Source organism: Pseudomonas sp. KBW05 (assembly GCF_003852405.1).
Lineage (GTDB): Bacteria > Pseudomonadota > Gammaproteobacteria > Pseudomonadales > Pseudomonadaceae > Aquipseudomonas.
In genome coordinates this window covers 1-47,543 of record NZ_QAJM01000022.1, presented here as the reverse complement: position 1 = coordinate 47,543, position 47,543 = coordinate 1, and the positions used below count along the sequence as shown (strand labels likewise).

General features: G+C 60.0%; 40 protein-coding genes. 22 read left to right on the top strand and 18 right to left on the bottom strand.

Translation table 11 applies throughout. The features are described 5' to 3' along the window. The first annotated feature begins 136 nt into the window (after positions 1-136). The 8 genes from rimP (at position 137) to DBR46_RS21095 (ending at position 9,743) form a co-directional block, all read left to right on the top strand. On the top strand, positions 137-595 hold the full coding sequence (rimP, locus tag DBR46_RS21130) for a ribosome maturation factor RimP (protein WP_032864760.1): 459 nt from the start codon (positions 137-139) through the stop codon (positions 593-595). Positions 596-642: 47 nt separating this feature from the next. Continuing rightward, entirely contained in the window at positions 643-2,124 is a 1,482-nt protein-coding gene (nusA, locus tag DBR46_RS21125; RefSeq protein WP_017735551.1) for a transcription termination factor NusA, read from the top strand. 27 nt (positions 2,125-2,151) lie between these two features. Continuing rightward, positions 2,152-4,668 (top strand): translation initiation factor IF-2, encoded by a 2,517-nt coding sequence (infB, locus tag DBR46_RS21120; RefSeq protein ID WP_124527755.1) that lies wholly within the window; start codon positions 2,152-2,154, stop codon positions 4,666-4,668. A gap of 159 nt (positions 4,669-4,827) precedes the next feature. Next, positions 4,828-5,223 carry a 30S ribosome-binding factor RbfA gene (rbfA, locus tag DBR46_RS21115; RefSeq protein WP_003176137.1) on the top strand — a complete coding sequence of 132 codons (396 nt, stop codon included), beginning with the start codon at positions 4,828-4,830 and terminating at the stop codon, positions 5,221-5,223. A gap of 3 nt (positions 5,224-5,226) precedes the next feature. Beyond that, entirely contained in the window at positions 5,227-6,144 is a 918-nt protein-coding gene (gene truB / locus DBR46_RS21110; RefSeq protein ID WP_026136642.1) for a tRNA pseudouridine(55) synthase TruB, read from the top strand. A 118-nt stretch (positions 6,145-6,262) separates the two neighbouring features. Next, positions 6,263-6,532 carry a 30S ribosomal protein S15 gene (rpsO, locus tag DBR46_RS21105; RefSeq protein ID WP_003177875.1) on the top strand — a complete coding sequence of 90 codons (270 nt, stop codon included), beginning with the start codon at positions 6,263-6,265 and terminating at the stop codon, positions 6,530-6,532. Positions 6,533-6,726: 194 nt separating this feature from the next. Further along, entirely contained in the window at positions 6,727-8,832 is a 2,106-nt protein-coding gene (gene pnp, locus DBR46_RS21100) for a polyribonucleotide nucleotidyltransferase (protein WP_124527754.1), read from the top strand. A 287-nt stretch (positions 8,833-9,119) separates the two neighbouring features. Then, entirely contained in the window at positions 9,120-9,743 is a 624-nt protein-coding gene (locus tag DBR46_RS21095) for a BON domain-containing protein (protein ID WP_124527850.1), read from the top strand. Between the two features lie 310 nt (positions 9,744-10,053). On the opposite strand, the gene DBR46_RS21090 is transcribed toward DBR46_RS21095, so the two are convergent. The 14 genes from DBR46_RS21090 to dksA form a co-directional block, all read right to left on the bottom strand. Continuing rightward, positions 10,054-12,972 carry a DUF748 domain-containing protein gene (locus tag DBR46_RS21090; protein ID WP_124527753.1) on the bottom strand — a complete coding sequence of 973 codons (2,919 nt, stop codon included), beginning with the start codon at positions 12,970-12,972 and terminating at the stop codon, positions 10,054-10,056. Positions 12,973-13,059: 87 nt separating this feature from the next. Next, positions 13,060-14,076, bottom strand: a complete 1,017-nt coding sequence (locus DBR46_RS21085; protein ID WP_124527752.1) for a class I SAM-dependent rRNA methyltransferase — start codon at positions 14,074-14,076, stop codon at positions 13,060-13,062. A gap of 67 nt (positions 14,077-14,143) precedes the next feature. Further along, positions 14,144-15,013 carry an oxygenase MpaB family protein gene (locus DBR46_RS21080; RefSeq protein WP_124527751.1) on the bottom strand — a complete coding sequence of 290 codons (870 nt, stop codon included), beginning with the start codon at positions 15,011-15,013 and terminating at the stop codon, positions 14,144-14,146. A gap of 16 nt (positions 15,014-15,029) precedes the next feature. After that, positions 15,030-16,967 (bottom strand): acetate--CoA ligase, encoded by a 1,938-nt coding sequence (gene acs, locus DBR46_RS21075; protein WP_124527750.1) that lies wholly within the window; start codon positions 16,965-16,967, stop codon positions 15,030-15,032. A 105-nt stretch (positions 16,968-17,072) separates the two neighbouring features. Next, positions 17,073-18,737 (bottom strand): glucose-6-phosphate isomerase, encoded by a 1,665-nt coding sequence (pgi, locus tag DBR46_RS21070; RefSeq protein WP_124527749.1) that lies wholly within the window; start codon positions 18,735-18,737, stop codon positions 17,073-17,075. Between the two features lie 213 nt (positions 18,738-18,950). Further along, positions 18,951-19,802 (bottom strand): pantoate--beta-alanine ligase, encoded by an 852-nt coding sequence (panC, locus tag DBR46_RS21065; protein WP_124527748.1) that lies wholly within the window; start codon positions 19,800-19,802, stop codon positions 18,951-18,953. Beyond that, positions 19,799-20,599: a 3-methyl-2-oxobutanoate hydroxymethyltransferase gene (panB, locus tag DBR46_RS21060; RefSeq protein ID WP_124527747.1), complete on the bottom strand. Its 801-nt coding sequence runs from the start codon at positions 20,597-20,599 to the stop codon at positions 19,799-19,801. Before panB ends, panC begins: the two co-directional genes overlap by 4 nt. A 306-nt stretch (positions 20,600-20,905) precedes the next feature. Next, positions 20,906-21,391, bottom strand: a complete 486-nt coding sequence (folK, locus tag DBR46_RS21055; protein WP_124527746.1) for a 2-amino-4-hydroxy-6-hydroxymethyldihydropteridine diphosphokinase — start codon at positions 21,389-21,391, stop codon at positions 20,906-20,908. A gap of 2 nt (positions 21,392-21,393) precedes the next feature. Beyond that, positions 21,394-22,782, bottom strand: coding sequence for a polynucleotide adenylyltransferase PcnB (locus tag DBR46_RS21050; RefSeq protein WP_017734147.1), 1,389 nt, complete (start codon positions 22,780-22,782; stop codon positions 21,394-21,396). A gap of 697 nt (positions 22,783-23,479) precedes the next feature. Beyond that, complete coding sequence (locus DBR46_RS21045) at positions 23,480-24,910, bottom strand: sigma-54 dependent transcriptional regulator (protein ID WP_124527745.1); 1,431 nt, start codon at positions 24,908-24,910, stop codon at positions 23,480-23,482. A gap of 22 nt (positions 24,911-24,932) precedes the next feature. Further along, complete coding sequence (locus DBR46_RS21040; protein ID WP_177414104.1) at positions 24,933-27,887, bottom strand: sensor histidine kinase; 2,955 nt, start codon at positions 27,885-27,887, stop codon at positions 24,933-24,935. Continuing rightward, positions 27,871-28,047, bottom strand: coding sequence for a hypothetical protein (locus DBR46_RS21035; RefSeq protein WP_003176118.1), 177 nt, complete (start codon positions 28,045-28,047; stop codon positions 27,871-27,873). The genes DBR46_RS21040 and DBR46_RS21035 overlap by 17 nt, the downstream gene beginning before the upstream one ends. Positions 28,048-28,109: 62 nt before the next feature. Beyond that, positions 28,110-28,997 (bottom strand): tRNA glutamyl-Q(34) synthetase GluQRS, encoded by an 888-nt coding sequence (gene gluQRS / locus DBR46_RS21030; RefSeq protein WP_124527743.1) that lies wholly within the window; start codon positions 28,995-28,997, stop codon positions 28,110-28,112. Between the two features lie 83 nt (positions 28,998-29,080). Next, positions 29,081-29,524 carry an RNA polymerase-binding protein DksA gene (gene dksA, locus DBR46_RS21025; protein ID WP_124527742.1) on the bottom strand — a complete coding sequence of 148 codons (444 nt, stop codon included), beginning with the start codon at positions 29,522-29,524 and terminating at the stop codon, positions 29,081-29,083. A 318-nt stretch (positions 29,525-29,842) separates the two neighbouring features. Here dksA and DBR46_RS21020 point away from each other — a divergent pair, with 318 nt between their 5' ends. Together DBR46_RS21020 and sfsA are read left to right on the top strand one after the other, a co-directional pair. Next, on the top strand, positions 29,843-31,015 hold the full coding sequence (locus tag DBR46_RS21020) for a pyridoxal phosphate-dependent aminotransferase (RefSeq protein ID WP_124527741.1): 1,173 nt from the start codon (positions 29,843-29,845) through the stop codon (positions 31,013-31,015). Next, positions 31,015-31,725 (top strand): DNA/RNA nuclease SfsA, encoded by a 711-nt coding sequence (sfsA, locus tag DBR46_RS21015; protein ID WP_124527740.1) that lies wholly within the window; start codon positions 31,015-31,017, stop codon positions 31,723-31,725. The genes DBR46_RS21020 and sfsA overlap by 1 nt, the downstream gene beginning before the upstream one ends. On the opposite strand, the gene DBR46_RS21010 is transcribed toward sfsA, so the two are convergent. Further along, a complete protein-coding gene (locus DBR46_RS21010; RefSeq protein WP_017734140.1) occupies positions 31,722-32,039 on the bottom strand; it encodes a Rieske (2Fe-2S) protein in 318 nt (105 codons plus the stop codon). The genes sfsA and DBR46_RS21010 overlap by 4 nt on opposite strands. A 156-nt stretch (positions 32,040-32,195) precedes the next feature. On the opposite strand from DBR46_RS21010, the gene DBR46_RS21005 reads away from it, so the two are divergent. From DBR46_RS21005 to DBR46_RS20995, 3 genes are read left to right on the top strand one after another with little or no spacing between them, the layout of a single operon-like run. Next, the gene (locus DBR46_RS21005) at positions 32,196-33,074 is read left to right on the top strand and encodes a hemin ABC transporter substrate-binding protein (RefSeq protein WP_124527739.1); all 879 of its coding nucleotides are present in this window, start codon (positions 32,196-32,198) and stop codon (positions 33,072-33,074) included. Positions 33,075-33,124: 50 nt separating this feature from the next. Continuing rightward, positions 33,125-34,108: an iron ABC transporter permease gene (locus DBR46_RS21000; protein ID WP_177414106.1), complete on the top strand. Its 984-nt coding sequence runs from the start codon at positions 33,125-33,127 to the stop codon at positions 34,106-34,108. Further along, positions 34,108-34,875, top strand: coding sequence for a heme ABC transporter ATP-binding protein (locus DBR46_RS20995; protein ID WP_124527737.1), 768 nt, complete (start codon positions 34,108-34,110; stop codon positions 34,873-34,875). Before DBR46_RS21000 ends, DBR46_RS20995 begins: the two co-directional genes overlap by 1 nt. A gap of 244 nt (positions 34,876-35,119) precedes the next feature. Here the strand turns inward: DBR46_RS20995 and DBR46_RS20990 are convergent, their stop codons facing one another. From DBR46_RS20990 to DBR46_RS20980, 3 genes are all read right to left on the bottom strand, one after another. After that, positions 35,120-35,392, bottom strand: coding sequence for a TfoX/Sxy family protein (locus DBR46_RS20990; protein WP_010562703.1), 273 nt, complete (start codon positions 35,390-35,392; stop codon positions 35,120-35,122). Between the two features lie 200 nt (positions 35,393-35,592). Continuing rightward, the gene (locus DBR46_RS20985; RefSeq protein WP_124527736.1) at positions 35,593-35,937 is read right to left on the bottom strand and encodes a pentapeptide repeat-containing protein; all 345 of its coding nucleotides are present in this window, start codon (positions 35,935-35,937) and stop codon (positions 35,593-35,595) included. A 93-nt stretch (positions 35,938-36,030) separates the two neighbouring features. Continuing rightward, entirely contained in the window at positions 36,031-37,587 is a 1,557-nt protein-coding gene (locus DBR46_RS20980; protein WP_124527735.1) for a bifunctional aminoglycoside phosphotransferase/ATP-binding protein, read from the bottom strand. A 118-nt stretch (positions 37,588-37,705) separates the two neighbouring features. On the opposite strand from DBR46_RS20980, the gene mrcB reads away from it, so the two are divergent. From mrcB to msrQ, 9 genes are all read left to right on the top strand, one after another. Beyond that, on the top strand, positions 37,706-40,030 hold the full coding sequence (mrcB, locus tag DBR46_RS20975) for a penicillin-binding protein 1B (RefSeq protein WP_124527734.1): 2,325 nt from the start codon (positions 37,706-37,708) through the stop codon (positions 40,028-40,030). Between the two features lie 16 nt (positions 40,031-40,046). Continuing rightward, complete coding sequence (locus DBR46_RS20970) at positions 40,047-40,781, top strand: M48 family metallopeptidase (RefSeq protein WP_124527733.1); 735 nt, start codon at positions 40,047-40,049, stop codon at positions 40,779-40,781. Further along, complete coding sequence (locus DBR46_RS20965) at positions 40,781-41,110, top strand: YqcC family protein (RefSeq protein ID WP_124527732.1); 330 nt, start codon at positions 40,781-40,783, stop codon at positions 41,108-41,110. The genes DBR46_RS20970 and DBR46_RS20965 overlap by 1 nt, the downstream gene beginning before the upstream one ends. 431 nt (positions 41,111-41,541) lie before the next feature. Further along, positions 41,542-43,266 (top strand): acetolactate synthase 3 large subunit, encoded by a 1,725-nt coding sequence (locus tag DBR46_RS20960; protein ID WP_124527731.1) that lies wholly within the window; start codon positions 41,542-41,544, stop codon positions 43,264-43,266. Positions 43,267-43,268: 2 nt separating this feature from the next. Next, positions 43,269-43,760, top strand: a complete 492-nt coding sequence (gene ilvN / locus DBR46_RS20955; RefSeq protein ID WP_003176102.1) for an acetolactate synthase small subunit — start codon at positions 43,269-43,271, stop codon at positions 43,758-43,760. Positions 43,761-43,807: 47 nt separating this feature from the next. After that, the gene (ilvC, locus tag DBR46_RS20950) at positions 43,808-44,824 is read left to right on the top strand and encodes a ketol-acid reductoisomerase (protein WP_099584822.1); all 1,017 of its coding nucleotides are present in this window, start codon (positions 43,808-43,810) and stop codon (positions 44,822-44,824) included. Between the two features lie 145 nt (positions 44,825-44,969). Continuing rightward, complete coding sequence (gene pssA, locus DBR46_RS20945; RefSeq protein WP_124527730.1) at positions 44,970-45,827, top strand: CDP-diacylglycerol--serine O-phosphatidyltransferase; 858 nt, start codon at positions 44,970-44,972, stop codon at positions 45,825-45,827. 63 nt (positions 45,828-45,890) lie between these two features. Beyond that, positions 45,891-46,904 (top strand): protein-methionine-sulfoxide reductase catalytic subunit MsrP, encoded by a 1,014-nt coding sequence (gene msrP, locus DBR46_RS20940; RefSeq protein ID WP_124527729.1) that lies wholly within the window; start codon positions 45,891-45,893, stop codon positions 46,902-46,904. Further along, complete coding sequence (gene msrQ / locus DBR46_RS20935) at positions 46,904-47,524, top strand: protein-methionine-sulfoxide reductase heme-binding subunit MsrQ (RefSeq protein WP_124527728.1); 621 nt, start codon at positions 46,904-46,906, stop codon at positions 47,522-47,524. Before msrP ends, msrQ begins: the two co-directional genes overlap by 1 nt. Positions 47,525-47,543: the final 19 nt, after the last annotated feature.

Here is a 47,543-nt window from a genome sequence, read left to right as displayed (position 1 = left end):
TAGCGGAGCCCCTTTTAAGGGGCTTTTTGTTAGCTGGACACTTTCAACGCCGCTGTTCGACGGCGTTTCAAGGATGGGCGTTTCGCCCATTTTTTTATTTTGCACAGCATGCACATACATGCACGAGGGGGTTCAGGTGTCGAGCAAGCTAGAAGAGTTGCAGGCCTTGCTGGCCCCGGTGGTCGTGGCCCTAGGCTATGAATGCTGGGGTATTGAGTTTTCGGCTCAAGGTCGCCACTCAATGTTGCGCGTTTATATCGATAAAGAGGGCGGTGTGCTGGTGGACGATTGCGCCATTGTCAGCCGTCAGATCAGCGGTGTCCTGGATGTTGAAGATCCAATCTCCGTTGAATACACCCTCGAAGTTTCCTCGCCAGGCATGGAACGCCCACTGTTCACTATCGAGCAGTTTGCTAAATATGCCGGTGACCAAGTGAAGATCAAGCTGCGCTCCCCTTTTGAAGGGCGACGCAATTTTCAGGGCCTTCTGCGCGGTGTAGAAGAGCAGGATGTCGTGGTGCAGGTAGATGACCATGAGTTCCTGTTGCCGATCGATATGATCGACAAGGCCAACATTATTCCCAGTTTTGACTGAGACGCGGATCCCGCGGATCCAATGGCTTGCGAAAGGCGAGGCGTACGATGAGCAAAGAAGTACTGCTGGTTGTTGAGTCGGTATCCAACGAAAAGGGTGTACCGGCAAGCGTGATTTTTGAAGCGTTGGAGCTGGCCCTGGCCACTGCTACCAAAAAGCGTTTTGAAGACGAAGTTGATCTGCGTGTGGAAATCAACCGCCACACCGGTGCCTACGAGACTTTCCGTCGCTGGACGGTCGTCGAAGAGGACGATCTTGATGATCCGGCCATCGAAACCTGGCCGAGCAAGGTTGCGCAAACGCATCCTGGCGCCAAGGTCGGTGATGTCGTCGAAGAAAAGATCGAGTCCATCGAGTTCGGCCGCATTGCTGCACAGACTGCCAAGCAAGTCATCGTGCAGAAAGTCCGCGAAGCCGAGCGCGCGCAAGTCGTTGACGCTTATCGCGAGCGCCTGGGTGAAATCATCTCCGGCACCGTGAAAAAAGTGACCCGCGACAACGTGATCGTCGACCTGGGCAACAACGCCGAAGCGTTGCTGGCTCGCGAAGACATCATCTCTCGCGAAACCTTCCGTGTTGGCGTGCGTCTGCGTGCGCTGCTCAAGGAAATCCGCACCGAGAACCGTGGCCCTCAGCTGATCCTGTCGCGCACCGCGCCGGAAATGCTGATCGAGCTGTTCCGCATCGAAGTGCCGGAAATCGCCGAAGGCCTGATCGAAGTCATGGCTGCGTCCCGCGACCCGGGTTCGCGCGCCAAGATCGCGGTCCGTTCCAAGGACAAACGCATCGACCCGCAGGGCGCTTGCATTGGTATGCGCGGTTCGCGCGTCCAGGCAGTGTCGGGCGAATTGGGCGGTGAGCGTGTGGATATCGTCCTGTGGGACGACAACCCGGCGCAGTTCGTGATCAACGCCATGTCGCCGGCTGAAGTGGCGGCAATTATCGTTGACGAAGATGCCCATGCAATGGACATCGCCGTTGGCGCAGACAATCTGGCTCAGGCCATTGGTCGTGGTGGTCAGAACGTGCGTCTGGCCAGCCAACTGACCGGTTGGACCCTGAACGTGATGACCGAATCGGACATCCAGGCTAAGCAGCAAGCTGAAACCGGTGACATCCTGCGCAACTTCATCGACGAGCTGGAAGTCGACGAAGATTTGGCACAGGTGCTGGTAGATGAAGGCTTCACCAGTCTGGAAGAGATTGCCTACGTACCGTTGGAAGAAATGCTCAACATCGACGGCTTTGACGAAGACACCGTCAACGAGCTTCGCGCTCGGGCCAAGGATCGTTTGTTGACTAAAGCCATCGCTACTGAGGAAAAGCTGGCAGACGCCCATCCGGCCGAAGACCTGCTCTCGCTTGAGGGTATGGACAAGGATTTGGCGATGGAACTGGCGGTGCGCGGCGTAATTACCCGCGAAGACCTGGCCGAGCAGTCTATTGACGATCTGCTCGACATCGACGGCATTGACGATGATCGTGCCGGCAAGTTGATCATGGCCGCCCGAGCCCATTGGTTCGAGTAACTAGGCGCGGCCTGAGGAGAGAAGTGCATGACGCAAGTCACGGTGAAACAACTGGCCGATGAGGTCAAAACACCGGTAGAGCGCCTGTTGCAGCAGATGCGTGAGGCAGGTCTGCCGCACACCGCCGCCGATGAAGGTGTGAGCGATAGTGAGAAGCAGTCTTTGCTGACTCACTTGAAGAGCAGCCACAAGGCGAAAGTGGAAGAACCGCGCAAGATTACATTGCAGCGCAAAACCACCAGCACCCTGCGTGTTGCTGGTAGCAAGAGCATCAGCGTTGAAGTACGCAAGAAGAAAGTCTTCGTACAACGCAGCCCGGAAGAAATCGAAGCCGAGCGCAAACGCGAACTGGAAGAACGTCGCGCAGTAGAAAATGCTGCTCGTCAGAAGGCTGAAGAAGAGTCCAAGCGTCGCGCCGAAGAAGAAGCGCGTCGCCAGCCTGCTGCTGCGCAACCTGCTGCCACTGAAGCGGTCGCTGCGCCTGTTGAAGCTGTGCGTGAGGCCGCTCCGGTTGCCGCTGCACCTGCTCCTGCAGCAGACGCTCGCAAGCGTGACGAACCTCGTCGCCCGGACAAACCACGTGCCGACGATAACAATCGTCGCAGCGGCGGTGGCGATGGCGAGCGCAAAAACGCTCCGCATCGTGCTTCGGTCAAAGAGAAAGCGCCTGCTCCACGTGTTGCCCCACGTACTACCGACGAAGAAAGCGATGGCTTCCGTCGTGGTGGTCGCGGCAAGGCCAAGCTGAAAAAACGCAACGCCCACGGTTTCCAGAGCCCAACCGGCCCTGTCGTGCGTGAAGTGAAGATCGGCGAGACCATCACTGTTGGCGATCTCGCCCAGCAGATGTCGGTCAAGGCAGCTGAAATCATCAAGTTCATGTTCAAGCTGGGTACTCCGGCCACCATCAACCAGGTACTGGATCAGGAAACTGCTCAACTGGTTGCTGAAGAGCTGGGCCACAAAGTGACCCTGGTCAGCGACACCGCCCTGGAAGATTCCCTGGCCGAGTCCCTGAAGTTTGAAGGTGAGGCCGTTTCCCGTGCACCGGTTGTGACCGTAATGGGCCACGTTGACCACGGTAAAACTTCCCTGCTCGACTACATCCGTCGTGCCAAGGTTGCTGCTGGCGAAGCCGGTGGTATTACCCAGCACATCGGTGCGTACCACGTTGAAACCGAGCGCGGCATGGTCACCTTCCTCGACACCCCTGGTCACGCTGCGTTTACCGCAATGCGTGCCCGTGGTGCCAAGGCGACCGACATCGTGATCCTGGTCGTTGCAGCGGACGACGGCGTAATGCCGCAGACCATTGAAGCTGTCCAGCACGCCAAGGCTGCCGGTGTTCCTCTGGTCGTTGCCGTGAACAAAATCGACAAGCCGGGCGCTGATCTCGATCGCATCCGTAGCGAACTGTCGGTTCACGGCGTGACGTCTGAAGAGTGGGGCGGCGAGACGCCATTCGTATCGGTTTCCGCGAAGATGGGTACCGGCGTTGACGAACTGCTCGAAGCCGTTCTGCTGCAAGCCGAAGTTCTGGAACTGACCGCTACCCCATCGGCCCCTGGCCGTGGCGTTGTGGTTGAGTCCCGTCTCGACAAGGGCCGTGGCCCGGTTGCGACCGTCCTGGTTCAAGACGGTACCCTGCGCCAAGGCGACATGGTCCTGGTCGGTTCGAACTACGGCCGTGTACGTGCCATGCTCGACGAGAACGGCAAGCCAATCAAGGAAGCAGGTCCTGCTATCCCGGTCGAGATCCTTGGCCTGGACGGTACCCCGGACGCTGGCGACGAGATGAGCGTAGTGGCCGACGAGAAGAAAGCCCGTGAAGTGGCTCTGTTCCGTCAAGGCAAGTTCCGCGAAGTCAAGCTGGCCCGTGCTCACGCCGGCAAGCTGGAAAACATCTTCGAGAACATGGGCCAGGAAGAGAAGAAGACGCTTAACATCGTCCTCAAATCTGACGTACGTGGTTCCCTCGAAGCGTTGAACGGCGCCTTGAACGGCCTGGGTAACGACGAAGTGCAAGTGCGCGTTGTCGGTGGCGGTGTCGGTGGTATCACCGAGTCCGACGCCAACCTGGCACTGGCTTCCAACGCTGTACTGTTCGGTTTCAACGTGCGTGCCGATGCTGGCGCTCGCAAGATCGTCGAGCAGGAAGGCCTGGACATGCGTTACTACAACGTCATCTACGACATCATCGAAGACGTCAAGAAAGCCCTTACCGGCATGCTTGGCAGCGACGTCCGGGAGAACATCCTGGGTATCGCCGAAGTACGTGACGTGTTCCGCTCGCCGAAATTCGGCGCGATCGCCGGTTGCATGGTTGTCGAAGGCACCGTGTACCGTAACCGTCCAATCCGTGTACTGCGTGAAGACATCGTTATCTTCGAAGGCGAGCTGGAATCCCTTCGCCGCTTCAAGGATGACGCTTCCGAAGTACGTGCCGGCATGGAATGCGGTATCGGCGTCAAGAGCTACAACGACGTCAAGGTTGGCGACAAGATCGAAGTCTTCGAGAAGGTTCAGGTTGCTCGCAGCCTCTAACTCGCGCACTTCCGGAGCCACGCAGCGTGTGGGCATGCAAATGCCCCGTGCAGCGTACGGACTCTAAACGCAACGCCCGGTCTGGCTTTTGTCAGGCCGGGCGTTTGCCGCTTTCAGACCCCACGGGTTTCACCGTGTGGCAGTAACAGGTAACAAGACATGGCAAAAGAATACAGCCGTACCCAGCGTATCGGCGATCAGATGCAGCGTGAGCTGGCCCAACTGATCCGTCGTGAAGTCAAAGACCCACGCGTTGGCCTGGTGACCATCACCGCCGTTGAAGTGAGCCGTGACGTTGGTCACGCCAAGATCTTCATCACCGTGATGGGGCAGGACAACAGCGAAGAAATCGCGCAAAGTATCAAGGTGCTCAACTCGGCTGCAGGCTTCCTGCGCATGCAGTTGGCCCGTGAAATGAAGCTGCGCAGTGTTCCCCAGCTGCACTTCCACTACGACGAGAGCGTCGTGCGTGGTGCGCACCTGTCGGCACTGATCGAGCGCGCCGTGGCTGAAGACAGCCAGCACCCGTCCACACCTGAAGACGCCAAGGAGTAAGTGGTGGCTCAGGTCAAACGTATCCGTCGCAACGTCAGTGGCATCATTCTGCTCGACAAACCCATTGGCTTTACCTCCAATGCTGCCTTGCAGAAGGTCCGCTGGCTGCTCAATGCCGAGAAGGCCGGGCACACCGGCAGTCTCGATCCCTTGGCCACCGGGGTGTTGCCGTTGTGCTTTGGCGAGGCCACCAAGTTCTCGCAATACCTGCTCGATTCCGACAAGGGTTACGAAACCCTGATGCAACTGGGCAAGACCACCACCACGGCGGATGCCGAAGGTGATGTTTTGCAGGTTCGCGACGTGACCGTTGGTCGTGCAGATATTGAAGCCGCTTTACCCGGTTTTCGTGGGCAAATCAGTCAGATACCGCCCATGTACTCGGCGCTCAAGCGTGATGGGCAGCCTCTTTACAAGCTGGCACGTGCGGGCGAAGTAGTGGAGCGCGAACCGCGTTCTGTTACTATTGCGCGCTTGGAATTGCTCGCCTGTGAAGGTGACACTGCGCGCCTGGCCGTGGACTGCAGCAAAGGCACCTATATCCGTACCCTGGTGGAAGATATTGGTGAAAAGCTCGGTTGCGGCGCGTACGTTGCAGAACTGCGACGCACCCAGGCCGGCCCTTTCACCCTGGCCCAGACGGTCACGCTGGAAGAGTTGGAAGCCGTGCACGCCGAAGGCGGCAATGAAGCAGTTGATCGCTTCCTGATGCCATCGGACAGCGGTTTGCTGGATTGGCCATTGCTGCACTTCTCGGAGCACAGCGCGTTCTACTGGCTTAACGGCCAGCCGGTACGTGCCCCGGACGCTCCGAAGTTCGGCATGGTGCGGGTACAAGATCATAACGGTCGCTTTATCGGTATCGGTGAAGTGAGCGAAGACGGGCGCATCGCGCCGCGTCGACTGATTCGGTCAGAATGACCGAACGAGGGTGGCTGTTAACAGGCACGGTCACTTCCTCATTTTTAGATACAGGGATTTGTCCCTGGCCTGTTGAAGCTGTTTCTTTGAAACAGTTTCCTGATAAAAGGATTGCCTCATGGCTCTCGACGTTCAAGAAAAAGCACAAATCGTTGCTGACTATCAGCAAGCTGTTGGTGACACTGGTTCGCCAGAAGTGCAAGTTGCACTGCTGACCCACAACATCAACAAGCTGCAAGGTCACTTCAAGGCCAACGGTAAAGATCACCACTCCCGTCGTGGTCTGATCCGCATGGTAAACCAGCGTCGTAAGCTGCTGGACTACCTGAAAGGCAAGGATCTGGGTCGTTATCAGACTCTGATCGGTCGCCTGGGTCTGCGTCGCTAATAAGCGATTGCGCTAGAGGTTGGTTGTCTGCCGTGTGTCAGTGGGATTCCCGCTGGCCCATGGCAGGCTCCCAGCCTCAAGTTTTATCTGGATACACGTTTTACCCTGGACGAGGCTCGGGCCGATTCCCGAGATTGCCCAAGAATTTCGCAAGAAGACAAGTTCCCCAAGAGCCACAAAGAAGGTAGGACACCGTGAACCCGGTTATCAAAAAATTCCAGTTCGGTCAGTCGACCGTTACCCTCGAGACAGGCCGTATCGCCCGTCAAGCCTCCGGCGCAGTGCTGGTTACCGTTGATGACGACGTGACCGTATTGGTGACCGTTGTTGGCGCCAAGACCGCTGACCCAAGCAAAGGCTTCTTCCCTCTTTCCGTTCACTACCAGGAAAAGACTTACGCTGCCGGTAAGATCCCTGGTGGTTTCTTCAAGCGCGAAGGCCGTCCTTCCGAGAAAGAAACCCTGACTTCCCGACTGATCGACCGTCCGATCCGTCCGCTGTTCCCAGAAGGCTTCATGAACGAAGTGCAGGTTGTCTGCACCGTCGTTTCCACCAGCAAGAAGACCGATCCGGACATCGCTGCGATGATCGGTACCTCGGCTGCCCTGGCTATCTCCGGTATCCCGTTCGACGGCCCGATCGGCGCCGCCCGTGTTGCTTTCCACGAAAGCACCGGCTACCTGCTGAACCCGACTTACGAGCAACAGAAAGCATCGAGCCTGGACATGGTCGTTGCCGGTACCTCGGAAGCCGTATTGATGGTTGAATCGGAAGCCAAAGAGCTGACCGAAGACCAGATGCTGGGCGCCGTACTGTTCGCTCACGACGAGTTCCAGTCTGTCATCAAGGCTGTAACCGAGCTGGCTGCCGAAGCTGCCAAGCCAACCTGGACCTGGGCTCCACAGGCCGAAGCGACCGAACTGCTGGGCGCTATCCGCTCCGAGTTCGGCACTGCGATCTCCGACGCCTACACCATCACCGTCAAGGCCGATCGCTACGCTCGCCTGGGCGAGTTGAAGGATCAGGTTGTGGCCAAGCTGTCCGGTGAAGAAGGCCAGCCTTCGTCCAGCGAAGTCAAAGCCGCTTTCGGCGAAATCGAATACCGCACCGTTCGCGAAAACATCGTTAACGGCAAGCCACGTATCGACGGTCGCGATACCAAGACCGTACGTCCGCTGAACATCGAAGTCGGCGTTCTGCCGAAGACTCACGGTTCGGCGCTGTTCACCCGTGGTGAAACCCAGGCCCTGGTAGTCGCGACTCTGGGCACCGCCCGTGACGCACAGCTGCTGGACACCCTGGAAGGCGAGAAAAAAGACCCGTTCATGCTGCACTACAACTTCCCTCCGTTCTCGGTGGGCGAGTGTGGTCGCATGGGTGGCGCTGGTCGTCGTGAAATCGGTCACGGCCGTCTGGCCCGTCGTTCGATCGCAGCCATGCTGCCGGCTGCCGACGTGTTCCCGTACACCATCCGTGTTGTGTCGGAAATCACCGAGTCCAACGGTTCCAGCTCCATGGCTTCCGTTTGCGGTGCTTCCCTGGCACTGATGGACGCCGGTGTGCCGATGAAGGCACCGGTTGCCGGTATCGCCATGGGCCTGGTTAAAGAAGGCGAGAAGTTCGCCATCCTGACCGACATCCTGGGTGACGAAGACCACCTGGGCGACATGGACTTCAAAGTAGCGGGTACCGCCAAAGGTGTTACCGCGCTGCAGATGGACATCAAGATCAAAGGCATCACCGAAGAGATCATGGAGATCGCCCTGGGCCAAGCCCTGGAAGCGCGCCTGAACATCCTCGGCCAGATGAACCAGATCATTGGTCAGTCCCGTACCGAACTGTCGGAAAATGCTCCGACCATGATCGCGATGAAAATCGACACCGACAAAATCCGTGATGTTATCGGTAAAGGCGGCGCGACCATCCGTGCGATCTGTGAAGAGACCAAGGCTTCGATCGATATCGAAGACGACGGCTCGATCAAGATCTTCGGCGAAACCAAGGAAGCGGCTGAGGCAGCACGCCAGCGCGTCCTGGGCATCACCGCTGAAGCCGAGATCGGCAAGATCTACGTCGGTAAGGTTGAGCGCATCGTCGACTTCGGTGCATTCGTCAACATCCTGCCGGGCAAAGACGGTCTGGTGCACATCTCCATGCTGAGCGACGCTCGTGTTGAGAAAGTGACCGACATCCTGAAAGAAGGCCAGGAAGTGGAAGTGCTGGTACTGGACGTGGACAACCGCGGCCGCATCAAACTGTCCATCAAGGACGTAGCAGCAGCCAAGGCTTCGGGCGTTTAATCACCCCCAGGCTTCACGCTGAAAAAAAGGACTCTTCGGAGTCCTTTTTTTATGGGCGTTGAAAAAGCGTAGAGGCAAGACCGACGCAAAAGCCGCAACTTGCATGCAGGCACGAGGACCTTCATGCAAGTTGCACGATTCCGGAAATTAGCTGTTTTTATAAGTCATTGTTTTAAAAGGGTTTTATGGGTCTGCGAAACTTGGCACAGCGCCTGCAATATCTCTATCAACGCTGCAGCATCAAGGTACACACACTGCAGACTATTAATAAAACAGGAGTTACTCGTATGAAGAAGTTCGCTCTCGCTACCGCCACTGCTACCGCCCTGACCCTGGCCATGGCCAACGTTGCCTTTGCTCAGACTTCTCAAGCGCCTATGACCCTGGCCGCCGGCGAAGTGACCAAAGCCAAGGAGTCCACCTCGGACACTTGGATCACCACCAAAGTCAAAGCTGACCTGCTGACCGAAAAGGGCATTCCAGGCTCGGATATCAAGGTTGAAACCAACAAAGGTGTGGTTACCCTGTCGTCTGACGTAGAAATCTCCGAATCGCAGAAAGCCACCGCTGTTGCGATCACCAAGAAAATCAAAGGCGTGAAAGCGGTCTCTGCTGACAGCCTGCATGCTGGCGGTGCCTACAAAGCCGACAACGTAGACAAGACCAAAAGCGCTGCCGCTGGCGCCAAAGAGTCTACTTCCGATACCTGGATCACCACCAAAGTGAAAGCTGACCTGGTAACCGAGAAAGGCATTCCTGGCACCGACATCAAAGTCGAAACCAACAAAGGTGTCGTTTCCCTGTCTTCGACTGCTGCAGTGACCGAAGCACAGAAAACCACCGCGGTGAACATCACCAAGCAAATCAAAGGCGTTAAAGCTGTATCGGCCGATGGCCTGAAAGCAGAGTAATGCCCAACGTATCGTCTTGAACAAAGCGTCGGCGGCAACGAGCGAGCCAGATATCCGCTCAATGCACCTCACGTGTTCATGCGACCGACCACAGGGATGTGGTCATTACAGGCCCCGGCACTTGTGTCGGGGCCTGTTCTATTGTGGCTTGGAATAAGGATTCCGAGGCGACGCAGAACCAATGTGGGAGCGGGCTTGCTCGCGAAGGCGGTGGATCAGTCAACTGATGTGTGAATGACACACCGCCTTCGCGAGCAAGCCCGCTCCCACACAAGCCCGCTCCCACACTTACATTTGCAATACTCGCTGCTTACTCGGCATCCAGATGCAACGGTGTCACCACCCGACCATCTTTCTCCGCCTGACCCAGGTTGGCATCAATGAAGTACACCCGGTCATCTTCCAGCTGGCCCTTGTCCACCAGGTAGTCCTTGATGGTGCTTGCACGGTCCTGGCCGAGTTGGCGCAGCAGTACGTCACTGGTGCTCCAGAACTTGATCACGCCGTCACGCAGCTTCGCGGTGCGGTCGCTGTCGCTCAGGTCTTTCCATTCTGCCGGAGGTTGTTGTTTCAGGCGGGTACGGTAGATGCCTTCCAGCAACGGCGCCTTTTCCTTCTCCGGTACAACCAGCAGCGAGGCCTGGGCGGGAACCTTGTCGCCACGTCGCTGGAGGATCTTGTAGTAGTTGTATTGGTATTCACGCTCCAGACGTTCGGCGGCCAGGAACGGCCCGTCGCTGCTGGCAGCGGCCGTGCCTTCGATTTCCAGGCGCAGGGCCGGGCGTTCTTTCAGGGCCTTGGCCAGGGTGTTCAAGGCGCCTTCGGCGTCCTTGTTCAGCTCGCTGGAACCTGCGGCGAAGGACACATTGCCCAAGTCCTCCGCGCCACCGCCGGTAACCAACCCACCGATAAACTTGAACGGTGCCGTTGCCGCGCGCACCACCAGGTTGCGCAGGGTTTGCCACACGATCGGCATCACGCTGAACTGTGGGTTGTTGAGGTCGCCCGTCACCGGCAGCTCGATGGAGATCTTGCCATCGGAGTCCTTGAGCAAGGCGATGGCCAGGCGAATCGGCAAGTCCACGGCGTCGGCGCTGTCGACTTTCTCGCCCAGTTGCAGTTGCTCGACCACCACCTTGTTTTCGGCTTTCAACTGGCCTTTGGTGATCACGTAATGCAGGTCGAGATTGAGCCGGCCCTTGCGGATACGGAAACCGGCGAATTTGCCGGAGTAGGGGGTCAGGGTCGTCAACTCGACCCGTTTGAAGCTGGTGGCGATATCCAGCGCCGCCATCGGATCAAACGGGTTCACGCTGCCCTTGATGGTCACCGGCGCGTAGCGATCCACCTTGCCCTTGATATCGACGCTGGCGGGCTTGGCCTGGCGGCTGTCGATCGTGCCGATCTGCCCGTTGAGTTGCTGAATGGCGGTGGCAAAGTTGGGTGTCAGGCTGAAGTCGGCAAAGTTGGCCGAACCGTCGTTGATCGCAATCTGCCCGATACGAATGCCCAGCGGCTTGTCTTTGCTGGCCGGTTTCGGGCTTTTATCGGGCGCTTGTGGAATCAGCAAGTCATCGACGTTGGTGGTGCGGTCGTCGTTGATCATGAAACGCGCATAGGGTTGCAGGAGGTTGACCTTGTCGATCGACAGGCTCTCGCCGTGCTGGTAGTTGACGCCTTCGACCACCAGGCGCTGCCATTTGAGGAAGTCGCGGGTCTTGAGGGTGTCGAGGGTGTGCAGCTGGTCGACCTGGGCGCGTCCGGTGATTTGCAGCTTCAGAGGATCGGCGCTTTTGAGGTTCACATCCAGGTTGCTGCCGAGCATGCCGCTACGCAGTTCCAGGCGAATAAACGGGCTGATATAGGCCTGGGCAACCCGCAGGTCGATGTCTTGGGTATTGACCTTGAGTTTGGCACTGATCGGGTTCAAGTTGACCTCGCCCGTCGCGAGGATCTTGCCCTGCTTGCCCAGGCCGGTATCGACCTTCAGGGTAAACGGGCTTTGGTTGAGGCTGTCGAAGTTCTGCACGTCGACGTTCAGCGGGCCCAGCTCCAACGCGACGGCTGGTTTGACCTGACGGTCGGCCAGATGCACCTGATAGTTACGCAGTTGCACGTCCTTGAGCAGCACTTGCCACGGCTTGCTTGGCGCGGCCGGTGCTGTTTTTGGCGAATCGGCAGTGGCCGGTGCGGTGGCCGGTTCAGGCTTCGCGGTCGGCTTGCTCGGCTGGCTGGCGAACAGTTTCTGCCAGTCCAGTTGGCCGTCGGCTTCGCGGGCAGCCCAGGTTTCCAGTTTGTTGCTGCGAATCTTGCCCACCACCACCTGTTGCTTGGCCAGGTCCACGGTGGTTTCGCTGACGTCCAGGCGCTCCAGGCGCACCAGTGGCCGGCCATCCGGGGCCTTGATGGCAAACGGTGCGATGCTGGCGGCAGTGTTGGTCAGGTTCAGCTCGGTCTCTTTGGCCAGGCTGAATTTGTAGTCGGTGCTGAAGTTCAGCACGCCGTCTTCAAGCACCAGCGGCAGCGCATCACGTACATACGGCCACCAGGCCTTCATCTTGCCATCGGTGACCTTCAACGTACCTTCGGACGTGATCGGCACCAGGCTGAAGTTGCCTTTCCAGTCAATCTGCCCGCCTTCAGGGCCAGCGGCGACCAGGGTCATGTCGGCATTGTCTTCGGGCAGGGTGCTGAGGTTTTTCAGCTCGAAGTCGAGCTTGTCGTAGAGGAACTCGATGGGCTCGCTGGGACGCAAGTCTTCAAAGTGCACGTAGCCGCCGGCCAGCTTGATGGCGTCGATCCGCAACGGAAAGGGCTTGGCATTCGGGTCGGCCGGGGTTGGCTCGCTTGGCGGAATCTTGAACAGTTGCGCCAGGTTCAACTGGCCGGACTTGTCGAACAGCAGCTCCGTCTTGGGCTGGTCCAATTGCACATCGGCCAGGTGCAGCGCGCGGGTCCACAGGCTGTCGATCTGCAGGTTGGCGTAGAGGCGTTCGAAACCGATCTGTTCTTTGCCGGGCTCGCCGATTTTCAGGCCCCAGACCGTCAGTTCCAGGCTGAACGGGTTGAGCTCGATGCGCTCGATCCGGGCCGGCACCGTGGCGTAATTGGCCAGTTGCTGGTTGGCAATGCGCAGGGCAATGCCGGGCAAAATCAGAAAGCCCAGCAAGCTGTACAGGGCAACGGCGGTCAACAAGGCGCCAGTGGCGCGAATCAATCCTTTGGGCATGGGGCGGCGCCATCTATGTCAAACAGGAGTGCCTTGGAGTATGGCACGGGTTTTCGGTTCCGAAGGGCAGGGCTTTTGAGACACGTCCTACAGTTGCAGTATCAGCGTTTTCAGCGGTGGCTGCTGGTCTTGTGAAGGAAAATCCGCCCCCGGCGTCATGATCTTCCAGTCGCGTACGGGGCGCCCGGCTTTTTCCGCGCAACGCAGCACCTGTTCGCGCCAGTCATCCATGCTGACCTTCGCCAGGTTGTTGCAGCAGATCAGCACGCCATTGTCGGCCGTGGCGAGCAGTGCGGGCTTGAGCAGGCTTTGGTAGTCACGCAACAGGTCAACGGTGCCGAAGGCGCTCTTGGCCCAGGCCGGTGGGTCGAGCAACACGAGGTCGTACTGGCGCTGTTCCAGGCGTGGATAGCTCGGCAGTTTCTGGCCGCGACGCTGGGTAATGGGCAGGCCGGCCAGTTGGCGGATCGCCGGGAAGTAGTCGGACTGCACGAATTCCATGGTCGGCAATTGCGGGTTCAGCTCACCGTTTTCGCGACCGACCGCCAGGTTGCCCTCGGCAAAGTCCAGGTTGCACACTTCACGGGCACCGCCCGCCGCCGCGCTGAGGCCGACGCCGCAGGTGTAGGCGAACAGGTTCAGCACGCTTTTGCCGGCGCTGTGGGCCTTGACCCAGCCGCGGGTGTTGCGCAGGTCGAGAAACAGCAGCGGGTCCTGCCCGGAATGTCGCCCGCGCACGCGGTAATTGAGGCCCCATTCGTGGCCGACCAGGTCTTCCAGCGCCGCCGGTTCGGCGCGGTACACCGTGTCTTCGCGATCGATCCGCGAGTTGCCACGGGAACGGTCGTTGTACACCAGCAGCAATTCCAGGCCGATGTATTGGTTGATCAACTGGTGCAGGTCCAGCAACTCGTCGGTTTGCAGCGCCTGGTGGAAGCTCTGCACCAGCAATTGCGGGCCGTAGCGGTCGATGGTCAGGCCGCCGGCGCCTTCCTGGCTGCCATGGAACAAGCGGTAGCAGTCGGTGCCTTGGGCGTGCAGCTCGTTGATCAGGTCTTGGCGATGATTGAGGGCGGCGCGCAGCGCCTGATTCAAGGGAGACATGGAGCGCGCCTTGCTTAAGTAATGGGGGTAAATATGGGCGCGGAGTTTAACAGCTATAGGGCCTGGCCTACATCAACCCCATCCGCCGATGCGCCCGCTGTACTGAACCATTGCGCATCGCCCAGCGCAGCAACGGCGCACTGCGCTTGACCCCGGCGCGGATCATCTGGCGTTGCAGCGGGCTCTGGTGCTGGTCGAGCATGGCGCTGGCCCAGTCCGGCAGCAGGTCGATCCCGGCCTGCATCATTAATGCGCCAAACGGCTTGGCCAAGGTGCTTGGGGCTGGGGCATTGAGCAGCAGGCGCAACACTTCGCGGCTGCGTTCGTCGCACAACAGCTGTGGGCGGATACGTGCCAGGTAATCCGACACTTCCTGCCGCGAGCGCGGCACATGCCGCGCGCCCAGTTGTTCGGCGACCAGGGCGATTTCTGCGTAGTAGCGGTCCTGGTCACGCCCCGAAAGGTGCGGGTTGCGGTAGCGCAGGTGGGCGGCGAGGAAGTTGCTGACCTCCGCCACATGCACCCAGGTCAGCAACTCCGGGTCGCTGGCCGCATACGCCCGGCCGTCCGGTGCATGGCCGACCACTTGCAGGTGAATGGTGCGCACTTTTTCGATCAACCACTCGGCGTCCTTGCGCGAGCCAAAGGTGGTGCCGGAAATGAACTGCGACGTGCGCCGTAAGCGCCCGAGCATGTCCTGGCGAAAGTTCGAGTGGTCCCATACGCCGGCCAGGGCTAGCGGGTGCAAGGCTTGCAGCATCAAGGCGCTGATACCGCCGATCAACATGCTGCTGAAGTCGCCATGGACTTGCCAGCTGACCGAGTCGGGTCCGAACAGGCCGGGGTCGCCCTTGGGGTTTTCCAGGTCCAGTTGGCCCAGTGATAACCCCGTGAGGCTCATCAACTGGTTTTCGATACGGCTGCGGATAAATTCCATGGCGACTCAGGTTTTCCTAACGGTTCAGGCGTTTGTCGATCAGGCCATCCACCACGCTGGGATCGGCAAGGGTGGACGTGTCACCGAGGCTGTCCAGTTCGTTGCAGGCGATCTTGCGCAAAATCCTGCGCATGATTTTGCCGGAGCGGGTCTTCGGCAAGGCAGGCGCCCATTGGATCAGTTCCGGCTTGGCAAAGCTGCCGATTTCCTTGCTGACCAGCTCCAACAGGTGTTTTTTTAGTGCATCGTCGGGGGTGACGCCATTCATCGGGGTGACAAAGGCGTAGATGCCCTGGCCTTTGACATCATGGGGGTAGCCCACCACGGCGGCCTCGGCCACCAGGTCATGCAGGACCAGGGCGCTTTCCACTTCAGCCGTGCCGATACGGTGCCCGGAGACGTTGATCACATCGTCGATGCGCCCGGTGATCCAATAGTCGCCGTCCTCATCGCGCCGCGCGCCGTCGCCAGTGAAGTAGTAGCCGGGGTAAGGTTTGAAATAGGTGTCGATCATGCGCTGTGGGTCGCCGTAGACGCTGCGGATCTGCCCCGGCCAACTGGCCTTGATCGCGAGTACGCCACTGCCGGCGCCGTTGATGACCTTGCCTTGCTCATCCAGCAACACGGGTTGTACGCCAAACATCGGCTGGGTCGCGCAGCCCGGCTTGATCCGCTGCGCGCTCACCAGCGGGCTGAGCATGATGCCGCCGGTCTCGGTCTGCCACCACGTGTCCACGATCGGGCAGCGTTGCTCGCCGACGGCATTGAAGTACCAGTCCCAGGCTTCGGGGTTGATCGGCTCGCCCACGCTGCCGAGCAAACGCAGGCTGGCGCGGGACGTATTCTCCAGCGGGCCGTGGCCTTCACGCATCAAGGCACGCAGGGCGGTCGGCGCGGTGTAGAAGATGTTGACCAGATGTTTGTCGATCACCTGCCAGAAGCGCGAGCTGTCCGGGTAGCTCGGCACGCCCTCGAACATCAGCGACGTCGCGCCATTGGCCAGCGGGCCGTACACGATGTAGCTGTGGCCGGTGACCCAGCCCACATCTGCGGTGCACCAGAACACTTCGCCGTCGCGGTAGTCGAGCACGTACTTGAAGGTCATCGCCGCTTGCAGCAGATAGCCGCCGGTGGTGTGCAGCACGCCTTTGGGTTTGCCAGTGCTGCCGGAGGTGTAGAGGATGAACAGCGGGTCTTCGGCGTCCATCGGCTCGGGCGGGCAGTCGGCGCTGGCGGCGTCGAGGGCTTGTTGATACTTGAGATCGCGGTCTTCGCTCCAGTTCACCTTTGCGCCGGTGCGTTCCACCACCAATACGGTGCTGACATTCGGGCAACTGGCCAGGGCTTTATCGACATTCTGTTTCAGCGCCACCGGCTTGCCGCCGCGCACGCCTTCGTCGGCGGTGATCACCGTGCGGCAGTCGGCGTCGAGGATGCGGTCGCGCAAGGCATCCGGCGAAAACCCACCAAACACCACCGAGTGCACCGCGCCAATGCGTGTGCAGGCCAGCATGGCGTAGGCCGCCTCCGGGATCATCGGCATGTAGATGCACACCCGGTCGCCCTTCTTCACACCACGGCCTTTCAGCACGTTGGCCAGGCGGCTGACGTTTTCGTGCAGCTGGCGGTAGGTGATTGTGGAGGATTGTGTCGGATCGTCGCCTTCCCAGATGAAAGCCGTTTGCTCAGCGCGGTGCGCCAGGTGACGGTCGATGCAGTTGTAACTGACATTCAGTTGGCCGCCGGCGAACCATTGCGCAGCGCCGGTGTGGATGTCCGAGTGCTGAACGGTGTGCCAGGGGCTGATCCAGTCGAGAAAAACCTTGGCCTGTTCGGCCCAGAAGGTATCGGGTTGCTCGATGGATTGGCGATAGAGGCGCCTGTAGTCCTCTTGGCTGAGTTGCGCAGCGCGGCGCACGGCATCGGCGGTGGGAAACGTGCTGATATCGAACATGAGCGGTCCTTATTCTTGTTTTAGGCACAAGTCATAAAGATGCACGCTGTGGGGGGAGGGTTCAAGGCCAACGTCCAAACGGACGTTGGCCTTGAAGGGGCAGGATCAGCCGCGGTGACGACCGCGGAAATAGTTGATCAAGCCTTGGGTCGAGGCGTCATCCGCCACGGCTTCTTCGGCGCCGGTCAGGCGGTTGTACACGCCCTTGCCCAGCTCTTTGCCCAGCTCCACGCCCCATTGGTCGAAGGCGTTGATGCCCCAGATCACGCTCTGCACGAACACCTTGTGCTCGTACATGGCCACCAGTGCGCCCAGGCGACGCGGGCTGATGCGTTCCACCACCAGGGTGTTGCTCGGACGGTTGCCCGGGATCACCTTGTGCGGCGCCAGCTTCTGCACTTCTTCTTCGGCGATGCCCTTGTCGCGCAGCTCGGCTTCGGCTTCGCTGCGGGTCTTGCCGAGCATCAGCGCCTGGCTTTGCGACAGGCAGTTGGCATAGAGCCACTGATGGTGGTCGGACACCGGGTTGAAGCTGACAATCGGCACGATAAAGTCGGCCGGGATCAGTTGGGTCCCCTGGTGCAGCAACTGGTGGTAAGCGTGCTGGCCATTGCAGCCGACGCCGCCCCAGATGACCGGGCCGGTATCGGTGGACACGGGCGTGCCGTCCTGGCGCACGCTCTTGCCGTTGGATTCCATGTCCAGCTGTTGCAAGTGCTTGGTGATGTTACGCAGGTAGTGGTCGTACGGCAGGATCGCGTGGCTCTGCGCACCCCAGAAGTTGCCGTACCACACGCCCAGCAGGCCCAGCAGCACCGGCATGTTCTGTTCGAACGGGGCGTTCTGGAAGTGCTGGTCCATGGTGTAGGCACCGGACAGCAATTCCTTGAAGTTGGACATGCCGATGGCCAAGGCAATCGGCAAGCCGATAGCCGACCACAGCGAGTAACGGCCGCCGACCCAGTCCCACATCGGGAAGATGTTTTCTTCACGGATACCGAACGCCACGGCCGCCGCGTTGTTGCTCGATACGGCGATGAAGTGGCGGTACAGCTCGGCTTCCGAGCCACCCTGGGCCAGGTACCAGGCGCGGGCGGCCTGGGCGTTTTTCAGGGTTTCGAGGGTATTGAAGGATTTCGACGAGACGATAAACAGCGTGGTCTCGGCGCGCAGCTTCATGGTCAGCTCGTGGAACTCACTGCCGTCGATGTTCGCCAGGTAGTGGCAGCGCACGCCTTTGTGGGCGTAGGACAACAGCGCTTCGGACACCAGCTCCGGGCCGAGGAACGAGCCACCGATGCCGATGTTCACCACGTCGGTGATCGGTTTTTCGGTGTAGCCACGCCACAGGCCGTCGTGGATGCGGCCGACCAGGTCAGTGATCTGGTTCAGCACCTTATGCACATCCGGCATGATATTCACGCCGTTGACCGACAGCTTGTCACCCACCGGGCGGCGCAGTGCGGTGTGCAGGGCAGGGCGGCCTTCGGAGGAGTTGACCGGCTCGCCGGCATACAGCGCGTTGATCGCGGCCTTGAGGTCGACTTCCTTGGCCAGGGCCACCAGCAAATCACGGGTTTCGCTGGTGATCAGGTTTTTCGAGTAATCGAGGAAAAGTCCGCAGCTGCTCAAGGTGAACTGGGAAAAACGCTGAGGATCGGCATTGAACGCGTCGCGCATGCTGAAATCCTGCATGGCTTGGCGGTGTTGATTGAGCGCTTGCCAGGCGGGCAGAGCGGTAACGTCATGAGGAGTGCGGTAGTACGCCATCGCTGCGGGTTTCCTTTTATTACGGGGACTGCCTTTAGGACACTTCAAAGCCCGGAACGTCCTGCCTCTCATCAAGCGGCGGGTTCCAGACAGCGCTAACCAAGAGCGCAGGGCGATTACATTAAACCTAGCGTGTGAACTTGTCTTGGCTTTGTCTGCGCTGTGGCCGGTACTTTTTTATACCGGCACGGCAGGGAGGGCAACAGGCGAGGGTCAGTTGAGGTTCAGATGCAGGTTATCGATGAGGCGAGTGGTGCCGAGATAAGCCGCAACGAGGATCACCACATCACGGTCTTCTGGGGTTGCCGGGCGCAGGTTTACGCCTTGACGCACTTCGAGGTAGTCCATGCGCAGGCCTGCGGCTTCGATCTGCTGGATCTGTTCGGCGCGCAGCTTGGCGAAGTCGTGGTCGCCGGCTTGGATGGCTGCGGCAATCTGGCTGAGGCTGCGGTACAGCACCGGCGCGATGGCGCGCTGTTCTTCGCTGAGGTAACCGTTGCGCGACGACAGCGCCAGGCCGTCCTCGGCGCGCACGGTGGGCTCGCCGATGATCTGGATCGGCATGTTCAGGTCCTGCACCATGGCGCGGATCACGGCCAGTTGCTGGTAGTCCTTCTGGCCAAATACTGCGATGTCCGGCTGGACCATGTTGAACAGCTTGCTCACCACGGTCGCCACGCCTTCGAAGTGCCCCGGACGGCTGGCGCCACACAGGCCTTCCGACAGTTGCGGCACGCTGACACGGGTCTGGCCGGTGGTGCCGCCGGGGTACATTTCCTCGACGGTGGGCGCGAACAGCAGGTTGCAGCCGGCTTGCAGGAGTTTTTCCTGGTCAGCGGCCAAGGTGCGCGGATACGTATCCAGGTCTTCGCCGGCGCCGAATTGCAGCGGGTTGACGAAAATACTCGCGACCACGAAGTCCGCTTGTTGTGCTGCCTTGGTCACCAGGGTGGCGTGCCCGCTGTGCAGGTTGCCCATGGTTGGCACAAAGCCGATGCGTTTGCCGGCGTTGCGGGCGTGGGTCACAGCGGCCCGCAGTTCGCGTAGGGTTTTTACCGTGTTCATGCAGAGAATCCGTGTTCGGCGCCCGGGAAGGTGACGCTTTTGACTTCGCTGACGTAGGCGCTCAGGGCGGCGTGGATGCTGTCCTGGCCGGTCATGAAGTTCTTCACGAACTTCGGCACGCGGCCGGAAATCGACAGGCCGAGCATGTCGTGCACCACCAGCACCTGGCCGTCGGTGGCGGAGCCGGCGCCAATGCCGATCACCGGTACCTTGACGGCCTGGGTGATCTCGGCTGCCAGCTCGCTAGGCACGCACTCCAGCAGGATCATCGCCGCGCCCGCTTGTTCCAGGGCGATGGCATCGGCACGCATCTGCCGCGCCTGGGCTTCATTGCGGCCCTGCACCTTATAACCACCGAGGACATTCACCGACTGCGGCGTCAGGCCCATGTGCACGCACACCGGGACGCCGCGCTCTGCGAGCAGGCGCACCGACTCGGCGAGCCACAGGGCGCCTTCGACCTTGATCATGTGCGCGCCGGCCTGCATCAGCTTGCCCGCGTTCTGAAAGGTCTGTTCGAGGGTGGCGTAAGCCATGAACGGCAGGTCGGCGATGATGAAGGCGCCATCGTTGCCACGCTTGACGCTGGCGGTGTGGTAGGCAAGTTCGTCGGTGGTAACAGGCAAGGTGCTGTCATTCCCTTGAAGAACCATGCCCAGGGAGTCGCCCACCAGTAACACTTCAACCCCGGCCTGGCAGCTGGCGTGGGCGAAAGTGGCGTCGTAGCAGGTCAGCATGGTGATTTTTTCACCTTTGAGCTTGAGGCTCTGCAAGGTGGTCAGGGTAATGTCTGGCATGAAAAGGGTCCTCGTTCAGGCGCTTGGAAACAGCGAGTAACGCGCGTGAGTCTTCGTTTATACAGGCGCACTGTCTTGAGAGCAGTGCTTATAAGGCCTGGATTGCGCCCTTTAGCGCCGGGTTGGCGGCAGCGGGACGCCTATAGTCGTGAGGAGGACACGGGAAGTCAATTGGATGTGTTACCGCATTGTTACGAGGGGGGTGTTACCGCTGTTACTGATGCGATTCAGCTATGTGAACGGCGTTTCTGAAGACGCTGGAGGTTAAATGTGGGAGCAGGCAAGCCAGCTCCCACATTGACCGAGTCAGTCTTGAGTCAAGCGTTCCAGGCCGACAAACGGGCAGGCTGCCAGCAAGTCGCTGAGGCGTTGGCCATCCGGCAATTGCAGCGTGTCGGCGGCCAGCTCCGCCAGCGGATACAGCACGAACGCCCGCAGGTGCATCTGATAGTGCGGCACCTTCAAGCGTGGCTCGTCGATCAAGCGATCGCCAAACAGCAGGATATCCAGGTCCAGCGTACGCGGGCCCCAACGCTCCAGGCGTTCGCGGCCCTGGTCGTTCTCGATGGCTTGCAGCGCATCCAGCAGTGGCAGTGGCGCAAGGCTGCTGTCGAGGGCGGCCACCGCATTGGTGTAGCGCGGTTGGCCGGGGAGCAGGGAGTCACTTTGATAAAACGCGGACACGCCGGCCACCGTGGTGCCTGGCAATAACGCCAGCGCCTCGACGGCGCTGCGCAATTGCTGCTCGGGGGCGGCGAGGTTGCTGCCCATGCCGATGTAGATGCGTTCCACGCTTACTCGCCTGAGGTGTCGGCGGCGCTGCGTTTGCGCTTGGTGCCGCTGCGCCGACGCTTTTTCGGGCCTTCGCCGTCGCCTTTGCTGCCGAGGTCGCGAATCATGTCGCGGCGTTCGCTGTCATTGGCGTCCTGGTAATCCGTCCACCATTCGCCCAGGCCGTCGGTCTGCTCGCCGGCGCTTTCGCGCAGCAGCAGGAAGTCGTAGCCGGCGCGGAAGCGCGGGTTGTCCAGCAACAGGTCGGCGCGTTTGCCGCTGCGGCGTGGCAGGCGCTCCTGCATGTCCCAGATCTCGCGGATCGGCATGGTGAAGCGTTTCGGAATGGCGATGCGCTGGCACTGTTCGGCGATCAGCTCGTGCGCGGCTTCCTGCATGGCCGGGATCGGCGGCATGCCGCGCTCTTGCAGGCGCAGCACGCGTTTTGGCAGGGCTGGCCACAGCAGGGCGGCAAACAGGAACGCCGGGGTGACCGGTTTGTTCTGCTTGATGCGCAGGTCGGTGTTGATCAGCGCTTCGCTGATCAGGGTGTGGGTATAGGTCGGGTTCTGTTCCAGTGCTTCGGCGCTGGCCGGGAACAACGGATCGAACAGTTGCAGGTCCACCAGCATTTCGAAGGTGTCTGCGGCGTAGCCCGAGAGGAACAGCTTGAGCACTTCTTCGAACAGGCGCGCCGAGGGGATTTCCCGCAGCATGGGGGCCAGTTCGCGGATCGGTGCGGCGGTGTGCTTTTCGATGCCGAAGTTCAGCTTGGCGGCGAACCGCACCGCGCGCAGCATGCGCACCGGGTCTTCCTGGTAGCGCTGCGTCGGGTCGCCGATCAGGCGGATCAGGTTGTTGCGAATGTCGTGTACGCCGTTGGCGTAATCGAGGATGCGCTCGCTGACCGGATCGTAATAGAGGGCGTTGATGGTGAAGTCGCGGCGCTGCGCGTCTTCTTCCAGGCTGCCGTAGACGTTGTCGCGCAAGATGCGCCCGCTTTCGTTGCGGGAAGACTGGTTGGTGTCTTCCTCTTCATCGTTTTGCGGGTGATTGGCGCGGAAGGTCGCGACTTCGATGATCTCGCGACCGAAGTGAATATGCACGAGCTTGAAGCGACGGCCGATGATGCGCGCATTGCGGAACTCGGCGCGCACTTGTTCAGGCGTGGCGCTGGTGGCGACGTCGAAGTCCTTGGGCGTGATATTGAGCAGCATGTCGCGCACGCAGCCACCCACCAGGTAAGCCTGGTAGCCGGCGTTCTGCAGGCGCTCGACGATGTTCACCGCATAACGGCTGAACTGGGCGCGCTGCAACGAATGCTGGTTGCTGTTAAGCACCTCAGGCGTGCTGCGAATGTGTTGCGTACGACGCAAGGGAGAACGGAATGACTGGAACAACTTCTTCAGCATGGGATGCACTGTTTGAAGGAATGTTCGGCCATAACGAAGAATGACCGCATGATGGGCGAGGATTCTAGCATTTAGTCAGGGGATGGTGTAGGAACAAGCTACAGGCCTTGCGCCATAAGCCTTTAAACGTCAAATGCCGGAAACTACAAGGGGAGCCGAAGCTCCCCCAGAAGTAGTTGCGTGCTCTATTTTTATTATGGGTTGCGGGCTTTTTGTTTTTGTTGATCGCCCTCGTCATGAAGCTTCACCTTCATGACACTCCCAATCGGGAGTCAAGAGCAAACGGATTGCTTTGGTCGCTGTGTTGCTGATCTATGATCCAACCAGTTCAGGCTCTGCCTTAGGGCAGTTTTTGTTGTTCTCGGCCTGGTTGCGGGGCAAGCCCCAAATGCAACGCCTCTCCAAAAGAATCAGTTAGCTGCGCCTCCGCCGTGTTGTTTTTGTTATGCGTGAGTCGATTCGTCTTATTTTTATTGTCTTGTACAAAGCTTGTTATTGTTTTTGTACTAAGCATATAGCAGGGTGCGTGCCAACTTTTGCGCCACCCAGCAAAACCGGGGGTCAAAGGTGGTTTTGAGGTTTTGGCGGGCGAAAAAAAGCCGGGGCTTCGTTACCGTAAGCCCCGGCTTTTGTTACGTGAAAAATCAGCGGTAACAGTTTTTTCACATCTGAGGGTGTTACCTGTGGGGGCACCCCCTCAACTTTCGCTGGCAACCCCGGTCTTGCGCCGTGGGATGCCCAGGCGCTGGCGGCGTTCCCACAGGCATTTACGGCTCACGCCCAGTTTGCGTGCCAGTTCGGTCTCGGTCATGTGGTCCTGGTGCTCCAGGACGAAGTGCTGGAAGTAATCTTCCAGTGACAAATCTTCCGTCGGCTCATGGCTGGTATTGCTACCTCCGCCCTGTTGCGGGGCCAGGCCGATGAAATCGTCGTCGTCCAGGTCGCTCAGCTCGATGTCGATGCCCAGCAGCTCGGCCGAAATCTCCGGGCTCTCCGACAGGATCACAGCACGCTCGACCGCGTTCTCCAGTTCCCGCACGTTACCCGGCCACGAGTAATGCCGAATCGCCTGTTCGGCGTCCGGGGCAAACTTGAGGTCGGTCCGATTGATGCGTGCGCTCTGGCGCAACAGGAACGCGTTGGCGATCTCGTTGACGTCGGCGCCACGTTCGCGCAGGGCCGGCAGCTTGAGTGCAATCACGTGCAGACGGTAATACAAGTCTTCACGGAACTGGCCGATCTTGGCCAGGCTCTTGAGGTCTCGGTGAGTGGCCGCGATCAGGCGCACATCGACCTTTTGCGACTGCACCGAACCCACGCGGCGGATCTCGCCTTCTTGCAGTACCCGCAGCAAGCGCGCCTGGGCTTCCAGTGGCAGTTCGCCGATTTCATCGAGGAACAAGGTGCCGCCGTCTGCCGCTTCCACCAGGCCCGCACGCCCGGCGCTGGCGCCGGTAAACGCGCCTTTCTCGTGGCCGAACAGTTCGGACTCGATCAGGGATTCAGGAATGGCCGCGCAGTTCACCGAGATCATCGGCGCCTTGGCACGCTTGGACAGGTTGTGCAGGGCGCGGGCCACCAGTTCTTTACCGGTGCCCGACTCGCCCTGGATCAACACATTGGAGTCAGTGGGGGCGACTTTGCGGATCTTGCTGTACAGGTCTTGCATCGGTGGGCAGGAGCCGATGATGCCGATCTCGCCGTTGCTGTTATCCACCCCTGGCTTGTCGGTGGTTTTACCGGCCGGGCGTTGTTCGGCCGGCGCGCTGCTGGCCGACTGACGGTCACGCAGGATACGGGCCACGGCCTGAAGCATTTCGTCATGGTCGAAAGGTTTGGCGATGTAGTCCACCGCGCCCATCTTCATGGAGTCCACCGCCGAACGCAGGCTGGCGTAGCTGGTCATGATCAGCACCGGCGTGCCCTGGCCAAGCTTGATCAGCTCGGTACCCGGTGCGCCCGGCAAGCGCAGGTCGCTGACAATCAGGTCGAACGTGGGAATGCTGAAACGCTCCTGGGCTTCCTGTACCGAGCCAGCTTCGCTGACCTGGTACTGATTGCGTTCAAGCAGGCGACGCAAGGCAGAGCGGATAATGGTTTCGTCTTCGACGATCAAAATGTGCGGCATTGATTCAATTCTCTCGACGGTCTCAGTTCACAGCGGACGTCGCTTCGACATGACGCGGCAAGGTCACCCGGATACGGGTGCCGCGTTGGCTTTCGGTGTCAGCCGGGCTGTCGATGGTGATTTGTCCATAATGCTCTTCAACGATGGAATAGACCAGTGCAAGGCCCAGACCGGTACCTTCACCGGGGTCCTTGGTGGTGAAGAAGGGTTCGAACAATCGGTCCATGATGTTCTGTGGAATGCCGCTGCCTTCGTCTTCGACGATCAGGTCCACCGTGTGCTCGAAAGCCTCGGTCTTGACGCGTACCGCACCGCCGGCCGGGGTTGCGTCACGGGCGTTGGACAGCAGGTTGATCAGCACCTGGGCCAGGCGTTGTGAGTCACCGTCGACCCAGTGATCGGGATCGCACAAATTGAAAAACTGTACTTCGAAATTGCGTCGGTTCAGGGCCAGCAGCCCAATTGCATCCTGTGCCACTTCGGCCAGGCACACGGCTTCGTCCTGGTTCTGATGGGCGCCCGCGTGGGCAAAGCTCATCAGCGACTGCACGATGCGCGAAACACGTTTGGTCTGCTCAAGGATCTGCCCGCTGATTTCGGTGATCTCGCCGTCCTCTTCGCGCTCTTCCCGCAGGTTTTGCGCGAGGCAGGCGATACCGGTGATCGGATTGCCAATCTCATGGGCCACGCCGGCTGCCAGGCGACCAATGCTGGCCAAGCGCTCGGAGTGCACCAGTTTGTCTTCGAGCATCTGGGTTTCAGTCAGGTCTTCCACCAGCAGCACCAGGCCGCTATTGCCCGGTGCCAAAGGCTCGTCGATGGCGGCTTTGTGCAGGTTCAGCCAACGGGTCTGGCCGTCGAGGGCCAAGTGTTGTTTGTGCAAGTGTTCGTCGGGCAGGTTGATAAAACCTTGCAGCAGTTCTTTCCAGGGCTCGCCCAGGGTGTTCAGGCGCGAGCCGACCACGCGCTGCGCGGCGATGCCGGTGAGTTCCTCCATGGCCTTGTTCCACATCAGGATCTCTTGGTCCTTGGCCAGGGAGCAGACGCCCATCGGCAGTTCTTGCAACGTCTGGCGGTGGTAGCGGCGCAGGGCATCGAGTTCGGCGGCAAGGCCGGTGAGGCGCGAGTGGTAATCCTCCAGCCGGCTCTCGATGAAATGGATGTCCTCGGTGACGTAGTTTTCGCCGCCGGCCTTGTAGGGCAGGAACGTTTCCACCATGTCCTGGGACACACTCGGCCCCATCAAGCCGGAGAGGTTGGCCTCGATCCGATCACGCAGGCGGCGCAGGGCATATGGGCGGCGTTCGTCAAACGGCAGGTAGAGATCGCGCAGCGCCTGCTCGACCTCTTTTTGCGCAGCCTTGGCCCCCAAGGGTTTAGCCAGCTGCGTGGCAAACTCCTGGGGTGACGCCGCATGCAGCTCACGGCGTTGCGGGCGGCGTACGTTGTCCACGGCGCAGGCTTCGGCGGCGCTGGTTTCTTCCGGGCTGGCGTTGGTGAACAGCGAGATCAAGGTGAACATCAGGACGTTGGCGGCCAGGGACGCAATCGCGGCCATGTGCCAACTGGTGTCGTCGAGCACGTAGATCATGTTCAGCAGCGGGATGTAGAAGCCCTGCAGGTTGCCGACCAGCGGCAGCAGCATGGTCACGATCCACACCAGAATGCCCGCCAGCAACCCGGCGATAAACCCTCGGCGATTGGCAGTCGGCCAGTACAGCACCGACAACACCCCCGGAAGGAATTGCAAGGTGGCGACAAAGGCGACGATGCCCAGGTTGGCCAGGTCTTGCCCGGCGCCCAGCAGCAGGTAGAAACCGTAGCCGGCCATGATGATCGCCACGATCAGCGCGCGGCGCGTCCACTTCAGCCAGCGGTAGATATTGCCCTCAGCCGGTGGCTGATACAGCGGCAGTACCAGGTGGTTCAGCGCCATGCCTGACAGCGCCAGCGTGGTGACAATGATCAGCCCGCTGGCTGCCGACAAACCGCCGACATACGCCAGCATCGCCAAGGCCGGGCTGTTGGCCGCAATGCCGATGCCGAGGGTGAAGTATTCGGGGTTGGTGGTGGCGCCCAGTTTCAGGCCCGCCCACAAGATCAACGGCACCGCCAGGCTCATCAGCAGCAGGAACAGGGGCAAGCCCCAGCTGGCGCTGACCAGCGAGCGCGGGTTGAGGTTCTCGGTGAAAGTCATGTGATACATGTGCGGCATCACGATCGCCGAGGCGAAGAACACCAGCAACAGCGTACGCCACGGGCCCTCTTGCAACGGCGTGTGCAAGGCGGCGAGGGCGGTCTGGTTTTGCAGCAGCCACAGTTCCAGCTGTTGCGGGCCGTCGAACACGCCATAGAGCGCATACAGGCCAACGCCGCCGATGGCGATCAGCTTGATCACCGACTCGAAGGCAATCGCAAACACCAGCCCTTCGTGTTTCTCGCGGGTAGCGATATGGCGCGAGCCGAAGAAGATCGTGAACAACGTGATCAGCGCGCAAAACGCCAGGGCGACGCGATGTTGCACGGGCTCACGGGTGAGGATGCTGATGGAGTCGGCCACGGCCTGGATTTGCAGGGCCAGCAACGGCAACACACCGATCAACATGAAAATGGTGGTCAGCGCGCCGGCCCAAGTGCTGCGAAAGCGGAAGGCAAACAGGTCGGCCAGGGACGACAGCTGATAGGTGCGGGTGATTTTCAGGATCGGGTAAAGCAATACCGGCGCCAGCAGGAACGCGCCGGACACGCCGAGGTAGCTGGACAAAAAGCCATAGCCGTACTGATAGGCCAGGCCCACCGTGCCGTAGAACGCCCAGGCACTGGCGTAGACGCCGAGGGACAAGGTGTAGGTCAGCGGATGGCGAATGATCGCCCGCGGAATCATTCCGCGCTCACTGATCCAGGCCACCCCGAACAGCGCGGCCAGGTAGGCGGCGCTGACCAGCAGCATCTGGGTGAGGCTAAAGCTCATCGGCATCTTTTTGGCTCTGCAGGATGAAAGTCACGACGATCAGGATCAGCCACAGCAGATACGGGCGATACCAGGCGCCCGTGGCGTCGATCCACCAATCCATGATGGCGGGGGAAAACAGGTAGATCCCGACGACCAGCAGCAGGACCAATCGATAGATGTACATGTTGGCCTCTGTGTAAAAACGTGCGGCGATGGTAACGGATGCTTGGCAAGCTGCAAGCGCCTTCAGCTCAATTGCGCTTCGGCCAGCGTGAGTGTGCGTGGGATCTGTGTGGCATCCCAGTGCTGGATGCCCCAATCCAGCAGTTCCCGTGGGCTGGCATGCAGCAACTCGGCGCCGGGTTGCTGGCCGAGGGCGCGCAAGGCCCTTAGCAGCAACGGCGTGGCCTGGTCGGGCGTCAACGGTGGCGAGCGGTAGGACTTGCCGAGCTTGTTGCCGTCCGGCTGGATGATCAACGGGACGTGCAGGTAGCGCGGCTGGCGCAGGCCCAGCAGTTCTTGCAGGTACAGCTGGCGTGGTGTGGAGTCCAGCAGGTCGGCACCGCGCACGATATCGGTGACACCTTGCCAGGCATCGTCGAGGACCACGGCCAGTTGATAGGCGTAGAGGCCATCGCGGCGACGGATGATGAAGTCGCCGACATCGCGGCCCAGGTGTTGTCGGAATTCGCCTTGTACGCGGTCGGTAAAGTGGTACTCCAGCTCGGGAACACGCAAACGGATAGCGGCGTCTTGCTGGTCGTGGCCGGCGTTGCGGCACAGGCCCGGGTAGATGCCGTTGTAGGGCTCCAACTGCTTGCGCGAGCAGGTACAGGCGTAGGCCAGGCCGTGGTTGAACATGTCGTTCAGCACTTTGGCGTAGGCGTCGTGCCGCTCGCTTTGTCGGACCAGTTCACCGTCCCACTCAAAGCCGTAGCTTTCCAGGGCGTGCAGAATCGCCGCCTGGGCGCCGGGCTCTTCACGGGGTGGGTCGAGGTCCTCCATGCGCATCAGCCAGCGGCCGCCGTTGGCGCGGGCATCAAGGTAGGAGGCGAGGGCGGCGACCAGGGAGCCAAAGTGCAAGTGGCCGCTGGGCGTGGGGGCGAAACGCCCGATATAGGTAGAGGCAGTCATGGGCCGGATACTACTGGAAATTCGCTAAACGCCAGAAACAAAAATGGGGCGTTTGCACGCCCCATTCGTTCAGCTCGGAAGGATTACTTGCCGACCTGTTTTTCCTTGATTTCCGCAAGGTTCTTGCAGTCCACGCACATGTCTGCGGTAGGACGCGCTTCGAGGCGACGAATGCCGATCTCGATGCCGCAGGACTCGCACCAGCCGTATTCTTCGTCTTTGATCATTTGCAATGTCTTGTCGATCTTCTTGATCAACTTGCGTTCGCGATCACGGGCGCGCAGTTCGAGGGCGAACTCTTCTTCCTGGCTGGCACGGTCTGCCGGGTCAGGGAAGTTGGCTGCTTCGTCCTTCATGTGGTCAACGGTACGGTCGACCTCCTGCATCAAGTCCTGTTTCCACTTGTTCAGGATCTTGGTGAAGTGCTCGCGCATGGGTTCGCCCATGTACTCTTCACCCTTCTTTTCCACGTAGGGTTCGAAGCCGCCGAGGCCTTGAGTCTGCTGTTGCTTTGCTTGGGTGGACATGAATAGACCGCCTCTCACTCTTCTAATCCATTGCGCAGGATTGCAACATCACCGACACCTGCCGGCCCTGCGGCTGCAAGCGGGCGAACTTACCAGATAGATTCGGGGTGCGCCACTCCCGGTTGTCGAGGCTGCAGCGAAGGGGTCGCAAACTGCCGCGGCCCGTCGTAGCTGGGTATGCAATGTCTCGAACGTTGATTTTAGTCGTTTTGCAGGCGCTTGCCCGGTCTGCGCGGACAGCCGGGCAGGCAATAGAACATGTTTTACCGCGTGGGTTCGGTAGAATCTGGATTTTGTCCTCACCGTTAAGGAAGGCTAATGGCTCAGCCCTACAGTGCGCGCAGTCGCGCCATCGAACCTTTTCATGTCATGGCGTTGCTGGCGCGTGCCAATGAGCTACAGGCCGCCGGGCACGATGTGATTCACCTGGAAATCGGCGAACCGGATTTCACCACCGCCGAGCCGATTATCCAGGCTGGCCAGGCGGCACTGGCCAATGGCAAGACCCGCTATACCGCCGCCCGTGGCCTGCCGGAACTGCGCGAAGCCATCAGCGGTTTCTACCAGCAACGCTACGGTTTGAACGTGGACCCGGAACGCATCCTGATCACTCCCGGTGGCTCTGGCGCCTTGCTGTTGGCCAGCAGCTTGTTGGTGGATCCGGGCAAGCACTGGCTGCTGGCGGACCCCGGTTACCCGTGCAACCGGCACTTCCTGCGCCTGGTGGAAGGCGCGGCGCAACTGGTGCCGGTTGGCCCGGAAGTGCGCTATCAATTGACCGCCGATCTGGTGGCCAAACACTGGGACGCGGACAGTGTCGGCGCACTGGTCGCCTCGCCGGCCAACCCGACGGGTACGATCCTCACCCGAGACGAGTTGGCGGGATTGTCGAGTGCCATCAAGGCGCGCAACGGCCATCTGGTGGTGGACGAGATTTACCACGGCCTCACCTACGGCACTGATGCCGCCAGCGTGCTGGAAGTGGACGACGATGCCTTCGTCCTGAATAGTTTTTCGAAGTATTTCGGCATGACCGGCTGGCGCCTGGGTTGGCTGGTGGCACCGCCAGCGGCGGTGGGTGAGTTGGAGAAGTTGGCGCAGAACCTCTACATCAGCGCGCCGAGCATGGCCCAACATGCGGCGCTGGCTTGTTTCACTCCGCAGACCCTGAGCATCCTGGAAGAGCGCCGCGCCGAATTCGGCCGCCGTCGCGACTTCTTGCTGCCAGCCTTGCGTGAGCTGGGGTTCGGCATTGCCGTCGAGCCGGAGGGGGCGTTCTATTTGTATGCCGACATCAGCGCGTTTGGCGGGGATGCCTTCGCGTTCTGCCGGCACTTCCTCGAAACCGAGCACGTGGCCTTTACGCCAGGGTTGGACTTCGGTCGCTATCAAGCCGGCCACCATGTGCGCTTTGCCTACACGCAAAACCTTGATCGGCTGCAGGAGGCGGTGGACCGCATCGCCCGTGGCTTGCGGAGCTGGCAAGGCTGATGCGCTTTAATCCTCCCCTCGAAGAAGGTCGGCTGATTCGCCGCTACAAGCGTTTTCTCACCGATATCGAAACCGTTACCGGCGAGTTGCTCACCATTCACTGCCCCAACACCGGCTCGATGCTCAATTGCATGGTGGAAGGTGGGCAGGTCTGGTTCAGTCGCTCCAATGACCCCAAGCGCAAGTTGCCCGGCACTTGGGAAATCGCCGAGACACCCCAAGGGCGCTTGGCCTGCGTGAACACCGCGCGCGCCAATCAGCTTATCGAAGAGGCGTTGCACGCTGGGATGATCAGCGAACTCAACGGTTTTACCGCCTTGAAGCGCGAAGTGCCTTACGGCCAGGAGAACAGCCGCATCGACTTTCGCCTGGACTACCCCGACGGTGCGGCGTATGTCGAAGTCAAAAGCGTCACCCTGGGTTTTGATGGCTCCGCGATTGCCGCGTTCCCCGATGCGGTGACGCAGCGCGGGGCCAAACACTTGCGTGAGTTGGCGCACCTGGCCCGCGACGGTGTGCGGGCGGTGCAGTTGTATTGCGTCAACCTGTCGGGGATTGAGGCGGTGCGGCCGGCGGTAGAGATCGACCCGGCTTACGCCGCTGCATTGCGTGAAGCCAAGGCCGCCGGTGTCGAGGTGCTGGCGTACGGCGTGCGGGTGACGCCCGAGGAAGTGTGCGTGGACCGGCGCCTTGAGGTGCTGTTCGACTAGAGTTCCACCCACAGGCCCTGTGCGTCTTCACGACCGGGCAGGGCGGTGAGGCTTTGCCCGGCGCACGGGCCGGAGATGCACTCGCCGCTTTCGATCAGGAACAGGGCGCCGTGGGTGGCGCACTGGATCAGGCTGGCGCTGCTGTCGAGGAACTGGTCGGCCTGCCATTCCAGCGGGATGCCGCGATGTGGGCAGCGGTTGATATAGAAGTAGGCAACGCCGTCACGGCGCACCGCCAACAATTTGCAACCATCGATTTCAAAACCGCGGCTGCTGTCGGGCGCGAGGGTGTCGGAGGGGCAGAGAAACTTCATTTCAATCCTTAAGTGCCTTGACGTTCAAATGCAAACAATTATCAAATGCCGGCTTCGCCCGTTAGCTGACTGGGCGCTCAGTACGATGGCCGGCAGAGATTATCTGTCACATCGTCGGGTGCTCGTAAGGCCCCGCCTCTGGAAGGAAACCCTGTTATGCGCCTGAGTACCAGCGCTATTGCGCTTGTTGTCGGACTGCTGGTCAACCACGGGGCGCAAGCCTCTGAACTGCCGCAACGCTGGGTCAGTGCCGGTGGGGCGCTTTCGGAGTGGGTGACGGCGCTGGGCGGTGAATCGAAGCTGGTGGGGGTGGATACCACCAGCCAGCATCCGGCGTCACTCAAGGCCTTGCCGAGCATTGGTTATCAGCGGCAACTGTCGGCGGAGGGCATCCTGAGCCTGCGTCCGCAGATCCTGGTGGGCACCGAGGAAATGGGCCCGCCGCCGGTACTGGCGCAGATCCGCAGCGCTGGTGTGCAGGTGGAAATGTTCTCGGCCCAACCGGATTTGCCGACGCTGCAAGGCAATCTCCAGCATTTGGGCAAGCTGCTGGGTGATGAGGCTAAGGCCAGCGAATTGTTTGCAGGGTATGAGCAGGCCCTGGATCAGCAGAAAAACTGGCTGACCAAGGCGCAAGCCACGCAAAAAGCCCCGGGTGTGTTGCTGTTGCTCGGTCACGCAGGTGGCAAGCCGCTGATCGCGGGTAAAGACACGGCGGCAGACTGGGTGCTGCAACAGGCGGGCGGACACAATCTGGCAACCCACAGTGGCTACAAGCCATTTTCCGTGGAGTCGCTGGCGGGCTTGAGCCCTGATGTACTGGTGTTTTCTGATCGTGCCCTGAGCGGTGATGCGGCGCGGGCGGCCTTGTTCAAGGAAAACCCGATCCTGGCGGCAACCCCAGCAGCCAAGAGTGGGCGGGTGTTTGAGTTGGACCCGACGCTGCTGGTCGGTGGGCTTGGGCCGCGTCTGCCGCATAGCCTGGTGCAGTTGTCCGCCGGGTTTTATCCGTCCCAGGCCAAGCCCGCTCCATGACCACTCTGGTTAAACCCAAGACGCTGTTTATCGGGCTGGCGCTGTTATGTGTGTTGGCGATCTGGCTGTCGTTGGCCCTGGGCCCGGTCAGCCTGCCGTTGCTGGATACGCTCAAGGCGGCATTGCGCTTGATGGGCATGCCCATCGACGGCCAAGGGCTGGAGCAGGCGGAGCTGATCCTGGGGCAGATTCGTTTGCCGCGCACGTTGCTGGGGTTGGCCGTGGGCGGCGTGCTGGCATTGTCGGGGGTGGCGATGCAGGGCTTGTTTCGCAACCCGCTGGCGGATCCGGGGTTGGTCGGTGTGTCCAGCGGTGCGGCATTGGGGGCGGCCATCGCGATTGTCGGTGGAACGTTTTTTGGCGGTTTGCCGGACGCGTTCGGCCCGTACCTGTTGTCGTTGTGTGCGTTTCTCGGTGGGTTGGGTGTCACCGCGCTGGTGTATCGGTTGGGGCGGCGTAACGGCCAGACCAATGTCGCCACGATGCTGCTGGCCGGTATCGCCCTGACGGCGCTCGCCAGTTCGGCCGTGGGTTTATTTACCTACTTGGCGGATGACGCCACCTTGCGCACCCTGACCTTCTGGAACCTGGGCAGCCTCAATGGCGCCAGCTATTCGCGGCTGTGGCCGTTGTTGCTGGTGAGCGCCGGCGTCGCGCTGTGGTTGCCGCGCCGGGCCAAGGCCTTGAATGCGCTGCTGCTGGGCGAGTCGGAAGCCAGCCATCTGGGGATTGACGTTGAGCGGCTCAAGCGCGAACTGGTGTTCTGTACGGCACTGGGTGTGGGCGCGGCGGTGGCGGCGGCGGGGATGATCGGGTTTGTCGGCTTGGTGGTGCCGCATCTGGTGCGCCTGCTGGCGGGGCCGGATCATCGGGTGTTGCTGCCGGCCTCGGTGCTGGCGGGGGCGAGTTTGCTGCTGTTTGCCGACCTGGTGGCACGCCTGGCCCTGGCGCCGGCGGAATTACCCATCGGCATTGTGACCGCGTTTATCGGCGCGCCATTTTTTCTTTACCTGTTGTTGCGGGGGCGTGCCTGATGCTGCGTGTGGAAGATTTGCAGGTCCGGCGCGGCCGCAAAACCGTGCTGGCGGATGTCACCCTGCAATTGTTGCCGGGGGAAGTGCTCGGTGTGCTGGGCCCCAATGGCGCGGGCAAAAGCACGTTGCTTGGGGCGTTGTGTGGTGAGTTGCAGCCGGACCAGGGCGACGTGTGGTTGGATCAGCGGCCCTTGGCCGATTGGAGCGGATCGCAACGTGCGCAGCGGTTGGCGGTGTTGCCGCAAACCTCGACCCTGGATTTTGCTTTTCGCGTTGAAGAAGTCGTCGGCATGGGCCGCTTGCCCCATCAGAGCGGGCGGGTACGTGATGACGAAATTATCGCAGCGGCCTTGCAGGCGGCAGATGTCGGGCATTTGAGCGGGCGCAGCTATCTCGCCTTGTCTGGCGGTGAGCGCCAGCGCGTACACCTGGCGCGGGTGCTGGCGCAGTTATGGCCGGGCGAGGCGGGGCAGACATTGTTACTGGATGAGCCGACGTCGATGCTGGACCCCTTGCATCAACACACGACCTTGCAGGCCATTCGCACCTTTGCGGATCGCGGTGCCGCTGTGTTGGTGATTTTGCATGACCTCAATCTCGCGGCGCGTTATTGCGATCGGATTCTGTTGCTGGAGGACGGCCGTCCCCATGCCCTGGATACGCCGGCGCAGGTGATGCGCCCGGAGCCGCTGAAAGCAGTCTTTGGTTTGGATGTGTTGGTGCAACCCCATCCAGAGCGCGGGCACCCGCTGATTATTGCGCGCTGAGACCAGCTTTTTCACAGGCAAAAAAAGACCCGGCAAGAGCCGGGTCAAATAACCGTGATTAGCCTGATGAGGAGATAATCTGAGAGTCCGAACCAATGGTCTTTCAGTTATCGGCTGATCTCGCGACCAGTTGTGATAATCATAACGATTCTCATTTGAGAGTCAACATTTGTTTTTGCACTCATCTCGGCTTTTCTCAAACACCTGTTCGGAACTCCCGTAAATACTGGGCCTGGTTAGCGAGCTAATTCTTCTGGCGCGCCGAGATAGCATCCAATTGACGGTTCAATGCCTCCTTGCGTTCGGCTGGAATATCGTTCCAGTGAACATCCATCAATGCCCCTTCGATTGCATACAGCAGTACTTTCGATGCCCGGAACCCGCGAGTCCGCACCGCTCGGTAGGCATCGACCGCACCCAGGCGACGCAAGTCGGACGCACTGTGGATGCCCACCGCATGCAGCCACTGTGCTGACGTCTTGCCGAGGTTTTTCAGGTGTTGCAGCTCATCGTTCATCAAGCCTCCTTGCGACGGCCGAATGGTTCGGTGGGTATCGTGACCAGGCAAGCCTGAACAGGAGTGTAGCGCTCAGTAGGAAAAGCGTGGTTCTTTGGCCGGAAGCGGCCTAAAAGCTTATAAGAATGATGCGAGGATTTTTTGCCAGGCAGGCGTAAGCCCCGGCGCACGGGTGTGCTCCGGGATTTTTATGCAAGAATTTACTTGGTGCGATAGCGCAGGCGCGTACCGAAATTGACCGACATGAGGATCTCATCGGCGGTCAGTTCAGGCGGGAAGTAGGTGCCCGAGATTTGTGCATGCGCCAGGCTGGCGCCTTCCAATGAGCAGTTGCGCAAGTCCAGGCCGCGCAAGTCGGTAGAGCGGAAGTAGGCGTCGGTGAAATCCACGCCGGTAGCGTTCAGGTCGCGTAGATCCAGCCCTCGGAAGTCGCCACCGCGCATGTCGATGGTGCCGTCTTTCGGGCGTTCCTGGTTGAAACCGCGGATATCGTCTTTGTGCAGGAGCGAATAGAGCGGGGTATCAAGAAGCTTGGGCTGACTCATGACGACGACTCCTGTTGGATTTATGACGCCATTATAGTGCCACTATTGCTCGGCCGTGCGCCCAAAGTCGGTGACACGGCCAAGAATTATTTCTTACAGGCCTGGCAGGCGCTGGCGGATGTGCGCCACCAAGGCGTCCAACGTTCCGCTTTCGTTGGTCTCGACGCGCTTGCTCAGGAGCAGTTCCTCGGCGGTCAGCGGGTCGCGATTAGCCTCCTGTTCGTCGATAACTGCCAATGTGGCGTCGGAAGGGTCGTTTTTATCCGCTTGACGTTGTGCCAACCAGCTCTCGATAACGGCCCGTGGCGCGTTGCAATCCAGGATCAGGAAGGGCGCGCCCGTGGCTTCGGCAACCTTGGCCGCGGCTTCGCGTTGCGTGCGTTTGAGGAAGGTGGCATCCAGCACGACTGGGAAGCCAGCGTGCAGCACGGTCGCGGCGAGCTCATTCAAGCGCGCGTAAGTCGCGGCGCTGGCGTCGGCCGCATAGATGCCGGCCTGTGGCGTGTTTTCCACCTGCTGCTCGCCGAACAGGCGCTTGCGCTCCACATCCGAACGCAGGCGCACGGCACCCAGTGCTTCTACCAGGCGCATGGACACCTGGCTTTTGCCGACGGCAGAAACACCGTGGGTGATCGCCAGGAAGCGCGACGGGATGGTGCTGTAGCTTTCGGCCAGGTTGGCGTAGTTGCGGTATTGGCGCAGGCTGGTGGCGCGTTGCACTGGGCTCGCGTCGCCGGGCATGCTGAACAGCGCGATCTTGGCGCGTACCAGGGCGCGGTAGGCTTTATAGAAGTTCAGGACTTCCAGGCCTTGGTAGTCGCCCGTCAGCTCCAGGTACTGGCTGATGAAACGGCGCGCCAGGGATTTGAGGCCACGGTCTTCCAAGTCCATCGCCAGGAAGCCGATGTCGGCGTAAACGTCGGTGAAGCGGAAGGGTTCGTTGAATTCGATGCAGTCGAAGATCACGACCTGGTCGTCGATCAGGGTGGCGTTACCCAGGTGGATGTCGCCGTGGCATTCACGGGTGAAACCCTCCAGCTTGCGCTGGGCAAACAGCGGCTTGAGGCGCTCGAAGCTGCTTTCGGCCCAGGCCTGCAGGGCGTCCAGTTGCGTCAGGTCCGCCTTGTCGCTGAGGAACGGGCGGATCTGGTCGAAGTTCTGGCGCACCGGCGCCATGAGTTCATCTGGGGTGCCGGCCGGGTGGTCCTGCGGGATTTTCGGCGCGGTGAGGTGGAAATGTGCGATCTGCTTGGCCATCTCATCGATGTGCGCGGCGGTCAGTTCGCCGTTGGCTTGCAGGGTGCTGAGCAACTGGCTTTGCGGGAACTGGCGCATTTTCAGCGCGTACTCGATGGCCGGGCCTTCGCCTCCCAGTTGCGGGGCTTCGGCAGTGCCGGTGATCGGCAACACTTCAAGATACAAATCTTCGGTCAGGCGCGCGTTGAGACGCAGCTCTTCGCGGCAGAAGTGGCCGCGATCCTCCAGGGACGTGAAGTCCAGGAAACCGAAGTTCATCGGTTTCTTCAGCTTGTAGGCGTAGGGACCGGTGAGCACGACCCAGGAAATGTGGGTCTCGATAACTTGGAACGCTTCAACCGGATGAGGGTACAAAGCCGGGTTTTGCAGGGCTGCGATCAGGGACTGGCTCACGGGCGATCCTTCAAAGACTGGGGGAAATCATGGCGGGCATTATGGCTGCTGACGCCTGCCATGCAAACCGCTGTCCGGCTCATGTTGAACATCAACAAAGTGCGTATAATCCGCCGCCATGACTCGAACCCGATCTCCCCGTTCCCGTAAAAAACCTCCTTCCCGCGGCCTGCGCCCGTGGCTGGGCTGGGCGCTCAAGCTCAGCCTGGTGGGCCTTGTGGTACTTGCCGGCTTTGCGGTGTACCTCGACGCCGTGGTGCAGGAGAAGTTCTCCGGCAAGCGCTGGACCATTCCGGCCAAGGTGTATGCACGCCCGCTGGAATTGTTCACTGGCCAGAAGCTAAGCAAGGATGACTTCCTCACCGAGCTCGACGCGCTGGGCTATCGCCGCGAGCCTGTGAGCAACGGGCCGGGCGCAGCGGCGGTCAGCGGCAATACCGTTGATTTGAACACCCGTGGCTTCCAGTTCTATGAAGGCCTGGAAAAAGCCCAGCCGGTGCGCGTGCGCTTCTCTGGCGACTACGTGGCTGAGCTGGCGTCCCTCAACGGCTCGAAGCTGCCGGTGGTGCGCCTGGAACCGCTGATGATCGGCGGTATTTACCCGAAGAACCTTGAAGATCGCATCCTGATCAAGCTCGATCAGGTGCCTCCTTACCTGCTCGAAACCCTCGTCGCCGTGGAAGACCGCGATTTCTACAGCCACTGGGGTGTCTCGCCGAAATCGATTGCCCGCGCCGTCTGGGTGAACACCTCCGGCGGCAAGATGACCCAGGGCGGCAGTACGCTGACGCAACAATTGGTCAAGAACTTCTACCTGACCAACGAACGCAGCCTGACCCGCAAGCTCACCGAAGCCATGATGGCGATGCTGCTGGAACTGCACTACAGCAAGCAGGAGATCCTCGAGGCGTACCTCAATGAGGTCTTCGTCGGCCAGGACGGCCAGCGCGCGGTGCACGGTTTCGGCTTGGCCAGCCAGTTCTTCTTTGGCCAGCCGCTGTCCGAACTCAAGTTGCATCAGGTCGCGTTGTTGGTCGGCATGGTCAAGGGCCCGTCCTACTACAACCCGCGGCGCAACCCGGAGCGTGCGCTGGAGCGCCGCAACCTGGTGCTGGATGTGCTGGAACAGCAGGGCGTTGCCACCGCTGAACAAGTGGCGGCGGCGAAGAAGATGCCGTTGGGTGTCACCACGCGCGGCAAGCTGGCCGACAGTTCATTCCCGGGCTTTATCGACCTGGTCAAGCGCCAACTGCGCGAAGACTACCGCGATGAAGACTTGACCGAAGAAGGCCTGCGGATCTTCACCAGCTTCGATCCGATCCTGCAGATGAAAGCCGAAGCGTCGGTCAACGACACCTTCAAGCGCATGACCGGCCGTAAAGGCGCGGATGAAGTCGAAGCGGCCATGGTCGTGACCAACCCGGAGACCGGTGAGGTCCAGGCAATGGTCGGCAGTCGCCAGGCCAGTTTTGCCGGCTTCAACCGTGCACTGGATGCGGTGCGGCCGATTGGTTCGCTGGTCAAGCCGGCGGTCTACCTCACGGCGCTGGAAAAACCGAGCAAATACACCCTGACCAGTTGGCTGTCGGATGATCCGCTGTCGGTCAAGGGTGGCGATGGCCAGGTGTGGACGCCGCAGAACTTCGATCGTCGTTCCCACGGTACGGTGTTCCTGTATCAGGGGCTGGCGCATTCCTACAACATCTCCACTTCGCGCCTCGGGCTGGAAGTGGGCGTGCCGAATGTGTTGAAAACCCTGGCTCGCCTGGGCATCACCCGTGAATTCCCAGCTTTCCCGTCGATCCTGCTGGGGGCCGGCGCGATGACGCCGATGGAAGTCGCGACCATGTACCAGACTCTGGCCAACGGTGGTTTCAATACTCCGATGCGTGGGATTCGTAGCGTGCTGACCGCCGAAGGTGAGCCGCTCAAGCGTTATCCGTTCCAGATTCAGCAGCGTTTCGATGCAGGCTCCATCTACCTGATCCAGAACGCCATGCAGCGTGTGATGCGTGAAGGCACCGGTGCCTCGGTCTATAAGGTGCTGCCATCGAACCTGACACTGGCAGGCAAGACCGGTACCAGTAACGACTCGCGCGACAGTTGGTTCGCCGGCTTCGGTCAGGACGTGCTGGCGGTGGTGTGGATGGGCCGTGATGACAACGGCAAGACCCCGTTCACCGGGGCGACCGGTGCGCTGCAGGTCTGGACCAGTTTCATGCGCAAGGCCGACCCGCTGCCGCTGAACATGCCGCAGCCGGACAACATCGTGCAGGCCTGGATTGATCCGCACACGGGACAGGGCTCCGATGCCAACTGCCCGGGCGCGGTACAGATGCCGTATATTCGCGGCAGCGAGCCACCACCCGGCGCCGCGTGCGGTGGCAATGCCCCTGCTGATGCGGATTCGGTGATGGATTGGGTCAAGGGCTGGATGAATTAAGCAAAGAGGGTTTCACGTGAACAAGTGGTTGTTTCCAGCTATTACAACTCTGGCTTTGCTCGGTGGTTGCTCCAGCGTGCAGCGCGGTTCCATCCCTGTGGTGGATTCGAGCACTGCGGTGTCCAACAACGACCGTATCTCGGCCAATGGCGGCTTCCGGCAGACCGTGACGAATCGTCCTGCTCAGGCCCGCCCTCAGGCAGTGCCGCAGGACTCGGGCGTGGTGGTGATGGTGCCGGGTGGCGGTGCTGCTACCGCCGCGCCGATCAGCGCCGAGCCGTGGACGCCGGGGCCAAGTACGTCCGGCCCGATCGATGCCACGCCGATTCAAACGGCGCCGATCAGCCAAGGCACCTACAACATGCCATCGACGCCGAGCGGCATTCCGTCGTCCTCCAATTCCGGTGGCCTGTCGGCTGACGAGCAACTGGACGGTCCGGTATTGGCGCTACTGACCACTGCCCAGCAACAGCAGGCTGGTGGCGACCTGAACGGTGCGTCGTCAAGTCTGGAGCGCGCCCAGCGTGTTGCTCCTCGTGAGCCGCAAGTGTTGTATCGCCTGGCCCAGGTGCGCATGGCCCAGGGTGATGCGCCGCAAGCCGAACAGTTCGCCCGTCGCGGCCTGACGCTGGCCAACGGTCGTCCCGACCTGCAAGCCAACCTCTGGGCACTGATCGGTGATGCGCGTGCCGCCCAAGGCGATGCCGCCGGTGCCGCTCAGGCACGGCAAAAAGGCAAGGTTACCTACTGATGGATGTACGTTTTCCTGCGATTGCCGAGCAATTGTTGCTGATTGAACGCGAATTGCGCGTGCAGGGCTGGTGGGACGAGGTGTCCCCCGGCGTCGAGGCCCTTAGCAGCGTCGAGCCCTTTTCGGTCGATACCCTGGACTTTCACCAGTGGTTGCAATGGATCTTCCTGGCGCGCATGAAGCAGATCCTCGAACAGGATCTGCCGTTGCCGAATGCGTCGGGCATCTTGGAGATGGCGGAAATGGTCTATGCCGACCGCCCGCGAGAGAGCCTTGGCTTGCGTAACGCGCTGAAAAAGTTCGATCAATTGATCGTCGACGCTCGTTAATTGCCTGACTGCCGGGTTTTCCGGCAGTCTTGCGCACATTTCTACCGCTTGACGACATTCAGGCGAGTTTTATCCCTCCTCAAAGCCCTTTCTTCTGCGTTCTCATGCGCTTAGTTGGAAAAAAGCGCAATTATTGCTTGACTTGAACGGCCTGAAACAGAAGAATCCAAAGTCCGCTGTATCGGGACTGCCAGAAGCAGGCCCGCTCAGCAGATCATGAGGCGCACATCCGCGCCGACCTGTTACACCCGCAACGCGTTACCTCGCGCTGGGTGGGAAAAGCCCGCAACACTTGGGACGATCCCAATACTTGCTCAGTCAGTGCTGACGTAGTCGGCGACCACCGTCGCTCATGCTCTGTTGAGAAGTAAACCTATTAAGACCCGTCGGTTTTCAACGGACGGTATTCTGGCGTTTTAGAGGTGAACAACGTGGAGCTTTTATCTGGTGGTGAGATGCTCGTCCGCTTTTTGCGTGACGAAGGCGTCGACTATATCTACGGGTACCCAGGTGGTGCTCTGCTGCATGTCTACGACGCGCTGTTCAAGGAACCGGCTGTTAATCACATCCTGGTCCGCCACGAACAGGCCGCGACCCATATGGCTGACGGTTATGCCCGTGCCACCGGTAAAGCCGGTGTGGTACTGGTAACGTCCGGCCCAGGCGCAACCAATGCCATTACTGGCATCGCGACTGCGTATATGGACTCCATCCCGATGGTGATCATTTCCGGCCAGGTGCCAAGCACCATGGTGGGTACCGACGCATTCCAGGAAACCGACATGATCGGTATCTCCCGGCCGATCGTGAAACACAGCTTCATGATCAAGCATGCCTCGGAAATCCCGGAAGTCATGAAAAAGGCGTTCTACCTCGCGCAGTCCGGTCGCCCGGGCCCAGTGGTGGTCGATATCCCTAAGGACATGACCAACCCAGCGGAAAAATTCGAATACGTTTTCCCGAAGAAAGCCAAGCTGCGTTCCTACAGCCCGGCCGTTCGTGGGCACTCGGGGCAAATCCGCAAGGCTGCAGAAATGCTCCTGGCGGCCAAGCGCCCTGTGCTGTACTCGGGCGGTGGCGTGATTCTGGGTGGCGGTTCCGCACCGTTGACCGAACTGGCCAAGTTGCTCAACTTGCCAGTGACCAACACCCTGATGGGCCTTGGCGCATACCCGGGCACCGACCGTCAGTTCGTCGGCATGCTGGGCATGCACGGCAGCTATACCGCCAACCTGACCATGCACCACGCTGACGTGATCCTGGCAGTCGGTGCACGGTTCGATGACCGCGTGATCAACGGCCCGAGCAAGTTCTGCCCGAATGCCAAGATCATCCACATCGACATCGACCCGGCGTCCATCTCCAAGACCATCAAGGCTGACGTGCCTATCGTAGGTCCTGTGGAAAGTGTGCTGACCGAAATGGTCGCTGCACTGAAGGACATCGGCGAGACGCCGAACAAGGAATCCGTTGCCAGCTGGTGGAAGCAGATCGACGAATGGCGCGGTGACCGCGGCCTGTTCCCTTATGACAAGGGTGACGGCAGCGTCATCAAGCCACAAACCGTGATCGAAACCCTGTGCGAAGTGACCAAGGGCGACGCCTTTGTGACCTCCGACGTGGGCCAGCACCAGATGTTCGCCGCGCAGTACTACAAGTTCGACAAGCCAAACCGCTGGATCAACTCCGGTGGCCTGGGCACGATGGGCTTTGGTTTCCCGGCGGCCATGGGTGTGAAGCTGAGCTTCCCGGACACTGACGTTGCCTGTGTCACCGGTGAAGGCAGCATCCAGATGAACATCCAGGAACTGTCGACCTGCTTGCAGTACGGCCTTCCGGTGAAGATCGTCTGCCTGAACAACGGCGTACTGGGCATGGTTCGCCAGTGGCAGGACATGAGCTACAACAGCCGTCACTCCCACTCCTACATGGAGTCGCTGCCAGATTTCGTCAAATTGGTTGAAGCCTATGGCCACGTCGGCATTCGCATCACCGATCTGAAAGATCTGAAGCCGAAGATGGAAGAAGCGTTCGCCATGAAGGACCGCCTGGTGTTCATCGATATCAAGGTGGATACCAGCGAGCACGTCTACCCGATGCAGATCAAAGACGGCTCTATGCGCGACATGTGGCTGAACAAGACGGAGCGTACTTAATCATGCGGCATATTATCTCCCTGCTTCTGGAGAACGAACCCGGCGCTCTGTCTCGTGTTGTCGGTCTGTTTTCGCAACGCAACTACAACATCGAAAGCCTGACCGTGGCCCCGACCGAAGACCCGACCCTGTCGCGCCTGACGTTGACCACCGTAGGCCACGATGAGGTGATCGAGCAGATCACCAAGAACCTCAACAAGCTGATCGAAGTGGTCAAGCTGGTCGACCTGTCGGAAAGTGCCCACATTGAGCGCGAGCTGATGCTGGTTAAAGTCAAGGCCACGGGTGCCCAACGTGCCGAGATCAAGCGCACTACCGATATTTATCGCGGGCAGATCGTCGATGTGAGCGCCAGCGTTTATACCGTTCAGTTGACCGGTACAAGCGACAAGCTGGACAGCTTCATCCAGTCGATCGGGACGGCCTCGATTCTGGAAACGGTACGCAGTGGTGTCACCGGGATTGCCCGTGGCGACAAAGTACTCAGCATCTAACCCAAATTAGTGAATGGCCTTACGGCCTGGATATATAGAGGAACCTCATGAAAGTTTATTACGAAAAAGATTGTGACCTGTCGATCATCCAGGGCAAGAAAGTCGCCATCATCGGCTACGGCTCCCAGGGTCACGCTCAAGCGTGCAACCTGAAAGACTCCGGCGTTGACGTGACCGTTGGCCTGCGCAAAGGCTCGGCCACTGTTGCCAAGGCTGAAGCCCACGGCCTGAAAGTGACTGACGTTGCTTCCGCTGTTGCTGCTGCCGACCTGGTCATGATCCTGACCCCGGACGAGTTCCAGTCCGCGCTGTACAAGAACGAAATCGAGCCGAACATCAAGAAGGGCGCCACCCTGGCCTTCTCCCATGGCTTCGCGATCCACTACAACCAGGTTGTGCCGCGTGCCGACCTCGACGTGATCATGATCGCGCCGAAAGCACCGGGCCACACCGTGCGTTCCGAGTTCGTCAAAGGCGGCGGCATCCCTGACCTGATCGCGATCTACCAGGACGCTTCGGGCAACGCCAAGAACGTTGCGCTGTCCTACGCTGCTGGCGTTGGTGGCGGTCGTACCGGCATCATCGAAACCACCTTCAAGGACGAGACTGAAACCGACCTGTTCGGCGAACAAGCCGTTCTGTGCGGCGGTACCGTTGAGCTGGTGAAGGCCGGCTTCGAAACCCTGGTTGAAGCTGGCTACGCGCCAGAAATGGCCTACTTCGAATGCCTGCACGAACTGAAGCTGATCGTTGACCTCATGTACGAAGGCGGTATCGCCAACATGAACTACTCGATCTCCAACAACGCCGAATACGGCGAGTACGTGACTGGCCCGGAAGTGATCAACGCCGAGTCCCGTCAGGCCATGCGCAACGCCCTGAAACGTATTCAGGACGGCGAATACGCCAAAATGTTCATCACCGAAGGCGCTACCGGCTACCCTTCGATGACCGCCAAGCGTCGTAACAACGCCGCTCACGGTATCGAAGTCATCGGCGAGCAACTGCGCTCCATGATGCCGTGGATCGGTGCCAACAAGATCGTCGACAAAGCCAAAAACTAAGTCGCACGCATCAAGGGAAAACGCGGCTTAGGCCGCGTTTTTTCGTTTGGGGAGCAGGTTCTGGTATAAAGCTGCATCGTTTGCGGGCGAACACTCGCCGCAAGTATCAGTCGAATTTTTTTCACACCGTTGCAAGGTAAAGTCCATGAGCGAACGTCCCGAAGAGCCAAACCAGGCTTCTGACGCCGAAAGCCTGCTACCGATCGATGAGCATGTCGAAGAAGGGCATGACGCGGAAGGCCGCAAGGTCCGGCATCGTGGCATCTATCTGCTGCCCAACCTGTTCACCACGGCGAACCTGTTTGCCGGGTTCTATTCCATCATCAACTCCATGAGCGCCCAAAGTGCGCTGGCGGCGGGTGATGCAGTCAGTGCCAGCAAATATTTCGGTTTTGCTGCCATCGCAATCTTTGTTGCCATGGTGCTCGACGGCCTTGATGGGCGTGTGGCGCGCATGACCAATACCCAAAGTGCATTCGGTGCAGAGTACGACTCGCTGTCTGACATGGTTGCCTTTGGTGTTGCGCCTGCGTTGCTGGCATTTGCCTGGGCGCTGGGTGATATGGGCAAAGTCGGCTGGATGGTCGCCTTTATCTATGTTGCGGGGGCGGCTTTGCGTCTGGCGCGTTTCAATACCCAGGTGGGGACCGCTGACAAGCGTTACTTCATCGGTCTGGCCAGCCCTGCTGCAGCGGGTGTGGTGGCGGGGATCGTCTGGGCGTTCAGTGACTATGGCATCCAGGGTTCGAAGATGTCGTTCCTGGTGGCCTTGATGGTTGCGGCGGCCGGCATGTTGATGGTCAGCAATATCAAGTACAACAGCTTCAAGGAGCTGGACCTCAAGGGGCGCGTGCCTTTTGTGGCAATCCTGGCCGTTGTGCTGGTGTTTGCAGTGGTCTTCAGTGATCCGCCGCGGATTCTGCTGCTGGCGTTCCTGGTCTACGCCGCTTCGGGCCCGGTTCAGTACTTGTTGCATCTGCGTCGGGACAAAACATTGCCTTAATGTAATTTCCCCCATACTCCGCAGTCTATTGGTGCATCAGTTCTCCAATGCTGCGGAGTTGCCATGTTAATCAAATTGCCAAAAGCGTCCGATTGCCACGAATCGGATGTCACGCCTGAATCCTTCTATTTCTCTCGCCGCAGCTTGCTCGGTGGTGCGCTTGCCGGTATCGCTGCCAGCAGCTTGCCGCGTTGGGCCAGTGCGGATGATGCTTCGCGTTACGCCGATGTTGAACCGGGCAAGGCACCGAGTTGGTTTGCCGAGAAACTGCCTGATACCCAATGGCAGGCGGTGACGGTAAAAGACGAAGCAATAACGCCCTTCAAGGATGCAACCCACTACAACAACTTCTATGAGTTCGGTACCGGCAAAGGCGATCCGGCGACGAATGCGGGGTCGCTCAAGACCGAGCCGTGGAGTGTTGTGATTGATGGTGAGGTTGCGAAGCCGGGGCGCTATGCCCTGGAAGACTTCATGAAACCTTATCAGTTGGAAGAGCGGATCTACCGTTTGCGCTGTGTCGAGGCCTGGTCGATGGTCATCCCCTGGATCGGCTTCCCGATCTCGGCTTTGCTCAAGCAGGTCGAGCCGACCTCGAAGGCCAAGTACATTCGCTTTGAAACGCTCCAGGATCCGAAGAGCATGCCGGGCCAGCGTTCAAGCTTTGGTCTGATCGACTGGCCTTATATAGAAGGGTTACGCCTGGACGAGGCGATGAACCCTTTGGCGATTCTTGCCGTTGGCATGTACGGGCGTGAATTGCCTAACCAGAACGGCGCACCGTTGCGTTTGGTGGTGCCATGGAAGTATGGCTTTAAAAGCGTGAAGTCCATCGTGCGCATCAGCCTGGTCAGTGAGCAGCCGAAAACCACCTGGCAGAGTATTGCGGCGGATGAGTATGGGTTCTACGCGAATGTGAACCCCACGGTTGATCATCCGCGTTGGACGCAGGCGCGGGAGCGGCGCCTGCCGAGTGGGTTGTTCAGTCCCAATGTGCGTGAGACGCAGATGTTCAATGGCTACTCGGATGAGGTTGCCTCTCTTTATACCGGTCTAGATTTGCGGAAGAACTACTGATGCGCTATCCGATCTGGCGCCTCGGCGTCTTTATCGCGGTGGCAGTGTGGCCGCTATTCTGGCTATACGAAGCGTGGAGCTCTGTTCTCGGGCCTGATCCAGGCAAAGTGCTGGTGGATCGACTTGGTCTCGGAACGTTGATCCTTTTGCTGATTACCCTTGGAATGACACCGCTGCAGAAACTCAGCGGTTGGGCAGGGTGGATAGCTGTGCGCCGGCAGTTGGGCTTGTGGTGCTTTACTTATGTAGTGCTGCATTTGGTGGCTTATTGCGTGTTTGTCCTTGGGCTTGATTGGTCGCAGCTGGGGGTTGAGCTGCGCAAGCGGCCTTACATTATTGTGGGGGCGTTGGGCTTCTTGTCGCTTTTGGTGTTGGCAGTGACTTCAAATCGCTATAGCCAGCGACGTTTGGGCAGCCGGTGGAAGAAATTGCATCGTCTGGTTTACGTGATTCTCGGGCTGGGCTTGCTGCATATGTTGTGGATCGTGCGAGCCGATCTGAAGGAGTGGGTTGTCTATGCTTCTATAGGTGCGCTGCTTTTGGTCTTGCGGATTCCGCCAGTGATGCGCCGAATACCACGTCTTATTGCTAAAAAAGCACCTTCTGCAACAAAAGCGTAATTAACGGTTGACGGCAGAT

Excerpts from the sequence above, each read along its gene's own strand:
- DBR46_RS21040 (WP_177414104.1), bottom strand. The coding sequence starts at position 27,887 with ATGCCGATGAGCTTTAGCCTCACCCAGATGCTGCTGGTCAGCGCCGCC.
- DBR46_RS21005 (WP_124527739.1), top strand. The coding sequence starts at position 32,196 with ATGCGCCTGAGTACCAGCGCTATTGCGCTTGTTGTCGGACTGCTGGTC.
- pgi (WP_124527749.1), bottom strand. The coding sequence starts at position 18,737 with ATGGCGTACTACCGCACTCCTCATGACGTTACCGCTCTGCCCGCCTGG.
- dksA (WP_124527742.1), bottom strand. The coding sequence starts at position 29,524 with ATGTCCACCCAAGCAAAGCAACAGCAGACTCAAGGCCTCGGCGGCTTC.
- msrQ (WP_124527728.1), top strand. The coding sequence starts at position 46,904 with ATGCGCTATCCGATCTGGCGCCTCGGCGTCTTTATCGCGGTGGCAGTG.
- panC (WP_124527748.1), bottom strand. The coding sequence starts at position 19,802 with ATGAACACGGTAAAAACCCTACGCGAACTGCGGGCCGCTGTGACCCAC.
- mrcB (WP_124527734.1), top strand. The coding sequence starts at position 37,706 with ATGACTCGAACCCGATCTCCCCGTTCCCGTAAAAAACCTCCTTCCCGC.
- pssA (WP_124527730.1), top strand. The coding sequence starts at position 44,970 with ATGAGCGAACGTCCCGAAGAGCCAAACCAGGCTTCTGACGCCGAAAGC.
- DBR46_RS21090 (WP_124527753.1), bottom strand. The coding sequence starts at position 12,972 with ATGCCCAAAGGATTGATTCGCGCCACTGGCGCCTTGTTGACCGCCGTT.
- msrP (WP_124527729.1), top strand. The coding sequence starts at position 45,891 with ATGTTAATCAAATTGCCAAAAGCGTCCGATTGCCACGAATCGGATGTC.
- nusA (WP_017735551.1), top strand. The coding sequence starts at position 643 with ATGAGCAAAGAAGTACTGCTGGTTGTTGAGTCGGTATCCAACGAAAAG.
- DBR46_RS21080 (WP_124527751.1), bottom strand. The coding sequence starts at position 15,013 with ATGGAATTTATCCGCAGCCGTATCGAAAACCAGTTGATGAGCCTCACG.
- DBR46_RS20990 (WP_010562703.1), bottom strand. The coding sequence starts at position 35,392 with ATGAACGATGAGCTGCAACACCTGAAAAACCTCGGCAAGACGTCAGCA.
- gluQRS (WP_124527743.1), bottom strand. The coding sequence starts at position 28,997 with ATGACTGCCTCTACCTATATCGGGCGTTTCGCCCCCACGCCCAGCGGC.
- sfsA (WP_124527740.1), top strand. The coding sequence starts at position 31,015 with ATGCGCTTTAATCCTCCCCTCGAAGAAGGTCGGCTGATTCGCCGCTAC.
- DBR46_RS20985 (WP_124527736.1), bottom strand. The coding sequence starts at position 35,937 with ATGAGTCAGCCCAAGCTTCTTGATACCCCGCTCTATTCGCTCCTGCAC.
- infB (WP_124527755.1), top strand. The coding sequence starts at position 2,152 with ATGACGCAAGTCACGGTGAAACAACTGGCCGATGAGGTCAAAACACCG.
- DBR46_RS21010 (WP_017734140.1), bottom strand. The coding sequence starts at position 32,039 with ATGAAGTTTCTCTGCCCCTCCGACACCCTCGCGCCCGACAGCAGCCGC.
- DBR46_RS20965 (WP_124527732.1), top strand. The coding sequence starts at position 40,781 with ATGGATGTACGTTTTCCTGCGATTGCCGAGCAATTGTTGCTGATTGAA.
- DBR46_RS21045 (WP_124527745.1), bottom strand. The coding sequence starts at position 24,910 with ATGCCGCACATTTTGATCGTCGAAGACGAAACCATTATCCGCTCTGCC.
- DBR46_RS21020 (WP_124527741.1), top strand. The coding sequence starts at position 29,843 with ATGGCTCAGCCCTACAGTGCGCGCAGTCGCGCCATCGAACCTTTTCAT.
- rpsO (WP_003177875.1), top strand. The coding sequence starts at position 6,263 with ATGGCTCTCGACGTTCAAGAAAAAGCACAAATCGTTGCTGACTATCAG.
- DBR46_RS21085 (WP_124527752.1), bottom strand. The coding sequence starts at position 14,076 with ATGTCTCCCTTGAATCAGGCGCTGCGCGCCGCCCTCAATCATCGCCAA.
- DBR46_RS21095 (WP_124527850.1), top strand. The coding sequence starts at position 9,120 with ATGAAGAAGTTCGCTCTCGCTACCGCCACTGCTACCGCCCTGACCCTG.
- DBR46_RS21050 (WP_017734147.1), bottom strand. The coding sequence starts at position 22,782 with ATGCTGAAGAAGTTGTTCCAGTCATTCCGTTCTCCCTTGCGTCGTACG.
- panB (WP_124527747.1), bottom strand. The coding sequence starts at position 20,599 with ATGCCAGACATTACCCTGACCACCTTGCAGAGCCTCAAGCTCAAAGGT.
- rbfA (WP_003176137.1), top strand. The coding sequence starts at position 4,828 with ATGGCAAAAGAATACAGCCGTACCCAGCGTATCGGCGATCAGATGCAG.
- ilvC (WP_099584822.1), top strand. The coding sequence starts at position 43,808 with ATGAAAGTTTATTACGAAAAAGATTGTGACCTGTCGATCATCCAGGGC.
- ilvN (WP_003176102.1), top strand. The coding sequence starts at position 43,269 with ATGCGGCATATTATCTCCCTGCTTCTGGAGAACGAACCCGGCGCTCTG.
- acs (WP_124527750.1), bottom strand. The coding sequence starts at position 16,967 with ATGTTCGATATCAGCACGTTTCCCACCGCCGATGCCGTGCGCCGCGCT.
- DBR46_RS21035 (WP_003176118.1), bottom strand. The coding sequence starts at position 28,047 with ATGTACATCTATCGATTGGTCCTGCTGCTGGTCGTCGGGATCTACCTG.
- DBR46_RS20995 (WP_124527737.1), top strand. The coding sequence starts at position 34,108 with ATGCTGCGTGTGGAAGATTTGCAGGTCCGGCGCGGCCGCAAAACCGTG.